Raw genomic sequence first — 55,005 nt, 5'->3', positions numbered from 1 at the left:
GGTGAGCAGCCGGCCCAGCCAGGCGCGGGCGTGCCCGGTGTCGCGGTCCAGCAGCAGCTGGGTCGTGACGCCGTCGTACGCGGCGACGACGGCGTGGGCGGCGCCGTCGGTGCCGCCGAGCACGGCGGGCAGTGCGGTGTGGCCGCGGGCGCGGGCGAGGCGGTCGGCGATCGCGGCGCGCAGCCGGGCGCGGTGTTCGAGCAGGGTGGCGGCGACGGCGGGGTCCCGGGCGGCGTGCACCAGGAAGTCCGTCTTGACCAGCAGCCAGTCGCGGTCGAGGAGCAGCACCTCGGTGACCCGGTCCACGGCGGCCGGGACGTCCAGGCCGGGGCCGTCGACGGCGAGCGCCCCGGCGACCTGGTCGGCGATCTGGTCGGCGCGCTGCCGGTACAGGGCGAAGAACAGCTCGTCCAGGCTGCCGAAGTTGGAGTAGAAGGCGCCCCGGCTGTACCCGGCGGCCTCGCAGACCTCCTCGATGGAGACGCGCCCGAACCCCTTGGCCGCGAACACGGCGAACGCGGCGTCGAGCAGGTTGGCCCGGGTGCGGACGCGGCGCCTGGTGACACGCCCCGTCGTCTCCCCCACCGCCATGTCGGACCTCCGTTCGATACGGGAATGTATCCGATACACGAACGTATCCAACAGGGGTGCGGAGGGGCGGAGGAGAATCCGCCCACATATAGGAACAGATTTTCGATTCAGGGGTTACGCTGGATCCATGGCCACGCACCTCCAGGGCTCCCTGTTCGACCAGACCGACGAGCTGCGGCTCGGCTCCCTCGGCGGGATCCGCCGCACACGGCTCACGCACGGCGCCTGGATCGACGTCCTGCCCGGCTGGCTGAGCGGGGCCGACGCCCTCTTCGAGCGGCTGGCCGCCGAGGTCCCCTGGCGCGCCGAGCGGCGCACCATGTACGACCAGGTCGTCGACGTGCCGCGGCTGCTCTCCTTCTACGGCGCCGGCGACGCCCTCCCCCACCCCGTGCTCGACGAGGCGCGCGACGCGCTGTCCGCGCACTACGCCGGGGAACTGGGCGAGCCGTTCAGCACGGCCGGGCTCTGCTACTACCGCGACGGGCGCGACAGCGTCGCCTGGCACGGCGACCGGATCGGGCGCGGCGCACGACAGGACACCATGGTCGCCATCCTGTCCGTGGGCGCCCCCCGGGACCTGCTGCTGCGACCGCTGCGCGGCGGCGGCGAGACGGTCCGCCGGCCGCTCGGGCACGGCGACCTCATCGTCATGGGCGGCTCCTGCCAGCGGACCTGGGAGCACGCCGTCCCCAAGACGACCCGCGCCGCGGGACCACGCATCAGCGTGCAGTTCCGGCCGCACGGCGTGCGCTGAGCCGGTGGAGGCGGCCGGCTGACGCGCACGCGGGGGCTGCCTCCGGCGGACGGTGCCGGAGGCAGCCCTTCCTCTGGGCGCGGGACGGTCGCGGCCCCACACTGGGCCGGGTGAGCGCCCCGCCGCCCGTCCCGGACACCGCCTCCCGGCGCACCGGGCTCGACACGCTCCGGGTCTGCGTCGTGCTCGGCCTGGGCTCGTGCGCCGCACCCGGCCGACGCGGTTCCTCTTCGGGATGCGCGCCGCCCCGCGGGCCGGGACGTCACCTTGATCTGCTTTGCTGTGCACGTCGGTCACGGACCTCACCACGCGGGACGATCATGCGGCTGGATGTGCGGCACATCGCTGACGGCACCTATCTGGTGCACGGCAGCAACACGAACTGGGTCATCCTCACCGAGGGGGACGCCGTCACCCTCGTGGACACGGGATACCCCGGGGACCGGGCGGCGCTCCTGGCCTCCCTCGCAAAGATCGGCAGCGCGCCGGAGGCGGTCCGGGCCGTCCTGATCACGCACGCGCACAACGACCACCTGGGCAGCGCCGAACACCTGCGCGCGACGTACGGCACGCCGGTGTACCTGCACGAGGCCGAAGCGCCGCACGCACGGCGGGAGTTCCTGCACCAGGTGGGCGTGGGCACGGTGCTGCGCAACGGCTGGCGGCCGGGCGTCCTGCCCTGGGCCGTGCACGCCCTGCGCTCCGGCGGCACCGAGCACGTCCCCGTCACCTCCCCCGAGCCGTTCCCGCGGTCCGGCGCGCTGGACCTGCCAGGCCGGCCGGTCCCCGTGCACACCCCCGGCCACACCGACGGCCACTGCGCCTACCACCTGCCGCAGGCGGGCGTGGTGATCTCGGGCGACGCACTCGTGACCGGGCACCCCACCTCGCGGATCGCGGGGCCGCAGTTGCTGCCGGACATGTTCCACCGCGAACGGGCCCGGACGCTGGCCTCGCTGGCCGTGTTCGAGGACCTCGACGGGGACGTGCTGCTGCCCGGGCACGGCCCGGCGCTCACCGGGTCCGTGCGGGACGCGGCCCTTCAGGCGCGGGAGCGGGCGCAATAGGCTGAGCCGACGATCACCCGACCGAGGACGGCTCATGGCACTCCAGATCAGTGCGACGAATCCGGAGCACCCGGCCCTCCTGCTGGAGCTGCCGTGGCAGACGCCGCTGGAGGAGTGGCCCGAGGACCTCCTGGTCCCGCTGCCGCGCGGCATCTCCCGGCACATCGTGCGCTACGCGCGCGCCGGTGACGAGGTGATCGCCGTCAAGGAGCTCGCCCAGCGCCCCGCCCTGCGCGAGTACGAACTCCTGCGCGACCTGGACCGGTTGGGCATCCCGGCGGTCGATCCGCTGGCCGTGGTCACCGGCCGCACGGACGCCGCGGGCGGCCCGCTGGAGTCCGTGCTGGTCACCCGGCACCTGGGCGGCTCCCAGCCGTACCGGTCGATGTTCGAGACGACGATGCGCCCGGCCACCATGCACCGGCTGATGGACGCGCTGGCCGTCCTGCTGGTCCGGCTCCATCTGGCCGGGTTCGCCTGGGGCGACTGCTCGCTGTCCAACACGCTGTTCCGGCGGGACGCCGGCGCCTACGCGGCGTACCTGGTGGACGCCGAGACCGGCGAGCTGCACCAGCGGCTCAGCGACGGGCAGCGCGACTACGACCTGGACCTGGCCCGCGTCAACATCAGCGGCGAGCTGCTGGACCTGGAGGCGTCCGGGGCGCTGCACCCCTCCGTGGACGCGATCGAGTTCGGCGCCGAGATCTGCGCCCGCTACCGGTCCCTGTGGGAGGAGCTGACCCGCACCTCGGTGTACCCGGCGGGCAAGTACCACTACATCGAACGCCGGATACGCCGGCTGAACGACCTCGGGTTCGACGTCGCCGAGATGCAGATCGGGCAGACCGGCGACGGCGCCTCGGTCACCTTCGTGCCCAAGGTCGTCGACGCCGGCCACCACCAGCGGCAACTGCTGCGGCTGACCGGCCTGGACGCCGAGGAGAACCAGGCCCGCCGGCTGCTGAACGACCTGGAATCCTGGATGGCGACCCAGGACGACCACGCCGCCGGCGCCCGGCCCGAGGTCCTCGCCCACCGCTGGGTGCGCGACGTGTTCCGGCCCACCGTGCGGGCCGTGCCGCCGGAGCTGCGCGGCGCCATGGACCCGGCCGAGATCTACCACGAGCTGCTGGAGCACCGCTGGTACCTGTCCGAGCGGGCGCGGACCGACCTGGACTGGGACACGGTCGTCCAGGACTACATCGCCAAGATCCTGCCCAGGGCCCGCGAGACGCTCCAGCCGACCACCGCGGACTGACTCAGGCCGGCTCAGACGTGCGGCACCACGGCCACCGGGCACGGCGCGTGGTGCAGGACGCCGGACGCCACCGAGCCGATCCGGGCGCCCACGGCCGTGCGCCGGGCGCGCCGGCCCACCACGACCAGCTGGGCGCGGGACGCCGCCGAGAGCAGCACCTGCCCGGCGCTGCCCATCTCGACGTGCTCGACGACGTGCACGTCCGGGAACCGCTCCCGCCACGGCTGCAGCGCCTCGGCCAGCGCCTTCTTCTCGTACGGCTCCAGGCCCCCGGCCTCGTCGAGGAGCTTGAGGGAGCCCGGGCTGTAGGCGAACAGCGGCGGCAGCGTCCAGGCCCGGACGGCACGGACGGCCGCGCCGCGCGCCGCCGCCGTCTCGAAGGCGAACCGCAGGGCCTCGGCGTCGTCGTCGGCGTCGCCCTGCTGGCCCACGACGATGTCGTGCCCGGCGACCTCCGCCGACGGCCGGTCGCCGGCCCGCACCAGGACGACGGGCCGATCCGCCCCGGCGACGACCTGCTGCCCGACCGAGCCCAGCAGGAAGCCGACGACCGCGGCGTGCCCCCGCGAGCCGAGCACCAGCATCTCGGACTCCGCCGTGGCGGCGAGCAGCGTCTCGACCGACCCTCCGTCCACGACCTCGGTGGTGACGTCGAGTGCCGGATGCCGTTCGGTGACCGACCGCACGGCCTCAGCCAGCCCGTCCCGCACCCACCCGGCCTGCGTGTCCGCGTCCACGGCGGCCATCGCCTCGTGCTCCTGGAACCGCCACGCGTGCACCACGCGCAGGGCGAGCCCCCGGCGGACGGCCTCCCGGGCGGCCCAGGCCAGCCCCGCGAGACTCTCCTCCGATCCGTCCACCCCTGCCGTGATCGGGCGCGTCATCGCAGCTGCCTCCTTGTGTCTCGGTGATGTCCGTCGGGCCCAGTCTTCACCACTCCTCCACCGCCGGGGTCCGGCGGGGCGTCCTCCGCGTACCTGAGCGAAGCGCGCGGATCGAACATACGATGGCCGGGAGTCGACTCGGCGGCAGTGCCTCACGGCCGCTCGCCGCCTCGTCGAGAACGACGCCCGGGGTGGGAGACGTATGACTCAGGCTGCCGAAGCGGCGCGGACCGTCATCCTGACCGTGGACGACGACCCGGGGGTCTCCCGGGCCGTCGCCCGCGATCTGCGGCGGCGTTACGGCGAGTCCCACCGGATCGTGCGCGCGGAGTCGGGCGAGTCGGCGCTGGAGGCGCTGCGCGAGCTGAAGCTGCGCGGCGACCTGGTGGCCGTGATCCTCGCCGACTACCGGATGCCGCAGATGAACGGCATCGAGTTCCTCGAACAGGCCCTGGACGTGTACCCGGGGGCGCGGCGGGTGCTGCTGACCGCGTACGCGGACACCAGCGCGGCGATCGACGCGATCAACGTCGTGGATCTCGACCACTATCTGCTCAAGCCGTGGGACCCGCCGGAGGAGAAGCTCTACCCGGTCCTCGACGACCTGCTGGAGGCGTGGCGGCGCAGCGACTACCGGCCGGTGCCCAGCACCAAGGTGGTCGGGCACCGCTGGTCGGCGCGGTCCTCGGAGGTGCGGGAGTTCCTGGCCCGCAACCAGGTGCCGTACCGCTGGTACGCGGCGGACGGACCCGAGGGGCAACGGCTGCTCGCGGCGGCAGAGGCGGACGGGCAGCGGCTGCCGCTGGTGGTGACCCCGGACGGCACCCCGCTGGTGGCGCCGGAGGCGCCCGAGCTGGCCGCGAAGGTCGGCCTCGCGACGACGCCGACCGCCGACTTCTACGACCTGGTCGTCATCGGCGGCGGACCGGCCGGGCTCGGCGCGGCCGTGTACGGGGCCTCGGAGGGGCTGCGGACGGTGCTGGTGGAGCGGTCCGCGACCGGCGGGCAGGCCGGGCAGAGCTCCCGTATCGAGAACTACCTGGGCTTCCCGGACGGCGTGTCGGGCGCGCAGCTCACCGACCGGGCGCGCCGGCAGGCGGCGCGGTTCGGCGCGGAGATCCTCACCGCGCGCGAGGTGACGGGCCTGGAGGTGTGCGGCGCGGCGCGCGTGGTGCGCTTCTCGGACGGGTCGGCGGTGTCCGCGCACAGCGTGATCCTGGCGACCGGCGTCTCCTACCGGCAGCTGATGGCGCCGGGCTGCGACGACCTCACCGGGTGCGGGGTGTACTACGGGTCGGCGCTGACGGAGGCTCCGGCCTGCCAGGGCCAGGACGTGTACATCGTGGGCGGCGCCAACTCGGCCGGGCAGGCGGCGATGTACCTGGCGCGGGGCGCGAAGTCGGTGACGCTGCTCGTGCGCGGGGAGTCGCTGACGGCGTCCATGTCGTACTACCTGATCCAGCAGATCGAGGAGGCGCCGAACATCTCGGTGCGGACCCGGACGGTCGTCGACGAGGCGCACGGCTCCGACCACCTGGAGCAGCTGACACTCCGGGACCTCGACAGCGGGCGGACCGACCGCGTGGACGCGCAGTGGATGTTCGTGTTCATCGGCGCGGCCCCGCTGACGGACTGGCTGGACGGGACGGTGCTGCGCGACGGGCGCGGGTTCATCCTGGCCGGGCCGGACCTGACGGCCGACGGGCGGCCGCCCGCGGGCTGGGAGCTGGACCGGCCGCCGTACCACCTGGAGACCAACGTGCCCGGGGTGTTCGTCGCGGGCGACGCCCGCTCGGAGTCCGCGAAGCGGGTCGCGTCCGCCGTCGGAGAGGGAGCCATGGCCGTCATGCTCGTCCACCGGTATCTGGAGCAGTCATGAGCGAGGCGTGCCTGCCGTGCGAGCCCGCGGAGATCGGCTCGCTGTTCCTGTTCGAGAAGCTGACGCCGGAGCAGCTGGGCCGGCTGTGCGAGGCGGGCCGGGTGGAGCGGTACGAGCCCGGGCCCGTGTACAGCGAGGGCGACCCGGCCACCTGTTTCTACGTGATGATCGAGGGCACGGTGGTGCTGTCCCGCCGGGTCGGCGGGGACGACGTGGAGGTGACCCGCACCTCGCAGCGCGGGGTGTACGCCGGGTCCATGCAGGCGTACCTCGGCGACCGGGTGCGGCAGGTCTACAACAACTCGCTGCGCGTCACCGAGCCGACGCGGTTCTTCGTGCTGCCCGCCGACACGTTCGCGGCCATCATGCAGGAGTGGTTCCCGATGGCCGTGCACCTGCTGGAGGGGCTGTTCTTCGGGTCGAAGAGCACCCAGCAGGCCATCGGGCAGCGTGAACGGCTGCTCGCGCTGGGCTCGTTGTCGGCGGGGCTCACCCACGAGCTCAACAACCCGGCCGCGGCGGCCGTACGGGCGACGGAGGCGCTGCGCGAGCGGGTGGGCAAGATGCGGCGCAAGCTCGGCATCATCGCGCAGGGCACCTACTCCCCCGAGGTGATGGCGAACCTGATCGAGATGCAGGAGCGCACCGCCGAGCGGGTCGCCAAGGCCCCCGCGCTGAGCCCGCTGGAGGCCTCGGACCGGGAGGACGAGCTCACCGACTGGCTGGACGACCACGGCATCCCGGAGGGCTGGCGGATCGCCCCCACCTTCGTGCAGGCCGGTGTCGACGCGGACTGGCTGGACCAGGTCGCGGCGGCCGTGGACGAGGACATCCTGCCGAACGCGATCGGCTGGCTGAACTACACCGCCGAGACCGAGCTGCTGATGGACGAGATCAAGGACTCCACCGCCCGGATCTCGCACCTCGTGGACGCCGCCAAGCAGTACTCCCAGCTGGACCGGGCGCCGTTCCAGAACGCCGACGTGCACGAACTCCTCGACAGCACACTGCTGATGCTGTCCGGGAAGATCGGCTCGCGGATCGAGGTCGTCAAGGAGTACGACCGGACGCTGCCGAAGGTTCCGGCGTACCCGGCGGAGCTCAACCAGGTGTGGACGAACCTCGTCGACAACGCCGTGGCCGCGATGCGCAGCGCGGGCGGCGAGGGGACGCTGACCGTGCGGACGGCGCGGGACAACGATTCACTGCTCGTGGAGTTCCGGGACACGGGGATCGGCATCCCGGCTGAGATCCGCGAGCGGATCTTCGACCCGTTCTTCACGACGAAACCCGTGGGCGAGGGCACCGGGCTCGGCCTGGACATCTCCTGGCGGATCGTGGTCGACAAGCACCACGGCAGCATCCAGGTGAGTTCCGAGCCGGGCGACACACGTTTCCAGGTGCTGCTGCCGCTCACCACCGAGGAGGTCTCATGACCGGCGTCAAGGGCATCGATCCGGGCGTGCCGCCGAGCGGCAGCGGATGCACCGAGTGCGACGAGGCGGGCGGCTGGTGGTTCCATCTGCGCCGGTGCGCGCAGTGCGGGCACGTCGGGTGCTGCGACAGCTCGCCCGCGCAGCACGCCACCGCGCACTACCGGGAGACCGGGCACCCGCTGGTGCAGAGCTTCGAGCCGGGTGAGAGCTGGTACTGGAACTACGCGACGGACGAGATGTTCGAGGCGGGGCCGGATCTGGCGCCCCCGGCGAGCCACCCGGAGGCACAGCCCGCGCCCGGCCCGGAGGGGCGGGTGCCCGCGGACTGGGCGCGGACCCTGCGCGGCTGAGCCCCCGCGAAAAGGGAGCGGGGCCCGGCCGGGGCGAGTGGCAGGATGTGTGCGTGTCGCAGCCCTCCTTCAGTACGCCGTTGATCGGCCGGAGCCCCGAACTCGCCCGGCTCTCCGGGGTCCTGGAACGCGCCCGCGCCGGGGACGCCCGCGCGGTGCTGGTCGCCGGTGACGCCGGGGTCGGCAAGAGCCGGGTGCTGGGCGAGGCCGCGGGGCTGGCCGCCGGGGCGGGGATGACGGTGCTCACCGGGCACTGCGTCGACCTCAGTGACGTCGGGCTGCCGTATCTGCCGTTCACGGAGGTGGTGGGCACGCTCGCCGCCGACGAGCGGTTCACGGACCTGCTCGCCGCCCATCCCGTGGTGGGCCGGCTGGTCGGCGGCGACTCCGACGCCGTACGGGACCGGCTGCGGCTGTTCGAGGGCTTCGCGGGACTTCTCACCGACCTGGCGGACCGGGCGCCGGTGCTGCTGGTCGTGGAGGACCTGCACTGGGCGGACCAGTCGTCGAGGGACCTGCTGCGGTTCCTGCTGAGCCGGGGCACGCTCCAGCGGGCCGCGGGCGGCGCGCCCGGGCACCGGCTCGCCGTGCTGGCGTCGTACCGGGCCGACGACCTGCACCGCCGTCATCCGCTGCGCCCGCTGCTGGCCGAACTCGTACGGCTGCCGGTCGTGGAGCGGCTCGAACTGCGGCCGCTGGCCGACGCCGAGGTGACCGAGCTGGTCCGTCATGTGCAGGACCGGCCGCTGCCGGACAGCACCGTGCGGCGGATCGTGGAGCGGGCCGAGGGCAACGCCTTCTACGCGGAGGAGCTGGTCGCCGCCACCGACACCGGGGGCGACGGGGTGCCGAGCGGGCTGGCCGACGTGCTGCTGATCCGGTTCGAGCAGCTGTCCGACACCGCGCAGCAGGTGCTGCGCACGGCGGCCGTCGCCGGGCGCCGCGTCGGGCACGATCTGCTGCGCGGGGCCGTGGGGCTGCCCGAGGACGAGCTGGAGGCGGCGCTCCGCGAGGCCGTCGGACGCCAGCTGCTGCTGCCCGGCGACGGCGACACGTACGCGTTCCGGCACGCGCTCGCCCGCGAGGCGGTGTACGCGGATCTGCTCCCCGGCGAACGGGCCCGGCTGCACGGCGCGTTCGCCCGGCTCCTCGCGGCGCGTGGCCGTTCCCCGGAGACGGCCGCCGAGCGCGCCCACCACTCCCGGGAGAGCCACGACCTGGCCGAGGCGCTGGCCGCCTCACTGGAGGCCGCCGAGCACGCGCACCAGGTGGGGGCGCCCGCCGAGGAGCTGCGGCATCTGGAGACCGCTCTGGATCTGTGGGCGTCGGTGGAGCCGTCGGCGCGGCCCTCGGGCGAGGGCGTGGACCGGGTGACGCTGACGCTGCGCGCGTCGGCGGCGGCCGCGCACGCCGGGGCGGCGCACCGGGCCGTCGCGCTGACCCGCTCGGCGCTCGCGGGCGTGCGGGACTCCGACCACGAACTCGCCGCCCGGGTCCGGTACACGCTCGCCGGCAACCTGCTCGGCGTCGACAGTCTGACGGCGGCCTTCTCCTACAGCAGCGAGGCGCTGGCCCTGATCCCGGCCGACCCGCCGTCGCGGACGTGGGTGTGGGCGGCGGCCACCCATGTCCTGGCGGCCCGTCAGGTCGGGGAGAACGAGACGGCGTTGCGCGTGGCGCACGAGGCCCTGGCCGTGGCCGAGCGGCTCCAGGTGCCGGACGCCCGCGCGGACCTGCTGATCTCGCTGGCCGTGCTGGAGAGCGGCGGGCGCGGCACGCCCGAGGGGCGCGCCCGGTTGCGGGAGGCCCGCGAGGTGGCGCGGGGCGTGGGGAACGCGCCGGTGGAACTGCGGGCGCTGTTCAACCTGGCCATCGGCTGCTTCGAGTCCGGTGAGCTGGAGGAAAGCGTGTCCTGGCTGCGGGAGGGCCTGGAGCGGGCCCGGCGCGCCGGGTTGTCGTCGTCGCCGTACCCGCTGGAGATGCGGTATCTGCATCTGCTGGTGCTGTACACGCTGGGCCGCTGGGACGAGTGCGTGGCGTGCGCGGCCGAGGACGCCACCGTGTTGCCGGCGGCGGGCGCGTTCGCCGCGGGCCCGGCCCTGTACGTCGGTCTCGCGCGCGGCGACGCGGACATCGTGGCGCGGACCCGTCCGCTCGCGGAGGGGCCGTTCGACTGGATGGGCCGGCTGGTGGCGAGCATCGTGCTCACCGACGAGGCGGCGCTGCGCGGCGACCCGGAGGCGGCGGTGGAGGGGATGCGCTCGGGGGTGGCCGCGCTGACCGACGACGCGGGGACCCTGCCCGACGCCACGGTCCGGCTGGCCGCGCTCGCCCTCGCGGCCGTCGCCGACCGGGCCGCCGCGCTGCGCGCGGCCGGTGACGCGGAGGAGCTGCGCCGCTGGACGGACACGGCGGCCGAACTCGTGGAGCTGGCGCGGACGACGGCCGGGCGCGGCGCCGACGGCACCTCGCAGGGCCCGGAGGGCAGGGCGTGGCTGGCCCGCGCGGAGGCGGAGTGGACGCGGGCGGTGTCCGGGCCCGACGCGGGGGCGTGGGCGGCGGCGGTCGAGGCCTTCGCGTCCGGCGACGGGTACGAGCGGGCGCGGTGCCGGCTGCGGTACGCGGAGGCACTGCTGGTGGCGGACGAGCGGGAGGCCGCCGCCGCCGAGGCCGCGGCGGCCCGCCGGACGGCGGCGCGGCTCGGGGCGGCCCCGCTGCTGGAGCGGGTGGACGCCCTGATCCGCCGGGGCCGTCTCGCCGAGCAGCGCGCGCCGGGCTCGTCGCCGCTGACGGCCCGGGAGCAGGACGTGCTACGGCTCCTCGCCGCCGGCCGGAGCAACCGGCAGATCGGCGAGGAGCTGTACATCACCGGCAAGACGGCGAGCGTCCACGTCTCCAACATCCTCGGCAAGCTGGGCGCGGCGAGCCGTACGGAGGCGGTGGCGATCGCCTACCGGGAAGGGCTGATCGGCCGTGAGGAGGCCGTTGGCTGACCGTGGGCCGGCCGTGGGCCGGCCTTCCCGGTCAGGGCGCGCGGTCGCAGTCGAGCGCCGTCGGGTCGACGGCGTCGGCCATGGCCTGCATGCCCTTGTCGTTGGGGTGGAGGTGGTCGCCGCCGTCGAGGGCGGGCAGCATCCGCGCGGGGTCGTAGGGACTGCGCAGGACGCGGTCGAAGTCGGTGACGGCGTCGAACTCCCCGCCGTCGCGCACGAACGCGTTGACCTCCTGGCGGACGGCCTCGGCGGCCGGATCCCATTCGCCCCAGCCCTTGAAGGGGCCGACGGTCGCGCCGACGACGCACTTCCCGGCCGCGTGCGCCCGGGCGACGATCATGCGGTAGCCCTCGATCATGTCCTCGGCGGTGACGCCCGTGTGGGCCTTGATGTCGTTGACGCCCTCGAAGAGGAACACGGTCCGCACGCCCGGCAGGGACAGGACGTCCCGGTCCAGGCGGTTCAGCGCGCTCTGCCCGGCGCCGTCGGCGAGGACCTTGTTGCCGGAGATGCCCTCGTCGGCGACGCCCTGGACGGGCGTGTCCGTGCGGTGCAGCCGGCGGGCCAGGTAGTCGGGCCAGCGGCGGTTCAGGTCGGAGCTGGACTGCCAGCCGTCGGTGATGGAGTCGCCGAGCGCCGCGACCGCGCCGGTGCCGGACCGGGGGCGTACGGAGACGGCGTCGAGGTAGAGCCAGGAGCCGGTGGACGTCGTCCATGCGGCGCCCTTCTCCTCGGCGGTGTGGTCGCCGTCGGCGGCGTACGAGGTCTGCATCGCCATGCCGTGGCCGGTGGCGGGTCCTGCGGCGTCCGGGCTGTGCAGGCTGACGACCAGATCGGTGGCGGCGGGCAGCGAGCCGGGCAGCGGGTCGCTCCACACGGTGGCGCCGGCGGGCACGGCGACGGACGGTTCACCGCCGAACGTGAGCCGCCGGTTGCTGCCCCGGCGCAGTTCGGCGCCCTGCTCCCGGATGCCCGCCCAGACGCTGTCGAAGGTGATCGGCCGGTCCCCGAAGGCGTTGGACAGGCGGACGCGGACGCCGGTGCCGCCGACGCTGGTGTGCACGACGAGCCGGTGGCCGCGGCCCGCCACCCCGGTGCCGAGGGCGTCGGCGCTCGCCGCCCAGGTGACGACGTCGTGCGGGGCGGTGCTCGCTCCGGCGGGCGGGGCCGCGCAGACGAGCACCGTCAGCAGGGCGGCGGCCGCCGCCGGAACCGCGGCCCTCACCGGCCGAAGCCCTTCAGCGTGACGGACGCGCCGGGCCGCAGGGTGATCTGCCGGGTCGTGGAGCCGTGGGCGACGGTGGTGGTGCGCCCGCCGACACTGCGGACGGTGACGTGGGTCGGTCGCCCGTCCCGCCAGCGCAGGTCGACCTCGAAGCCGCCGCGCGCGGGGACGCCCTCGAGGTGGCCGGCGGCGGCCCAGGCGTCCGGGAGCGCGGGCAGGAGTTCGATGTGCCCGGGCCGGGAGTACAGCAGCATCTCCACCATCGCGGCGGGCGTGCCGAAGTTGGCGTCGATCTGGAAGATGCCCCGGCCGCGTTCCGCCTCGTAGATGTCGAAGAGGTTGGACGCGGTGCCGTTGCGGCCGTCCGTCGAGGGGCGCAGGTTGTTCGCGATCAGCCGGTAGGCGTTCTCGGCGTTCTTCAGGCGCGCCCAGCAGGCGCCGCGCCAGGCGTTGGCCCAGCCGAAGTTCTCCATGCCGCGCGCGGTGAGCAGGGCGGTGGCGCCGGCGACCACGTCCTTCGGGGTGGAGCCGTCGGGGCGGATGCGGTCACCGGGGAACAGGTTGATCAGCGGGGAGAGATGGCGGTGCTCGGTCTCACCGAGGTTGTCGGGGGACATCCACTCCTGGAGCCATCCGGTGGTGGGGCTGACCTCCGGCAGGTACAGCTTGCGGCGCAGGGCGGCGACGGTGTCCGCGTACCGGGTGTCCCGGCCGAGCGCGGCGGCCGCCGTGCAGTAGTGGCCGAACAGCGTCCACACGACCTCCTGGGCGTAGGTGATGCCCCGGGCGTCCTGCGGGCCGTGCTCCGGGGACCAGTCGTGGTCGTCGACCAGCACCTCCTTCGAGGTGCCCGGGAGGGTCACGGGGAGCAGCCGGGCCTCCCAGAACTCACAGGCGCCCTTGAGCAGCGGGTAGATCTTCTTCAGGTACTCCCGGGAGCCGGTGTACTCGTAGTGCTCCCACAGGGTGGTGCACAGCCAGGCGTTGCCGGCCGGGTGCCACCACCAGCCGCTGCCGCCGTAGGGGTTGGTGGAGAAGGCGACGGCCCAGCCGGCGGTCCTCCCGCTGGTGTTGCGGAAGCGGTTGCGCGGGTCGCCGAACCGCCGCCGGGTGACGTCGGTCCAGGCGGGCAGCTGGGCGAGGCAGTAGTCGGCGAGGGCGTCGAAGCAGGCCGACAGGCCGGTACGGTCGGCCATCCAGTAGTTCATCTGGATGTTGATGTCGGTGTGGTAGTCGCCCATCCAGTCCGGGTCGTTGCCGTCCAGCCACAGCCCCTGCAGGCCGAGGGGCAGGCTGTCGCGCGAGCCGCTGATCATGAGGTAGCGGCCGAACTGGAGGTAGGCGGCCTCCAGTTCGGGGTCGGGTTCGTCGTCGCGGGCGCGGGCGTGCAGCCGCTCCCACGTGTCGAGGGCGCGCTGCCCTGCCGTGGAGGTGCCGAGGGAGAGGCCGAACCGGCCGTACAGGGCGCGGTAGTCGGCGACGTGGGTGCGGCGCAGGGCGTCGGCCGGTACGGCCGCGGCGGCACGGGCCTTGGTGCGGGCGAGACGCTCGGGGTCGAGGGAGGCGTCGCGGAAGCCGGCCCCGGCGTCGGGGGCGTAGTTCGTGCCCGCGCAGACGACGACGGTGAGCTCCTGGCAGCCGGCGAAGTCGATACGGGTGCCCTGGACGGTGACCTTGCCGCCGGTGGCGCGGGCCTGGACGGCGGCGCCGTAGCGCAGCCCGTTGGGCAGGGCGGCCCCGAACGACTCGGCGGAGTCCGGCTTCTCGCCGTGGGTGCCGGTGAGGGTGATGCTGCCGGTGTGGCGGCCGCCCCCGCTCTGCGTGAAGTGCAGGACGATCACGTCGTCGGGGTGGCTGGCGTACATCTCGCGCCGGTAGGTGACGCCGGAGCGGACGTAGGAGCAGCCGGCCACGCCCTGCGCGAGGTCGAGGGTGCGGCGGTAGTCGTGGACGGAGCCGAGGTCGTGGTCGGGGAGGTCGACGGTGAGCCGGGCGAGCAGGGTGAAGGAGCCGAAGTCGGCGCGTCCGTAGGGGAACTGCCCGTCCTGGTCGAGGGTGTCGTTGAGGCCGCCGGTCCACATCGTGGCGTCGGTGATCAGCAGCAGTTCGTGGCCGGGGTCGTTGCTCGCGAGGGCGCCGATCCGGCCGTTGCCGACGGGCAGCCCCTGTTCGATCAGGGAGCCCTCGTCGCCGGGGGCCCGCCACCACAGCTGTTCGCGGGCCGCGCCGGCGGGGAGGGGACTCTCGGTGGTGCGGTCGGGCCGGTCCGCGGGGGCGGCGGAGGCGGTGAAGGCGGGCAGGGCGCCGAGGGCGGCGGTGAGGCCCGCGGTGGTGGCCAGGGAGAGGACGCCGCGCCTGCTCGGGTCGTGCGGGCTGGGGTTCATGGGGGCTCCGGGGTACGTCCGGGCCGGGGCCCGGCGCACGGCCGGGCCCCGGCGGGGGGTCAGAGGGAGGTCGGTACGTCGATCCGGTCGATGTCCGGCGCGTAGCCGGTCCCGCTGTCGAACGTGATCGTGTTGGTGCCGGCCTTCAGCTTCACCGGCACGTACACGCTGCCGACGGTCCCCCAGTCGCCGGTGGAGGCGAACCGGTGGGAGGTGCCGCCGCCCCCGTTCGCGGAGACGAGGACGGACCTCGGGTCGCCGCTGACGTAGGCGACCTCGACCTGGTAGGTGCCGCTGCTGGGGACGACCACGTCCTCGACGGTGACCTTGCCGCCGGAGTAGAGGTTGCCGACCTTGTGGCCGTCGGAGCAGGCGGAGCAGCCGGCCACGACGGCGTTGCCGGCGAGGGTGCCCGCCTCGGCCTCGTGGGCGGTCCAGGCGAGCCGGGTGCCGCGCGGGGTGACGGTGAACAGGCGGGAGCCGTGCGCGGGCAGCGCCTCGGTGATCCCGCCGGTGCGGTTCCCGAGGTTCTCCTTGTTCCACACGTCGCGCACCGAGGCGCGGCCCTTGAAGCCGAGGGCGGCCCAGTCGGCGGTGACGGCGGCGGGCGCGTCGGCGAGGTTGAACAGGGCGACGGTGTAGGTGCCGTCGGGGTTCTTCGCCGCCCACACCTGCTGCGCGTCGGAGGCGGTGACGGGCTCGGCGGGCGGGGCGTCGCTCTGGTTGATGGCGATGACCTCGCGGTCGGTGAGCAGCTTCAGCCCGTAGGAGTCGAGCCGGGTCAGGTCGTCGCCGGTGAACAGGGGGGACTTGGCGATGGCCCACAGCGTGGCGTAGCTCTGGCGCTCGGCCTTGGTGAGGCCGTCCATCTCGCCGTTGCCGACGTTGAGGGAGTCGAGGTCGTTCCAGCCGCCGGGTCCGGCGTGGGCGGTCCAGGCGGGGGCGTCGTCCCAGCGGTCGTCGACCGAGTTCTCCCAGGAGACCAGGGTGTTGCAGTAGCACTCGACGTCCGTGTCGATGCGCCAGCCGTTGGAGTACTTCTTCCAGTCGGCTATGTGCCCGTAGTCCAGGGACCAGGACAGCTCCAGGTGGATGGGGCGGCCGGTCGCCTCGATGGCCTGGTGCCAGGCGGCGACGTCGGGGACGTTGTCGTAGTTGTCTCCGCTCTTGAAGGAGCCGGGGCCGACGCCGTCGAGCTTGAGGAAGTCGTAGCCCCAGTCGGCGAACATCCGCGCCTGGGAGTCGATGTACTTCTGCGCGCAGGGGTCCGAGAAGTCGATCTTGTAGGCGCTGTCCCAGCCGTTGGTGGTGCGCAGGTCGTCGTACACGATGTCCGCGGTCGTACAGCCCCCGGCGTTCCAGATCGGGTTCTTCCCGTCGCCGTAGGCGCCCTTCTCCAGGCCGACCGGGAGGTAGATGCCGGCCTTGAGGCCCTTGGCGTGGATGTGGTCGGCGACGGCCTTCATGCCGCTCGGGAAGCGGACCGGGTCGGCCTTCTGCCGGCCGTACTCGTCGAAGTGCGACGTCCAGGACCAGTCCATCCACCAGCCGGCGTCGATGTTGACGTACTCGTAGCCGTACTTCTTCAGCTTGGCGGCCATGGCGTCGGTCTGCTTGAGGACGTTCGCCTCGGAGAGGTAGCTGTAGTCGCCCTTGGGGTTGAGGCCCGGGTACTTCGACGACTGCATGGTCCAACTGGTCCAGCCCATGTAGGGCTTGGCGGCGACGGCGGGCGCGGCCGGGGCGGCGGGGGCGGCCGGGGGTGCGGCGGCCGTCTCGGCGCGGGCGGCGGGGACGGCGGCGGTGACACCCGCGGTGAGCGCCAGCACCACGAGGGCTCTCAGGGCACGTGCGGGCAGGGCGGAGTACGAGGATGACCGCATGGGTCGTACCTCCAGGGGGTCGGTTCAGCGGCTCGGGGACTGGTCGTCGGCTCGGATGAAGGACTGGATGGCGGTGGCGGCGGCCCCGCGTGCCCACTCCTCGAAGGGCAGCGGGCGGGTCCTGACGTCGCACCGGGCGGCGGAGCCGAACGCGGCCGCGGCGAAGGCGTCGCGGATCTGTTCGGCGAACAGGTCGTAGGCGGCGAGGCCCTCGCCGGAGATGATCACGCGTTCGGGGCCGAGCAGGTTGGCGACGGTGGCGATGCCGCGGCCGATGGCCTCGCCGGCCCGGGCGTAGGCGTCGCGTGCCGCCGGATCGCCGGCGTGGGCCAGGGCGACGGCCCCGGCGACATCGGCGACCTCGGTGCCGGCGGTCTCGCGGATACGGCGCAGGATGGCGGCGTCGCCCGCGATGGCCTCCACGCAGCCGCGGTTGCCGCAGTGGCAGGGCGGGCCGGCCGGGTCGACGGTCACATGGCCGATCTCCCCGGCGACCCCGTGCGCTCCGGCGACGACCCGGCCGTGCACGACGAGGCCGCAGCCGATGCCGGCGCCGACGGTGACCACGGCGAAGTCGGACAGCCCGACGCCGGCGCCGAACCACTGCTCGGCGACGGTCAGCGCCCGGACATCGTTGTCCACGGTGACGGGCAGCCCGGTGGCGGCGTTCGCGAGGGCGGCGAGGGGCACGTCCCGCCACTCCAGGAACGGCGAGTAGCGGACGACGCCCGCGGCGCGGTCCACGTCACCGGAGACGGCGACACCGAGGCCGAGGACGGGGGTGCCCGACGCCCCGGCCTCGGCGCACAGGCCGGCCACCAGGTCGGCGATCCGGGCCAGGACGTCCTCGGGTTCGTGTCCCGGCAGCGGGGCGTGGCGGGCGGCGCGGATGCGGCAGCACAGGTCGGTGAGGACGGCGATGATCTCGTCGCCGGTCACCTTGACACCGATGAACAGGGCCCGGGCGCCGTCCACCCGCACCGGGTTGGCGGGCCGGCCGAGCGCGGGACGGGCCGTCTCCTCCGTGTCCTCGACCAGGTAGCCGGCCTCGATGAGCGGCCGTACCGCCTTGGTGACGGCGGCCGGGGACAGTCCGGCCCGCCGGGCCGCCTCCAGGCGGGTGATGGGCCCGTGGCAGAGGACCGTGGTGAAGATCTGCGAGGCGGCCGGCGTGTGCGCCGGGAACGTCTCGGCGCCGCGGATCGAGGACATGCGGGGAACCTAGAGCCCTTATTTTCCGCCGTCAATAAAAGTCACAGGATTGGTCGGCGGCGGCCGGAGCCGGCCGGGGACTCCCTCCCGGTGACGGAACATCTGTCCAACTGTGCGTCGTACGCCGGGATCTGACGGCATACGGGAAAGTTGTGCCGCACGTACAGGATGATCGACGTCCGCCGCCCCAGGGGCGGCGACGGGAGGAGCACCGGATGGTCTCAGCGACGGTGGCGAGGGCGACGGCGGCAGCGGCGGCCCTCGCGACGCTCATGGCCGTACCCGCCCACGCGGCGGTGCCCGGCGCACGGGCGGACACCCTGCCCGCGCCGGACAGTGCGGGCGTGTGGAACGTGCTGCGCACGGCGCAGCGACAGGGGGCACCCGGGGCGATCGCCCGGCTCGACGACGGGAGCACGGCCCGCTGGGCGGCCGTCGGCGTGGCCGACCGCGGCAGCGGGCGGGCCATCGGCAACGCCGACCGGTTCCGCATCGGCAGTGTCACCAAGACCTTCTCGGCGGTCGTGCTGCTCCAGCTGGTCGACGAGGGGAAGCTGTCGCTCGACGCGCCGGTCGACCGCTACCTGCCGGGGCTGCTGCCCGACGACCGCATCACGGTGCGGCATGTGCTCGGCCACCGCAGCGGACTGTACGACTACACCAACGACATGTTCGCGAAGACGGTGCCCGGCTTCGAGGCGGTCCGCACCAAGGTCTTCACCTACCGCCAGCTGGTGAAGCGCTCGCTGGGCAGGCCTCGCACGACCGCGCCGGGCGGCGCGTACTCCTACTCGAACACCAACTTCGTGGTCGCGGGGCTGCTCATCGAGAAGCTGACGGGGCACTCGGTGCGCACCGAGTACCAGAACCGGATCATCCGGCCACTGGGACTGAAGGACACCCTCTACGTGCATCCCGGCACGAAGATCCCCGGCCGGCACACCCGTGGCTACCTCACGCCGGACGCGGCGGGGGCGGCGCTCGTGGACGCCACCGAGCAGACGGTCTCCTGGGCGCAGAGCGCGGGCGCGGTCATCTCCACCACCAAGGACCTGCACACCTTCCTGTCGGCGCTGCTGGGCGGCCGGCTGATGTCCGGGGCCGCGCTGGCCGAGATGCGGCGCTGGGTGCCGGCGGGCACCGGGCAGGCGTACGGCCTGGGGCTGCGGCGCCGCGATCTGTCGTGCGGCGTGTCGGTCTACGGGCACACGGGCGCCGTCCAGGGCTACTACACCGTCGCGTTCGCCTCGAAGGACGGCAGGCGCAGCCTCACCGCACTCGCCAACACCTCCAACAACGGCACGGTCCTCACCACCATGCTGGGCGCGCTGGAGTCGGCGTTCTGCGGCAAGAAGACCAAGGCCCGACAGCGCGCGCACCATGTGGAGCGGTACGAGGACGTCGCACCCTCTGTGCCCGTGAACCGCCCGGCGGGGCAGGCCCGGTGAGGCGGACCCGGTGAGGCGGGCCCGCCGCGGAACCGGCCACGTACCGGGGTGACTTGCGCCTCACGAGCAACCCCGTCCGACCTCTCGACGTCTTGATCGACGACAAGTGAAGCCCTGGCCTCCCCTTCCGGCCAGGGCTGATTCTTCCCGCTCTATACACACCATGTATACATGTCACGTATACGCTCCGCGTATACACAGAGCGTATACATGGCGGGTATGCCGATCGAAAGGCATCGATGTACGGCAAGGCATTCGCCCCGGAGTACCAGGGCGCTCTGACCACCCTGTCCGTGAACGCGTCCCTCACGGACGTACTGGCCGCCGGCACCGAGCAGTTGAGAGCCGCCGAACGGGCCGGCGAGCACGGCGAGGCGGCCCGTTCGGGCCTCGCGGTCGCCGAGGCGCACCGCAGGCTCGGACAGGTCGCGGACGCCGAGCGGGCCTGGAAGGCCAGCTACCGCTCCGCGCGCTCGGCCGGTGACGGGGCGGCGATGGCCTGGGCCCTGTGGAGCGGCGGCACCCTGGCCCGCCAGCGTGGCGCCTTCCGGCTGGCGTTCCGGCTGCTCCGGCTGGCGGCGGACCTCGGCGAGCGCACCGGCGACGTCGTCGTCCGGGGCTATTCACTGGCCGGGCTCGCCGAGACGGGGCGCATCCAGGGCGACTACGACGCCGTCCACCGCCTGCACGAGCAACTGCTGGCCGAGGCCCGGCGGCGCGGGGAGGCCCGGCACACGGTGTGGGCGCTGGAGGGCATCGCGCAGATCCACCGCAACACCGGGTCCTACGACACGGCGTACGCCCTGTTCGAGGAGGCCGCCGACATCGCCGCGCGGGCCGAGGACCGCCGCGGGCACGCCTGGGCGCTGCGCGGCCTCGCCGACGTCGTCTCCGTGCGCGACGGCGACACGGAACGCGCCCTGGCACTGCTGTCCGAGGCCGAGGCGACCTGCCGGGAGATGCGGCTGACCAGCGCGCTGGCCTACAACCACAAGATGCGCGGCAATGTCCTGTACCGCGCGGGCCGGTACGCGGAGGCCCTGGACCGGTACGAGGAGGCTCTGGCGGAGTTCCGCGCGATGGGCGAGCCGAGAGGAGAGGCGCTGTCGCGGCTGGGACGCGCCAAGGCGCTGGCCCGGCTGGGACGCGACCGCGCCGGGACGGCGGCCGAACTCGCCGACCTGGCCGACGTCATGGACCGGATAGGGCTGCGGCACGCCCGCGCGATGGTGGCCGAGGCCCAGCGGGAGTTCTGCCCCGGCGAGACCACCGCGGTGGACCCGGAGACGGCGGGCGCGGAGACGGTGGGCGCGGAGACGGTGGGCGCGGAGACAGTGGGCGCGGGAACGGCGGGCGCGGGAACGGCGGGCGTCCGGTGAGCGCCCTTCCCGCCCCCGTCCGGACGCCCGGGGACACCCGCCCCGCCGCCGGTGTCCAGCACACCCTCGCCCGGTGCCGGGCCCTGGTGACGCCCGCTCTCCGCGAGACCGTGGCGCGCACGCACCCGTGGATCGGCGAGATGGCCGCGTACTCCTTCGGCTGGTGCGAGGTGGGCGGCGCGCCGTCCGGCTCCTCCGGCGGGAAGGGCGTACGGCAGGCCCTCGCCGTGCTCGGCGCGGAGGCCTCCGGCGCGCACGGCGGTGCGGCGGTACCGGGTGCCGTCGCGGTGGAACTGGTGCACGCCTTCTCGCTGCTGCACGACGACATCATGGACGGTGACGAGGCGCGCCGCCGCCGGCCCACCGTGTGGAAGGCGTACGGCACCGGGCCGGCCGTGCTGGCCGGGGACGCGCTGTTCGGGCTGGCCGTAGAGGCGCTCGCCGGCTCCGGGGCACCGGCCGTGCGGCTGCTGTCGCGGGCGCTCGGGGACCTGGTGCGCGGGCAGGCGGACGACCTGCTGTTCACGTCGCGCCCCTGGACCGGCCCGGACCGGGTGCGCCCGCGCGAGTACCGGGCGATGGCCGAGCACAAGACCGGTGCGCTGCTGGGCTGCGCGGCCGCGCTGGGCGCCGTCCTCGGCGGGGCGCCGCCCGCGACCGTGGCCGCCCTCGACCGGGCCGGGCGGCACCTGGGCATCGCGTTCCAGGCCGTGGACGACGTCCTCGGCATCTGGGGCGACCCGGCCGTCACCGGCAAGCCCGTGCACGGCGACCTGCGCGAGCGCAAGAAGACGTTCCCGGTGCTGGCGGCACTGGACTCCCCCGCCGCCGGGGAGCTGTCCGCGCTGCTGGAGTCGGCCGCCGACCCGGCGGAGATCGCGGACCTCGTCGACCGGGCCGGCGGGCGTACGGCCGCGCTCGCGGAGGCACGGCACCAGGTGACGGCCGCCCGTGCCGCCCTGGACGGCGCGCCCCTGGCCGCCGGCCCCGCCGCCGAACTGCGGTCGCTGCTGGACTTCGTGGTACGGCGGGAGGTGTGAGCACGGTGCCGCCGGTCCCGGCTTGACCGGCGGCATTCCGCGAGCGAGGGTGCAGACGGCGCGGGAGACGCCCCGCGCCGGAAAGGGTGAATGTCTTGATCGGGATCTCCGAGGTCGAAGCCGCCGCCGGACTCGTCGCCGGGCATGTCGTCCGTACGCCGACCGTGTCCAGTCCCGGCCTCTCCGACCTGCTCGGCGTGCCGGTGACGGCGAAGCTCGAACTCCTCCAGCGCACCGGCTCGTTCAAGGCGCGCGGCGCCACGGCGAAGCTGCTGTCGCTCGACGAGGCGCAGCGCGCGGCCGGGGTGGTGGCCGTCAGCGGCGGCAACCACGGGATCGCCCTCGCGATGACGGCGGCCGTCCTCGACGTGAAGGCGACCGTGGTCATGCCGCGTACGGCGCCCGCGCGAGCCGTCGAGATCGCCCGGGACGCCGGGGCGTCGGTGCGGCTGACGGACGACATGGACGGCGCGTTCGCGCTCGTCACCCGGCTGCGGGACGAGGGCCTGACCCTTGTGCACCCGTTCGACGACCCGCTGGTGGTCGCCGGTCAGGGCACGGTCGGGCTGGAACTCGCCGACGACGCCGACGCGTTGACGGACGTGGTGGTGAGCGTCGGGGGCGGCGGGCTGATCGCCGGGGTCGCGGTGGCGCTGCGGGCCCGGCGCCCCGGCGTGCGGATCTGGGGTGTGGAGACGGAGGGCGCCGAGGCGATGTCGGCGGCGCTGGCGGCGGGCGGGCCGGTGCCGGTGAAGCTGTCGTCGATCGTGTCCACGCTGAGCGCGCCGAGCGTCTCGCGGCTGACGTACGACCATGTGTCCGCGCTCGTGGACGACGTGCTGGTGGTGCCGGACCGGGACGCGGTGCGCGGGGTGCTCGAGCTCGCCGAGCACGCCAAGGTGTGGACCGAGCCGGCGGCCGGTGCCCTGCTGCCGGCGGCGCGGCGCGTGCTGGAGCGGGTCGGGGACGGCGCCCGGCTCGGCCTGGTGGTGTGCGGGGGCAACGCGACGACCGCTGATGTCGGGCGCTGGGCGGCGGATTTCGGCCTTCACTGAGCATTCCCGGCGGAATTCCCCCGCCCTTTCCGGCTGCTTACTCCAGCGTCAGGAAGAAAGGAAAGAGGAAGCCCTTTCTCCCCGGCTTTCGTTGAACGGATCGGGTGACGGCTCCCGTACTTCCTGTGAGATATGGGAGTCAGGTGTTCAGCGAGGGATAGTCATGGTCAAGGCACACGTCCCCACCTCCGAGTTGGTCGCCGGACGGTACCGCCTCGTCGATGTCGTGCATCGGGAGACGAACCGGGTGAGCTATTCCGGCGAGGACCTGGAAACCGAACACGCGTGCCTTCTGACCCAGATAGGTCTGCCCCTCGACCAGGACCCGGACACCGCGCGGAGGGCCACCTCCCGCATTCTGCGGACGTCGGAACGCATGGAGCTGCTGCGGCCCGGCCGGGTGGCCGCCGTCCTGGACGCCGTCGAGGACGCGGGGAGCCTGTGGATCGTCACGGAGTGGATCGACGGCCTGCCGCTGGGTGAACTCCTCACCCGGCAGGGCACGTTCGACTACACCCGGACCGCCCGGATCGGTCTGGAGCTGCTGGACGTGCTGGAGGCCGCGCACGTCGCCGGCATCACGCACGGCGAGCTGAGCCCGGGTCAGGTCTTCGTGGGCGGGGAGGACGCCGTGGTCGTCACCGGCTTCGGCCTGGCCGGGGCCACCCTCTCGCCCCGCCTCGCGGCACCGTCCTACGCCTCGCCGGAGCAGGCCCGCGACGAGCGCGTCGGGCCGGCGTCCGACCTGTGGGCGCTCGGCGCGATCCTCTACTCGATGTCCGAGGGCCGCCCGCCGTACCGGGAGCGGGACCGGCCCGAGGCCACCCTGAAGGGCGTGGACCGGTTGCCGCTGCGCGCCCCCGTCCGGTCCGGCCCGCTCACCCAGGCCGTGCAGGGACTGCTGCGCAAGGACTCACGGGAGCGTCTGGGCAGGTCCGCCGTCCGTGACGCCCTCGTCCGCGTCCTGCGGGAGGAGCACGGCACGGACGGCGGGGAGACGCCGCGCCCCGGGCCGCTGGACCGCGTCGGCGCCGGTCCCGTGCGGGGCAGACGGGCCCTGCTGTTCGGCACGGCCCTGGCCGTCGTCGCCGTCGTCGCCGCCGCCGTCCTCGTCGCGACGGACGGCCAGGACTCCCGCCCCCCGGAGGCCACCGGGACCCGGACCCCGCCCGCCGGGACGGGCGGCGGTGCCTCCTCCCCCGCGCCCGGTTCCCCGCCGTCGGACGCCGGGACACCGGGCGACGCCCTCCCCGACGGCTACCGGACGTACACCTCGCCGGACGGCTTCTCCGTGGCCCTGCCGCGCGGCTGGAGGCCGGTGTCCACGACCCGGGCCGCCGATCTGGCGTACCGGGTGTTCCTGGGCGCCGAGGGCGACCCGCGCCGGCTCGCCGTCACCTACAGCGAGCGCCTGGACCCCGACCCGGTGGCCGTCTGGCGCGACGACGTGCAGCCCCAGCTGGCGCGGTCGGACGGCTTCCGCCGGATCGGGGAGATCGAGGCCACCACCTACCAGGGCTACGAGGCCGCGGACATGGAGTGGCTGTCGCGCAGCGGCGGCACGCAGGTGCACACCTTCGGCCGGGGCTTCCTCCTCGACGACCACCGCGGCTTCTCGCTGCGCTGGTCGACCCCGGCGCGCGACTGGGACGCCCCGGGCAACCGGGAGGCCCTGGACGTGTTCCTGCGGACCTTCCGGGTGCCCGGGGACTGAGTCAGGAGGCCGGGGCGCACATCCTGCGCAGACGCATGCCGTGCAGCGGCTCGGTGCGCCAGCGTGCCGCGAAGGTGCGCTCCTTGAGCGAGCAGGTCAGCTCCAGGTGGTGCGGGGTCTCCAGGAAGGCGACGTCCAGGGCCAGGGTGTCCGCGTCGGTCCAGCCGCCGCTCACCGCGGTGGGCACCGGCCCTTCGGTGACGGTCCACCCGGGGCCGCCGAGCCGTACGCGCAGCGGTTCGCCGTCCTCGGTGAAGGTCAGGTCCCAGCCGCCGTCCCGCTCGGTGAAGTCGACGGCGGTCACCTTGGGCAGGGCCGCGTGGACCTCGTCGTCGGGGGTGAAGGCGCCGTGCCAGGGCTCGGCCTCTCCGGCGGGTGCGGGTTCGCCGGCCGCGGGCGGCAGGGCGAGGCCGGCCAGGCGGTGGGCGAGGGCCGCGTCGGCCTCCTCGGCGCCCGCCCTCGCCGTGTCGCCGAAGGCGGGCAGCAGGTGCTCCCAGACGAGGTTCAGCAGGCCGGGCATGTCCCAGGTGTCGGCGGTGGTCACCACGACCGCGTCGTGCTCGGGCAGCACCACGCAGAACTGACCGAGGGCCCCGTCGCCGCGGTAGCCGTGCCGGGACATCCAGAACGAGAAGCCGTAGCCGCGCTGCCAGTCGTCGCCCGGCATCCCGCCGGACGACGGGATCTGCGCGCGCGTGGCCTCGGCGACCCACTCCTCGGGCAGCAGCCGCTCGCCCTCCCAGACGCCGCCGCGCAGATACAGCAGGCCGAGCCGGGCGACGGCGTCGGTGGTGGCGTGCAGTCCGCTGAAGCCGAGCTCGCGGCCGTCGCGGTGCCGCAGCCAGGCCACGTCGCCGATGCCGAGCGGGTCCAGCAGCCGGGGCCGGAGGTACTCGGTCAGCGACTGTCCGCTCACCCGCTGGACGAGGGCGGACAGCGTGAAGGTGGCGGGCTGGTTGTACGCGAACACGGTCCCCGGGTCGTGCGGCGGGGGGTCGAGCAGGAATCCGCGGACCAGGTCGTCGCGGTCGCGCTCCCGGGCCGCGAAGATCATGTCGCCGTCGTGGCCGGTGGCCATGGAGGCCAGGTGCCGCACCAGGAGGGCCCGGCTGCGGGGGTCCGTGATCTCGGCGTCGAGCTCGGGGAAGTACGGGATCACCGGGTCGTCGAGCCCTACCAGCCCCTCGCCGGCGGCGATCGCGGCCGCCGTGGCCGTGAAGCTCTTGCTGATCGAGTAGAGCAGGTGCCGGCGGTCGGCGGTGTACGGCGCCCACCATCCGGCGGCGACGACATGGTCGTGCCGCAGGATCATCAGGCTGTGCGGTTCGATGCCGGGGGCGGCGTCGACGGCGTCGAGGAAGGCGAGGACACCGGAGGCGTCGACGCCCTGGGCGGAGGGCGGGCTCGTGGGCAACGGGCGAACAGACATACGTGCATCCTGCACCGGCACTCCGGGCGGGAGCGAGGGGTTCGCGCCTCGCTTCCGTCACCCGTCGGGGCGGCACGCCGTTTTCGGTCACGGTCTCCGGGGACTCGGAGCCCATGGTGCAGATCGGATACACGATGATGACCGAGCAGGCCGGCCCCCGTGAGCTGGTCGACCACGTGGTCCGCGCCGAGGAGGCGGGCTTCGACTTCTCCGTCACCTCGGACCACTACTTCCCCTGGCTGCGCTCGCAAGGGCACTCGCCGTACGCGTGGAGCGTGCTGGGCGCCGCCGCCCAGGCCACCTCCCGGATCCCGCTGATGACGTTCGTGACCTGTCCGACGATCCGCTACCACCCGGCCGTCGTGGCGCAGAAGGCCGCGACCCTCGGGTTGCTGTCGGAGGGCCGGTTCCGGCTGGGCCTCGGCTCGGGCGAGAACCTGAACGAGCACGTCGTGGGCGGCGGCTGGCCGTCGGTGGACGTGCGGCACGAGATGCTCGAGGAGGCCGTGGAGATCATCCGGGCGCTCTTCGAGGGCGGGCACGTCAACCACCGGGGCACGCACTTCGACGTGGAGTCGGCCCGGCTGTGGGACCTGCCCGACCAGCCCGTGCCCATCGGCATCGCGGTCTCCGGGGAGCGTTCGTGCAGGCTCGCGGGCCGGCACGCCGACCTGATGATCGCCACGGAGCCCAAGCCGGACCTGACGGCGGCGTTCGACCGGCACGGCGGTTCCGGGAAGCCCCGCGTGGGGCAGCTCCCGGTCTGCTACGACCGCGACCGGGACGCCGCGGTCAAGCGCGCCCACGACCAGTTCCGCTGGTTCGGAAGCGGCTGGAAGGTCAACTCCGAGCTGCCGCACCCGGACTCGTTCGAGGGGGCCACCCAGTTCGTCACCCCGGAGGACGTGGCCGGGGCGATTCCGTGCGGTGACGACCCCGACGCCTTCGTCGAGGCGGTCCGCCCGTACGCCGAGGCAGGGTTCACCGAGATCGCCCTGATCCAGATCGGCGGCGACGCGCAGCTGCCCTATCTGGACTGGGCGCGCGAGACGCTGCTGCCCGCGCTGCGGGACGCCTTCGGCTGACCGGCAGCCGCAACCGTCCGCCGCCGCTCACTCGGTGTCGGTGTAGCGGCGGCGGGTCCACAGCGGCAGGACGAACCAGCACACGACGTACCAGACGACGATGCCGGTGACCAGCCAGGGGACGTAGTCGTCGTGCGTGGCGACCCGCAGGATCAGCAGCAGCGAGGACGCCATGGTGACGAGGAGCAGCACCAGGCCGACCAGGGTGAGCCGGGAGGCCCACTCGACCGCCTGGGGTTTGATACGGCGGCCGGACACCAGACGGTGCAGCGACACCGGGCCGATCAGGGCGCCGGTGGCGGCGGCGCCCACGACCACGGTGAAGATGTAGATCGACTGGTCGGTGGACCGCAGGTCGTCGTACTTCGGCGTGAACACGACGGTCAGCAGGAAACCGAAGAGGATCTGCACGCCCATCTGGGCCACGCGCACCTCTTGGAGGAGCTCGACCCACATGCGGTCGGCCCGCTCGTCCTCGGTCTCGTTGCGTCCTCTGCCCCGCTTCGTGCCGTCCTCGGCGTCCGTCACCGCGTCCTCCCGCGTCCCGACGAAGCGCGTCCTGGAGAGACGCGCCCTCAGCAGTGCGGGTACCCGCTGGGCGGGGTCCTGTCCCCGTCACCCCGCCCGGCGGTTCACCAGCGGCCCTCGACCTGGTCCTTGATCCGGCGGTCGTAGAGGTCGCGGATCGCGGCGAGGGTGTCCTCGCCGAGGTCCGGGAGCGCGGCGGCGGCCGCGTTGGCGCGGGCCTGCTCGGGCGAGCGGGCGCCCGGGATGACGGTGGTCACGCCGGGCTGCTGGACGATCCAGCGCAGTGCCAGCTGGGCCGGGGTCCAGCCCTGCGGGGCGAGCGCGGAGAACTCGGCCGCGGCCTCCACCCCGGTGGCGTAGTCGACGCCCGAGAAGGTCTCGCCCTGGTCGAAGGCCTCGCCGTGCCGGTTGTAGGTGCGGTGGTCGTTCTCGGGGAAGACGGTGTCCTTGGTGTACCGGCCGGACAGCAGGCCGGACGCCAGGGGCACGCGGACGATGACGCCCACACCGGCCTCGCGGGCGGCCGGCAGCACCTCCAGGAGGGGCTTCATGCGGAAGGCGTTGAGGATGATCTGCACGCTGGCCACGTTCGGGCGGGCGATCGCCGTGAGGGCCTCGGCGCAGGTCTCGACGCTGACGCCGTAGTGGGCGATGCGCTCCTCGGCCACCAGGGTGTCCAGGGCGTCGAACACCTCGTCGGTGGAGTAGACGGGGGTGGGCGGGCAGTGCAGCTGGACCAGGTCGATGCGGTCCGTGCCGAGGTTGCGCCGCGACCGGTCGTTCCAGGCGCGGAAGTTGTCCAGGACGTAGTTCTCGGGGATCTGGTCGACGCGGCGCCCCATCTTGGTCGCGACGAGGACGTCCAGGCCGGGCCGGTCGCTCAGGAACCGGGCGATGGTCTGCTCGCTGCGTCCGTCGCCGTACACGTCGGCCGTGTCGAAGAAGGTCACCCCGGACTCGGCCGCCGCCTCCAGCACGGCCTCGGCCTGCCGGTCGTCGACGTCTCCCCAGTCCGCGCCCAGCTGCCAGGTCCCGAGGCCGATGACGGACGCCCGCAGGCCCGCCCTGTCGAATGCACGCTGTTCCATGGCGTCAGTGTGTCATTCAGGATTCAAGTACGCGGAACGGACCCCTCCGAGTACGGCCGGACGGCCCTGGCCTGGACGGTGCGCGCGACCCTCGGGCCGAGCCAGCGCTTGAGCCGCCGCAGCGTCTCCACCTGCCCGGCGGCCCGGTCGATCCGGTAGTACAGCTGGGGCGGGACGTGCGGCAGCAGCGGTGAGTGGCGCTGGCCCAGCAGGGCGAACATCTGCTGCGGGGGCAGCTGCATGTACCGGGGCAGGTTCTCGTACCACAGGGCGCTGTAGCGGGCGGCGCTCTGCACGGACAGCAGGGCCCGCCGGCGCTCGTCCTCGTAGCGGGCGAGGGCGCGCGGGAGGGAGGGCTCCTCGTGCAGGGCGGCGGCCAGCGTCATGGCGTCCTCCAGGGCGAGGGTGGTACCCGCGCCGACGGAGTAGTGGGTGGTGTGGGCGGCGTCGCCGATCAGGACGAGGTTGCCGCGGTGCCAGGTGCGGTTGGTGAGGGTGCGGAAGTGCAGCCACTGGGCACCGCCGCCGCCGGCGCCGGGCGGGCGGCTGTACAGCGGGTGCCCGTCGAGGACGTCGGCGAAGAGCTTCTCCAGGAGGGCCAGTCCGTCGGCCTCGTTCGCGCGGTGCAGGCCCAGGCCGGTGAAGGTCTCGGGGGCGCACTCGACGACGCAGGTGCTCGCGTCGGGGCCGAAGCCGTAGCCGTAGCACCAGATCCAGCCGTGGTCCGTCTCCACGAAGGCGAAGGTGAAGGCGTCGAAGACCTTGCTGGTGCCGAGCCAGACGTAGCGGTTGCGGCCCATGGTGATCTGTGTGCCGAAGTGGCCGGCGTGCCGGGCGCGCAGGGTGCTGCGCACGCCGTCGCCCGCCACGACCAGGTCGGCGGCGGGCATGGCGTCCGGGGTGATCTCGTGCTCGAAGTCCAGGTGGACGCCGAGCGAGCGGGCGCGGTCGGCCAGGATCTCGAGAAGCCGGTGCCGGCCGATGCCGTGGCCCTCGTCGCCGGGCTGGCGGGCCGTCAGGTCCCGTACGTGGGCGACGCCCTGGTTCCAGCGGACGGAGCTCGCCTCGATGGCGCCGGCGGTCACGGGGTCGTGCGCGTGGAGCCGGTCGAGCAGGGCGCGCCAGTAGGTGACGCCCCAGCCGTAGGTGGTGCCCTCCGGGTTGCGTTCGTGGACGGTGACGTCGTGGGACGGGTCCCGCAGCTTGAGCAGGATCGAGAGGTACAGCCCGGCGGGTCCGCCGCCGACGCACGCGACCTTCACACTCACCCCTATAAATGCATTAATCGGTCATTTCGGACCGCAGAGTAGCAGGCGGTGCGCCGGTTTCCACGCTGCCCGCGGATCGCGCCAGCTTCCTGACGTGAGGCAGCCCACCGATGCCGGTGCCGCGCGCGAAGGATCACCGCCAAGGCGCGCCCCCGGAGAAGGAATTGCCCCTTCCGCTCACGGGGAGTCACGCGGCGAGCAAGATCATCTTTGTTCAACTCTGCACGACATGTATGCACTTGTCCGGATCGGACCCAACCACTGACGCGCGGTTTCTCCCGCTCCCGTCCGGCCCGATAGGCATACGGAGTCACCACCCGAACGCATCATCGAACGCACCCGGGAGATCCGTATGCCCGCACTCAGCAGACGGCAGGCGCTCACCACCGCCGCCGCCCTCGCCACCGCGGCGGCCGGTGTCGCCGCCGCCCCCGCCATCGCCGCGACGGCGAGCGGACACCACGACCCGCACTCCCCCGCGCCCTTCGACGAGGTCTACCGGGGCCGCCGGATACAGGGCCGCCCGTCGACGGGCGGCCACGCGCACCACGGCACCGGCTACACGGTGCTCGTCGACGGCGTCGAGCTGCATCTGATGCGCAACGCCGACGGCACCTGGATCAGCGTCGTCAGCCACTACGACCCGGTGGCCACCCCGCGCGCCGCCGCCCGCGCCGCCGTGGACGAGCTCCAGGGCGCGGCCCTGCTGCCCTTCCCCGCCAACTGACCCGCCGCACCCGCACCGTGGAGCACCAGCCGACATGACCGTCCGCAAGAACCAGGCCGCCCTGACCTCCGACGAGAAGCGCCGATTCGTCGACGCCCTCCTGGAGCTGAAGCGCACCGGACGCTACGACGCGTTCGTCACCACCCACAACGCCTTCATCCTCGGCGACACCGACCAGGGCGAGCGCACCGGGCACCGCTCACCGTCGTTCCTGCCCTGGCACCGCAGATTCCTGCTCGAGTTCGAACGCGCCCTGCAGGCGGTGGACGCCTCGGTCGCGCTGCCCTACTGGGACTGGACCGCCGACCGCTCCCCGCGTTCGTCGCTGTGGGCGCCCGACTTCCTCGGCGGCACCGGGCGCGGCCTCGACGGCCGGGTCATGGACGGGCCGTTCGCCACCGGGGCCGGCAAGTGGCAGATCACCGTCCGCGTGGACGGCCGTACGTTCCTGCGCCGCTCGCTGGGGACCGCCGTACGGGAGCTGCCCACCCGGGCCGAGGTCGAGTCCGTGCTGGCCATGCCGACGTATGACATGGCGCCGTGGAACAGCGCGTCCGACGGGTTCCGCAACCACCTCGAGGGCTGGCGCGGACCGAACCTGCACAACCGGGTCCACGTCTGGGTCGGCGGGCACATGGCGACCGGGGCGTCCCCCAACGACCCGGTGTTCTGGCTGCACCACGCCTATGTCGACAAGCTGTGGGCCGAGTGGCAGCGGCGGCACCCCGGCGCGGGCTACCTCCCGGTGGCCGGGACACCGGACGTGGTCGACCTGAACGAGACGATGAAGCCCTGGAACGACACGCGTCCGGCCGATCTGCTCGACCACACCCCGCACTACACCTTCGACACGGACTGAGCGGCCCCCGCCCGGCCTGTCAGGCGTCGGCGGTACGGCACTCCGGGTGACCCCAGCCCTGCGCGTTCTTGGCGATCTGCTCCCCCGCCGCGTAGCCGCGCCCGCAGACGCAGCGGCCGGGGAACTTGGCCTTGATCGTGCGTGCCGCCGAGCCGTTCTTCCGGGCGGGCGCGGCCTTGCGGCGCGGCGCCTTCTGCGGGACGTCCGGGGAGGGCGGCGGCTCGGGCGAGCCGAGCGCGCTGCCCGCGGGCTCCTGCGCGGTGGCGGCCTGGCTGGCCGCGCGGTCGGCGAAGTCGTTGAGCGGGTCGCCGTCGACCTGGTGGGCGGGGACGTAGCGGAACTCCACGTCGCGGCCGGTGAGCAGGTCGTCGATGCGGACCACGAGGTCCTGGTTGGCCACCGGCTTGCCCGCGGACGTCTTCCAGCCGTTGCGCTTCCAGCCGGGCAGCCAGGTGGTGACGGCCTTCATGGCGTACTGCGAGTCCATGCGGATCTCCAGCGGCACGTCCGCGTCGGTCGCGCCGAGCAGCCGCTCCAGGGCGGTGAGTTCCGCGACGTTGTTGGTGGCGCGGCCCAGGGGGCCCGCCTCCCAGCGGTCCGGTGCCTGCGCAGGGCCGGCGACGACCCAGGCCCAGGCCGCCGGCCCGGGGTTGCCCTTCGAAGCCCCGTCGCACGCGGCCACCACACGTTCACGCATGCGTCCGATCATGCCATGGGCCGGCGGCCCGCCCGGTACCGGTACGGGCCGCCGGCGGGAGGCCTGGGCCGGTCAGGACACCTCGGTCGTGGTCGGCATCTCCCCCTCGGTCGTGGTGACGTCCATCACCGTGAAGTTGGCGCCCTGCGGGTCGGTCAGCGCGGCGAACCGGCCGAACGGCGTCGTCATCGGGCCGAACCGCAGCACGGCTCCCTGCTTGGTGGCGCGGGCGACCGCGTCGTCGCAGTCGTCGACCGTGAAGTAGACGTTGATGTAGGAGGGGATCTCCGGCGGGAACTCCTCGGTCATCCGCATCCGGCCGAGCACCGGGTCGTCACCGACGGAGAAGACGCGGAAGTCCATCGCGTCGTCCTCGATCTGCCGGGCGCCGTAGCCGAACACGGCCGGGAGGAACGCGTCGGTCTTCTCCGGTTCGCGGGTGAAGACCTCGCCCCAGCAGTACGCTCCCGGCTGCTCCATCGGCGCCTCGAAGCCCACGTGGGTGCCGGGCTGCCACAGGCCGAAGACGGCCCCGCCGGGCTCGCGGGCCAGGCACATGGTGCCGAAGTCGCCGACCGCCATCGGCTCCATCAGGATCTCCCCGCCGTTCTCCCGGATCCGCCCCGCGGTCGCGGCCGCGTCCGACGTGGCGAGGTACAGGCACCACTGCGACTGACCCTCCTGACCAGGCATCGGCGGCACCACCGCGGCGACGGCCTTGTCCTGGGCGTAGGCCTGGGTGTAGTTGCCGTACTCGGACGACGACTCGCCGAACGTCCAGCCGAGTACGTCACCGTAGAAGTTCTTGGCCCCTTCGAGGTCGGTGAACATCGCGTCGGCCCAGATGGGGGTTCCCTCAGGTTTCACGGCCATGACTGCGCTCCCGCTGGGTGGATGGTCCCGGTCTCCCACGCTAGTCACGCCTCCCTCGGGCCGCGCGCCGAACGCGGGGTTCCGTCCCAGACTGGAAGGGGACGGCGACGGGCCGGAGGGACGGGGTCCACCATGGCGGACGGAACGATGCGCGCGTGGTCGGTGACCGGGCCGGGGCCGCTCGACGGCGGCCCGCTGCGGCCGGTGCGCAAGCCGGTGCCGGTACCGGCCGCCGACGAGTTGCTGGTGCGGGTCCGGACGTGCGGGGTGTGCCGTACGGACCTGCATGTCACGGAGGGCGACCTCCCGGTGCGCCGGCGGGGCGTCACGCCCGGCCACGAGGTCGTCGGCGAGGTCGCCGGGGCCGGCGCGGCCGTGCGCGGCTTCGAGGCAGGCGAGCGGGTCGGGGTGGCCTGGCTGCGGCGGACCGACGGGACGTGCCCGTACTGCCTGCGGGGCGCGGAGAACCTGTGCCCTGCCTCCTCCTACACGGGCTGGGACGCGGACGGCGGGTACGCCGAGTACACGACCGTGCCGGCGGCGTTCACCCACCGGCTGCCGGACGGCCTGGACGACGTGGGACTCGCCCCGCTGCTGTGCGCCGGGATCATCGGCTACCGCGCGCTGCGGCGGTCGGCGCTGCCGCCGGGCGGCCGGCTCGGGCTGTACGGCTTCGGGGGCAGCGCCCATCTGTGCGCGCAGCTGGCGCTGGCGGAGGGCGCCACCGTGCACGTCCTCACACGCGGGGCGGCGGCGCGGCGGCTGGCCCTCGGTCTGGGGGCCGCCTCGGCCGGGGACGCGTACGCGATGCCGCCCGAGCCGCTGGACAGCGCGATCCTGTTCGCACCGGTCGGCGATCTCGTCCCGGTCGCGCTGCGGGCGCTGGACCGGGGCGGCACGCTGGCGATCGCGGGCATCCACCTCACCGACGTCCCGGCGCTCACCTATGAGAGGGACCTGTTCTACGAGCGTCAGGTGCGCAGCGTCACCGCCAACACCCGTGAGGACGCCCGTGAGTTCCTGGCGCTGGCCGCGCGGCACGGGGTGCGCGCGACCACCCACCCGTACCCGATGTCACGGGCGGACGAGGCGCTGCGTGACCTGAAGGCGGGGCGGTTCGACGGGGCGGCGGTGCTGGTGAACGACTTCTGACGGTTCATCACCTTCGCTTGTGCCGTGGCCGGTCGAGGGCTTCCGCATCGGGCACCGCTGTGCTTGCCTGGGGGCCCATCGCGGAGTCCGGGGCGGGAGCCGCCGTATGCGCAGAGCGTGGTGCGTGGGGGTCGTGCTGGGTGCCGTGCTGCTCGGGGCCTGCGGTGATCCGTCCTCGCGGCCGGCGAGCGGGCCGAGCGCGCCGAGCGCGCCTGCCGAGGTGCCGAGCGCGTCCACCGGCGGGCACCCGCGGGTGCCCGCCTCGCCGCGCGCGAAGGCCCGGCCCGCGTCGCCCGCGAGGCCGCCCACGGTGCTGTACCTGGGCGACTCCCTGGCCATGGAGGCGCAGCGGGTCCTGGGGCAGGAACTGCGCCGTGCGCTGGGGGCGGTCCACCACAGCGCCCCGTACTCGGGGACGACGCTGTGCGACTACCTGGAGGGCACCGGCGCGCGGTCCCTGGTCCCTGCGGCGGACAAGGCGGCGGCGCTGGTGCGGCGGCTGCGGCCGGACTTCGTGGTGCTCCAGTTCTGGGGCAACGCCTGGGGCTACACGCCGTGCATGGCGGGGATCACCCATGACGCCTCCCCGGAGAGGTACTTCGCGCGCTACGCGGCCGACATGGGGCGGCTCGGCGGGCAGATCGCCGCCGCGTACGGCGGTGCCCGGATCGTCTGGGTCCTCCAGGGGCCGGACCCGATCACCCCCGACCGCGTCCGGCGGGTCGACGCCCTCTACCGGCGGCGGGCGGCCGCGTCCGGCGACCTGGTGGCCGACGCGGGCGCGGCGGTGAGCGCGGCCGGGGCGCGGTACACCTGGGTCCGCGATCTGCCGTGCACGGCCTTCGAGCGGGCCCACCCGGCGTACTGCACGGAGCCCGGCCGGAACCGTACGGCCCTGCACCGCGAGGACGACCACCTGCACTTCTGCCTGGCGCCCACGAACCCGAAGCCGAGGCCGTGCCCCGTCCGCTCCCCCGGCATCCTGCGGATCGCCCGGGAGATCACGCGGACCGTGCGCGCGCACGTGTGAGCCGGGGTCACTCGCCGGCGTAGGCGCGCTCCAGGGCGGCGATGTCGAACTTGCCCATCGCCATGAACGCCTTGGTGACCCGGGCGGCCTTCTCGGGGTCCGGGTCGGCGACCATGTCCTGCAGCCGTGCCGGGTTGACCTGCCAGGACACTCCGAATCTGTCCTTGAGCCAGCCGCACGGACCCGGTTCGCCGCCGTTGCCGGCGAGCCGGTCCCAGTAGTAGTCGATCTCCTCCTGCGTCTCGCAGGAGATCATGAACGAGGTCGCCTCGGTGAACGTGAACTGCGGTCCGCCGTTGAGCCCGACGAACTCGTGGCCGTCGAGGGTGAACTCGACCGTCATCACGCTCCCGGCGGACTGCATGGCCCCCTCCGGGTAGGGCGTGACGCGGCCGATGCTGGAGTTCTCGAAGACGGAGGTGTAGAACCGGGCCGCCTCCTCGGCCTGCCCGTCGAACCAGAGACATGTGGTGAAGCCGTGGCCTGCCATGGGGTACCTCCCGGAGTGGTCCGCTGTCAGGAGTGTCGACCGCGGGCGGACGCGAAACTCATCGCTCGCCCGCACGGGTCCTCCGGACGGCTCTGCGGAACACGCGAGAGAGCACTCAGTTCCCTCCAGGCTGTGCACTGAGTGCCATGTGGGCCGGGTGCGGGTGCTACGTTCGCGTCCATGAGCTCCACGAGCGCCGCGCCCGGCCGCGGCGAGAAGCCCCCGATGCGGGACGCCCTGGTCGCGGCGGCCTTCCGGCTGTTCCTGGAGCGGGGGTACGAGCAGACGACGGTCGACGACATCGTGGCGCTGGCCGGCGTCGGACGGCGGTCGTTCTTCCGGTACTTCCCGTCCAAGGAGGACGTGGTCTTCCCGGACCACGAGCGGTGCCTGGCCGACATGGAGGCGTTCCTCGCCGCGAGCGACGACAGCCATGAGCCGGTGCGCCGGGTGTGCGACGCGGCCCGTCTGGTGCTGGGCCTGTACGCGGAGAACCCCACCTTCTCCGTGCAGCGCTACCGGCTCACCAAGCGGGTGCCGGGGCTGCGGGCCTACGAGTTGTCGGTGGTGTGGCGGTACGAGCGGGCGCTGGCCGAGTATCTGCGGGCGCGGTTCGCCGGCCGGCGCGAGGGGACGCTGCGGGCGGACGTGATCGCCGCCGCCGTGGTCGCCGCGCACAACAACGCGCTCCGCTCCTGGCTGCGGTCGGACGGGAAGGGCGACGCGGGCGCCGAGGTGGACCGGGCCCTCGGCTACGTGCTGTCGACGTACGCGGAGGCCCCCGGTCCGGCGCGGGCCGCCGCGGAGACGGACGGCGACGTCGTCGTGGTCGTCTCCCGCCGCGACGCGCCCCTGTGGCGGATCGTCCAGGAGCTGGAGAGCCTGCTCGGCCGCGGCTGACACGGCCGCGTCCACACGATCCCCGCAACCTTCCCGAAATCCAGGGAACGCGGTGCCTTTACGAGTGGCACTCAGTGCCATACATTGATGCCGTGCACGGACGCACCGCGAACCGCGCACGGGCGTGCCCGGGTCTCCGCGCACGCGGGATTCCGGTCGAGCGCAGGGAGTTGAGCAGCGTGTACCACCACTCAGGCAGCGTGGCCGGCCGGATCACCGGCCTCGGGACCGGCGTGCTCGACACGAAGGACACGGACGGGGACGCCCTCCGCTACCAGCGCTGCACCTGGTGCGGCACCGCGATGTACCACCGGCTGCTGTGCCCGGTGTGCCAGGGCAGCGATCTGCGCACCGAACGCAGCGAGGGCGTGGGCACGGTCCGCCACTCCACCGTGGTGCACCGCAACACCCCCGCCGCGCGCAATGTCTCCCTCGTCGAGATGGCCGAGGGGTTCGTCGTGCGCGGCCGGGTCATGGGCCCGGCCATCGGCATCCACAGCGGGGACCGGGTCCGGCTGTCCACCGCGAAGGACCCGGTGCGCGGCGAGCCGGTGTTCCAGCTGGTCGACGAGCCCTACCGCGCCTGGACCTGACCGGACTCGGCCTGCGGCGCAGGACCCGGCGTGATCCGCACACCCACGGTGCCCTTCACTCCTCTGCGGAGCCGGCTGCCGAGCAGCGTGAGACGGCCCATGATCCCGTACTTGCGGGCGATGAGCCGGCGGTAGCGGGCGCTGGTCTCCTCGTCGCAGATCTCGGCGGTCGCCGGGACCTGGTCCCCGGTGGGCCGCCCGCGCAGGTCGCAGGGACCGACCAGGACGTCGGCGCGGGCCCGGATGCGCTTGACCTTCCAGGAGTCGGCGGCCGTCCACACGCCGAGGGTGTCGCCGTCCCGGACCACCCAGACCGGCGTGGGCACCCCGGTGCCGTTCTTGCGATAGCTGGTGATGAGCAGGTACTTGCCCGCTCCGAGCCGGTCCAGCGACGTGTCGTCCATGGCGGCAGTGTAGGCAGCGGTTCTCCCTGACGAGATCACCGGCGCGGTGAACGCGGCGGCGTCCGGGTGCGTATGAAGCGGCGGGTGCTCAACTCCGGGAGGGCCCCGCGGCGTTGCCGCCGCGCTGTACCTGGTTCGGGAGCCATGCATGAGGCACGCACGACGACGTCTCGTCCGGCGGGTGACACGGCTGGCGGCCGTCGGCGGACTCCTCCTCGGGGGGACGATGGTCACACGCGCCGTGGCGAGCGAGCCGCCCGGCCCGTCCGCCGTCCCGCGGACCTTCGCCGAGTCCGCCACCCCCGGCCCCGGCGGTGAGCTGGTCGCCCGTCTGGGCACGTCCCGTACGGCGGGCAGCTGGATCGGTACCGACGGCAAGCCGGTCGTCGCGGTCACCGACGAGGAGGCGGCCGCCGCGGTCACCGGGGCGGGCATGAAGCCCAAGATGGTCGAGCACAGCATGGACGAGCTGAAGTCCGCGACGGCGACGCTGCGTTCGGCGCCCCGCGTGCCCGGCACCGCCTGGGTCGTGGACTACCGCACCAACCAGGTCGTCGTACGCGGCGACAGCACCGTCTCCGCCGGCGACTGGTCGCGGATGACGGACGTCGCCGAGGACATCGGCGCCTTCGTCCGCATGGAGCGCACCGAGGGCACGTTCACCACCCGGATCAACGGCGCCCAGCCGCTGCTGTCGACGGCCGGGCGCTGCTCGGCCGGGTTCAACGTCACGGACGGGCGGCGCTTCTTCATCCTGACGGCCGGGCACTGCGGGCCGGACGGCTCGGTGTGGTTCGCCGACAGCTCCGGCACCGACCAGATCGGGCGGACCGAGCGGCAGAACTTCCCCGGCGCCGACTACTCGCTGGTCCAGTACTCGGCCGGCGACCCCGGGCCCACGCCCGACGTGGTGTCGATCGGCGGCGGCAAGGGCGTGCGCATCACGGGCGCCGCCGATCCGGCCGTCGGGCAGCGCGTGTTCCGCAGCGGCAGCACGAGCGGGCTGCGGGAGGGCGAGGTCACCGCGCTCAACGCCACCGTCAACTACCCGGAGGGCACGGTGACCGGGCTCATCGAGACGAACGTGTGCGCGGAACCCGGGGACAGCGGCGGGCCGATGTTCTCCGAGGGGGTGGCGCTCGGGGTGACGTCGGGCGGCAGCGGCGACTGCCAGGCCGGCGGGACGACGTACTTCCAGCCGGTGACGAAGGCGCTGGCCGCGTTGAACGTGCAGTTGCTGGTGTCGGACGAGGGCGGGAAGAAGGGCGCGGCGCCCGCGCCGTCACCGTCGCAGGGGGCCGCCGCGCCCGGCGACGCGTCGCCGGGGTCGTCGGTGGCGGTGAGCGGTGAGCAGGCCGTCACGCTGCTGGCACGGCTGGCGGACCCGAACAACGTGGGTCCGGGTCTGCTGGTCGTCGCGGGGAGCATCGTCGCCCTGGTGGCGACCCGGTTCATCCGGGCCGAGCAGGACCGCCGGGAGTACCGGCGCTACTACTCGGCGACCTGGGGCTGACGAGGAGCGGCAGGGCTGCCGCGCAGGGCGGGGCGGGTCGCGAGGAGGCGCGGAGCCCGCCCGGGCCGGGCGGTCAGGCCGCCTTGGCAGGCTGGGGGGCCACGGTGGCCCACTCCATGACGAGGCGCTGGTACTCCTCGCGCTGCTCGACGCTCAGTGTCCCGCCCGCCCGGCGCCACAGCGCCCGGATCTCCTCGTTGACCTCGTCAGCCGATCTGGCGAATTCAACAGTGGTGGACATGTTGTGAAGCATACGATCCCGCAGGTGAAGGCGCTGTGAGTAAGCGCACCCAAGGCGGGCATATCGGACCGTGGCGCTGATCACGTCATGTTCCGCCCTCCGGCGGCGGATTCAGCGGTCGGCGGTGCCCAACACCAGGACCTGGATGGCGAGAACCGCCGCGCCACGGGCCCAGTCGTGGAAGTCGGACACCTTGGTCTCCAGTGCGAGCGGGGCCGCCAGCGGGTGCCGTTGGCCACGCATGGTCCTCGTCACAGTGTCGCCCGCCACGTCCATCAGGCCCACGCCCTCACCGGCGAGCAGGATCTTCTGCGGCAGGACGAAGTTGGCGATCTGCGCGACCAGGGTGCCCAGGGCGCGGGCCGCCTCCTCGATCACCCGGGCGGGCATCGGCTCGCCCGCGGCGGCCGCGTCCAGGATCTCCTCCCAGGCGTGGTCCCGGCCGGTGGCCGCCCGCACCTGGTAGCGGATGTTCGGGATGGTCAGCAGGGAGACCGCGCTGCCGCGCGCCCCGTCGGGGGTGAGCGGGCCGTGCGGGTCGAGGATCCAGTGCCGTCCGAAGCCCCGGTCCTCCTCGGCGTAGGGGACGCGCCGGCCGCCCAGCACCAGCCCGTAGCCGATCCCGGCGCCGATGGTCAGGACCACGAACCGGTCGAGGCCGCGCCCCGCGCCGAACCAGGTCTCGGCCTCGACCAGGGCGGCGACGTCGTTCTCCACGACGACCGGCAACCCGGTGCGCCGGGCGACGAGTTCGGCGAGCGGCACGTCGCGCCAGCCCAGGAACGGCGACTCGCCGACGACGGAGCGGTTCTCCACCAGGCCGCCCACGCCGATGCCGACCCCGGCGAGCCGGGGATGCCGGGCTGCGAGCTCCTCGGTCATCTCGCCGAGCAGCTCGACGACCTCGGCGGGGTCGTGCGTGGTCAGGGGGCGGTCGTGGCGGGCGACGATGTCACTGCGCAGGCTGGTGACGACACCGTAGACCATGTCCTCGGTGATCTTGAACCCGAGGAAGGAGCGGGACCCGGCGACGACGTCCAGCGGCTGGGAGGGGCGGCCCTGGCGGGTCTCCAGCACCTCGCCGACCTCGGGCACCTCGACGAGCAGGCCGGTCTCGATCAGCGGCTTGGTCAGCCGGGTGACGCTGCCCGCGGACAGGTCGAGCCGGCGGGCCAGCTCGGTGCGGGACAGGGGCCCGGCGAGGAGGACCTCGATCGCCACCGCCCGTTCACCGGGGCTGAGCGGACGCCAGCTGTCGACTGCTGCGGTCATGGCCGTCAGACTCCCACATCCATAATTTTTTTCTCCACAAAACCAACGAGGTCAGTCTATGGCCATCACCTTGCCGGAAAGAAGATGTTCACCGACCTCTTGACGGCCTGATTCTTCCGCCACAAAAGTAAGTGCCCGAGGACGAGCCGCGAAGACGAGGGAGTCTCCCGATGACCATCGCCTCCAGCAGTCCCCCGTCGCGTCTGCCCCTGGGCGACGCGACCGGGGCCGGGACCGACCGGAGAACCGCACGGCGGGCGGCGGCCCGCGAGGAGCGCGGGGACGGGCGGCTCGCCGCCGTGTTCATCGCCCCGGCACTGCTGGGCTTCCTGGTCTTCCTGCTCTGGCCCACGCTGCGGGGCGTCTATCTGAGCTTCACCCGCTTCAACCTGCTGACACCGGCGGAGTGGGTCGGCCTCGACAACTACGTGCGGATGGTCCACGACCCCATCTTCTGGGACTCGATGGGCGTGACCGTCGAGTACGTGCTCGTCAACATCGGCGTGCAGACGGTCTCGGCGCTCGCCATCGCCGTCCTGCTGCAGCGACTGACCCAGTCGGCGGTGCTGCGCGGGATCGTGCTCACGCCGTACCTGATGTCCAACGTCGTCGCGGGCATCGTCTGGCTCTGGATCCTCGACACCCAGCTCGGCATCGGCAACGAGATCATCGCGGGCCTCGGCCTCGACCGCGTCCCCTTCCTCGCCGACGAGACCTGGGCGGTCCCCACGATCGCCCTGATCAACGTGTGGCGGCACGTCGGCTACACCGCGCTGCTGCTGTTCGCCGGCCTCATGGCCATCCCGAACGACATGTACGAGGCCGCGAAGGTGGACGGCGCGAGCGAGTGGCGGATGTTCCGGCGCATCACGATGCCGCTGCTGCGCCCGGTCCTCGCGGTCGTCCTGATCATGACGGTGATCGGCTCCTTCCAGGTGTTCGACACCGTCGCGGTGACGACCGCGGGCGGACCCGCGAACGCCACCAACGTCCTGCAGTACTACATCTACGGCGCCGCCTTCGGCCGCTTCCAGTTCGGGTACGCCTCGGCGATGTCCGTGGCCCTGCTGGTCGTGCTGAGCGCCATCACGGTCCTCCAGTACCGGCTCACCCGCGCCGGTCAGAGCGACCTCGGCTGAGGGAAGGGAGACACCGACATGGCTGCCGTGGCGGACACCACGACCGTACGGCGCGTGCGGCGCCGGATCAGTCCCGGACGGGCCCTCGCCTGGGCGGTGATGGCCGCGATCGTGCTCATCACCCTGCTGCCGTTCTACTGGATCCTGCGCACCGCGCTGTCCTCGAACGACGCGCTCGCCGCCCATCCCGGCGACGTCCTCCCGGTCGGCGCCACCACCGGCGGCTTCGAGCGGGCCCTCGGCCTGCAGTCGGCCGAGGAGGCGATCGCCCAGGGCGGCTCGGGCGGCGGACTGCGGTTCTGGCGGTACCTGGTCAACTCCGTGGTCGTCTCGACCCTGATCACCGTCTGCCAGATCTTCTTCTCGGCCATGGCCGCCTACGCCTTCGCCCGACTGCGCTGGCGCGGCCGGGAGGCGGTGTTCGGGCTGTTCCTGGCCGGGCTGATGGTGCCGGCGATCTTCACGCTGCTGCCCAACTTCGTCCTCGTCAAGCAGCTCGGGCTGGTGGACAACCTGCTGGGCGTGGCGCTGCCGACGATGTTCATGACGCCGTTCGCGGTGTTCTTCCTGCGCCAGTTCTTCATGAACGTGCCCCGGGAGGTGGAGGAGGCGGCCCTGCTGGACGGCGCGGGCAAGGTGCGGATCTTCTTCCGGCTCATGCTGCCGATGGCGTCCACGCCGCTGCTCACCCTGGGCCTGCTGACGTACATCACCGCCTGGAACGACTATTTCTGGCCGCTGATGGTGTCCTACAGCGACAGTTCGCGCGTGCTGACCGTGGCGCTGGCCATCTTCCGGGCGCAGACCCCGCAAAGCGGCTACGACTGGTCCGGCCTGATGGCGGCCACCCTGATCGCCGCCCTCCCGATGCTCGTGCTGTTCGGCTGCTTCGCACGGCGCATCGTCGGTTCCATCAGCTTCACCGGCATCAAGTAAGGGGACGAGCATGCGAGTTCACATGCGGACGGCCGCGGCGCTGACCGGGGCGCTCGTCCTGTCCCTGGCCACCGGCTGCGGCCAGGGCGGGGCGGCCGGAGCGGGCGGGAACACGGTGACGTACTGGCTCTGGGACGCCAACCAGCTGCCCGCCTACCAGGCGTGCGCGAAGGACTTCGAGAAGCGGAACCCGGGCCTGAAGGTGAAGATCACCCAGATGGGCTGGGCCGACTACTGGACCAAGCTCACCGCGAGCTTCATCGCCGGCACCGAACCGGACGTCTTCACCGACCACATCCAGAAGTTCGGCCAGTTCGCCGACCTGAAGGTCCTCGAACCGCTGGACGACCTGGGCCTGGACGACGCCGCCTACCAGCCGGGCCTCGCCGCCAACTGGCGCGGCCAGGACGGCCGTCGCTACGGCGCGCCCAAGGACTGGGACACCGTGGCCCTCTTCTACAACCGGAAGATGGTCAAGGAGGCCGGTCTTGGCACCGGCCGGCTCAACAGCCTCGACTGGAATCCGAGGGACGGCGGCAGCTTCGAGAAGGCCATCGCCCATCTGACGGTCGACCGCAACGGCGTGCGCGGCGACGAGGAGGGCTTCGACAAGCACCACGTCGCGGTGTACGGCATGGCGACCGGCGGCGCCGGCGACGCCGACGGGCAGACCACGTGGAGCCCGTTCGCCGCCTCCGCGGGCTGGCACTACACGGACAAGGCCCGCTGGGGCACGGAGTACCGGTACGGCGACAAGACGTTCCAGTCGGTGATCGACTGGTACTTCGGGCTCGCGGAGAAGGGCTATCTCGCGCCCTTCACCGACTACACCGACGGCGCCAACCCGGCCACCGCCCAGGTCGCCTCCGGCAAGGCGGCGACCGCGTTCGACGGCGCCTGGATGATCTCCAGCTACTACGGCGCCGAGGGCCTGGACGTCGGCACCGCGCCGACGCCGATCGGCCCGACCGGCAAGCGCGCCACCATGATGAACGGCCTCGCCGACTCCATCACGAAGAACGCCCGCAACAAGGAGGGCGCCAGGAAGTGGGTGCGGTACCTGGCCTCGAACGAGTGCCAGAGGACCGTCGGCCGCTACGGCATCGTCTTCCCCGCCACCCCGGACGGCACGGCCGCGGCGGTGGCCGCGTACCGGAAGAAGGGCATCGACGTGTCCGCCTTCACCGGACCGGTCACCGACAAGAAGAACTCCGCGACCTTCTCCTTCCCGATCACCGACTACGCGGCGGACGTGTACGCCCTGATCCGTCCCGCCATGCAGGACGTCTACGCGAACGGCGCCCCGGTGAGCGGTCTGAGCAGGACCAACGACCAGATCAACCTCGTCCTCGGCCAGTGAAAGGCACACACTCCATGACGTTCTCCCTCGGCATCGTCGGCGCCGGCCAGTTCTCCGGCCAGTTCGCCACGCTGTTCCAGGCCCACCCCGGTGTCAGCGACGTGTACGTCACCGATCTGCTGCCCGAGCGGGCCGAACGGCTCGCCGCCGCGCAGGGGCTCGCCGGGACCTTCCCCTCGTACGAGGCGATGCTGGAGTCGAAGGCCGTGGACGCGGTCGCGATCTTCACGCAGCGCTGGACCCACGGCCCACTGGTCCTCGCGGGCCTGAACGCCGGAAAGCACGTCTACTCCGCCGTCCCCATGGCGATCACCACGGAGGAGATCGCGGCGATCATCGACGCGGTCAAGGCCACCGGGCTGACGTACATGATGGGTGAGACCAGCGAGTACAACCCGGCGACCGTGCACGCCCGGAACCAGATCGCCGAGGGCGCCTTCGGGCGGCTGTTCTACGCCGAGGGCGACTACGTCCACGACATGGACCTCGGCTTCTACGAGGCGTACCAGTACAGCGGCGGCGAGAACTGGAAGGCGACCGCCTCCTATCCCCCGCTGCTGTACCCGACGCACTCGGTCGGCGGGGTGCTGGGCGCCTGGCGGACGCACGCGGTGAGCGTGTCGGCGATCGGGGTGCTGGACGACCGGGGCGACGGCGTCTTCGACCGGTCGGTCAGCCAGTTCGACAACGACTTCTCCAACGCGACCGCGCTGTTCGAGGTCGCGGGCGGCGGTTCGTTCCGCACGAACGAGTTCCGGCGGGTCGGCTACCCGTCGCACATCAGGGAGTCCCGCTTCCGGTTCTTCGGGACCGAGGCGAGCATGGAGCAGCTGGCCACCGTCGCCCTGTGGCAGGACAAGAAGGGCGTCAAGGACATCAGCGAACTCCTGGAGCCCAAGCAGACGCTGGCGCCGGACGACCCCTCGCTCCAGCACATCGCGCCGGAGCTGCGGGCCGCCTTCACCTCGGGGTCGGCGCCGGTGCACGACCGGTCCCGGCTGCCGAGGGAGTTCGACCACCTGCACAACGGGCACGAGGGCAGCCACCACTTCCTCGTCGACGACTTCGTGACCGCGGTGAACGCGCGCGCCCTGCCGTCGGTGAACGCGTGGGTGGCCGCCCGCTACACCCTGCCGGGCATCGTCGCGCACGAGTCGGCACGGCAGGGCGGGGTCCGGCTGGACATCCCGGACTTCGGGGACGCGCCCGGGGCGTGACGCCCCGGGGTTGTCGCGAGCCGGGTGCCCGTCCTGACTCAGGTGCCCGGCTTGCGGCCGTACACGTAGACGTCGTCGCCGTTCTTCAGCAGCGACCAGTACTTCTTGGCGTCCGTCTTCGTCATGTTGACGCAGCCGTGCGAACCCGGCGGGTTCCACATGCTGACGCCGACCGAGTGGAAGGCCTGGCCGCCGTCGAAGAACTGGGAGTACGGCATCGGCACGTTGTAGATGCTCGACACATGGTCGATGTGCCGCCAGTAGATCTTCTTCAGACCGGTGCGGGTCTCGTAGCCGTCACGGCCGGTGCGGACCGGGACCGGGCCGTACACGAGCTTCTTGCCGTCCTGGATCCAGCTGAGCTGGAGCGTGAGGTTCACGCAGGCGATACGGCCCTTGTTGACGGGGCACTTGCCGTCCTTGTTCGGGTTCGTCCCGACGGCCTTCTGCTTGTTCATCAGGTTCATCACGCCCCAGGTGACGGGACCGGCGTAGCCGGCGTTGGGGCTGATGCCGTGCTTGGTCTGGAAGGCCTGGATGGCCTTGCAGTCGGCGCTGGACTGCTTCCCGTCGACCGGGCGGCCGAGGAACTTCTCCACCTGCTTCTGGTAGGGGCCGGTCCCCGCGGTGCAGCTCGCGGCCTGCGCCGGAGCGGCGCCCAGCGTGAGCGAGAGCGGTGCGACCAGTCCGCCGGTGATGCCTAGTGCGACGGCGCGCCGTCTGCGTGTGTCCCCCATGGCCGGGCCCTTCCCTGACGTGTGTGTTCGTGGACTCCTGCTGCATAGACACACGGGGGGCGGGTTCGGTTGTGGCGCGGGCCGGGCTGTGACCGAACGGTGAGGTTACGGTCGGTGCCCGGACGGTCTCAGGCGTCGTCCCCGCGGTCCCACGCGGCCCGGAAGCCGGTGTTCACCGAGGTCAGTCCGCCGTCCACGACGAGGGTGGTGCCGGTGATCCAGGCCGCGTCGCGGGAGGCCAGGAAGGCGACGGCCGCGGCGATGTCCTCGGGCTCCCCGACCCGGCCCAGCGGATACAGCGGGCGGACCGCCTCCAGGTCGGCGTCCCGCCCTTCCCAGGCCGAGGTGCGCACGGTGCCCGGCGTCACCAGGTTGACCCGCACGCCACGGGCGGCGGCGTGCCCGGCGAGGGTGCGGGTGAGCGAGCCGAGTCCCGCCTTGGCGGCGCTGTAGGCGTGGTTGCCGAAGTCCTGGAGTCCGTTGACCGAGCCGATGCTCACGATGGCGCCCCGGCCGGAGGCCGCCAGGTGCGGCAGGGCGGCGCGGCAGCAGCGGTAGGCGCCGGTGAGGGTGATGTCGAGGTCGCGCGCCCACGCGTCGTCCGGGTCGTCCTCGAACAGCGGGGTGTCCGGGGTGCAGGAGGCGGCGCAGTTCACGAGGACGTCGAGCGCGCCGAAGGCGGCCACGGTCTCGGCGACGGCCGCCTCGACGGCCGAGCGGTCGGCGACGTCGCAGGCCAGCGCCCGGACGGTGTGGCCGAGGCCGCGCAGCCGTGCCGCCGTCTCCTCGACCTCTGGCCCGTCGCGGTCGGTCAGCAGGACGTGAGCGCCCTCCTCGGCGAGCCGGCGCGCGACCGCCGCCCCGATACCGCGGGCGGCCCCGGTGACCAGGACCGCGTGACCGGCGAAGCGCGTGATGTCCGTCATGGACGCACACGGTAGCGCCGGAACGATCAACGCGGCAGATAGCGTACGCACATGTCCGCGTTCCTTCAGCAACTCCCCGCGCTCCTGGGCGTCGTGATCGGTGCGGTCGGCTCGTACGTGGTCGTCGTCCGGGGCGACCGGATGAGGTTCCGCCGGGAGCGGGCGGCGCGCTGGGAGGAGCGCCGGCTGGCCGTGTACGCCGAGTACGCGCAGTCGGTGAAGAACACGGTCACCGTGACGTACCGGGTGGCGGCGCAGCTCGGCAACGACCCGCATCCCGACCCGCTGCCTCTGGAGGAGGCCCGGCCGCTGCTGGCCGAGGCGGCTGTTCGCCGGGACCCCTCAGGCGAGGCCCTGATCATGCTGGGCAGCCCGACGGTGGTGGAGCGGGCCCGGGTGTGGGTGGTGACGGCGATGGAGATGGAGCGGTTCGTGCGGGAGGGCCGGGTGGACCCTGAGCACTGGCGTGCGCTGCTGGAGCGGCAGCGGGCGGGCCGCGAGGGCTACTACGCGGCGGTGCGCGACGACCTGGGGCTGCCGCCGGGGCACTCCGCGCGTTGGCCGCTCGCGGCGGCCGACCCGGTGCCGGGTCAGCGGTAGCCCGTGGTGTCGGCCGGTTTGCCGGCGTCCTGGACCTCGGGCAGATAGCGCCAGGCGTCGGGGCGGCTGCCGTCGAGGTCGGTGAAGCCGTAGACACGGGCGAGCTGCCCGCTGGACAGGGACTGTCCGTTGAAGCGGGTGACGTCCGGGTCGGCGGCGAGGGCGGCGACGGCCCGGCCGACGTAGCGCGGGGTCTCGGAGATGGCGAAGTGCGGTTCGCGGTCGAGGGCGTCGCGCCAGTTGTCCTCGCGCACCCCGAACACGTCCAGCATCATCTCCGAGCGCATCCAGCCGGGGGTGAGGGCGACGGCGGTGGCGCCGCGCGGGCCGAGTTCGTGGCCGAGGGAGAACGCCATGCGCAGCACGGCCGTCTTGGCGAGGTCGTAGAAGAAGGAGGTGCGGTAGTGGTCGCGGTTGTACTCGGCGGTGCCGTCGGTCATCTCGACGACCAGTCCGCCGGGCCGGCGCAGCAGCAGGGGCAGCGCGTGATGGCTGGTGATCGCGTGGGTGTCGACGGCGAGGCGGAGCAGCCGCAGGCCGTCGTCGAGGTCGTGCTCCCAGACCGGGCTGTCCCAGGCGAAGAGCTTCTCGCCGCCCCAGATGTCGTTGACGAGGACGTCGAGCCGGCCCCGCTCGTCGGCGATGCGGTCCACGAGGGCGCGTACCTGGGCCGGGTCGAGGTGGTCGGTGGGGACGGCGATGCCGTGGCCACCGGCCTCGGTGACCAGGTCGGCGGTGTCCTCGATGGTCTCGGGGCGGTCGTACTCGGAGCGCCGGGCGCGGGTGCTGCGCCCGGTCACGTAGACGGTGGCTCCGGCGGCGCCGAGTTCCACGGCGATGCCGCGTCCGGCTCCCCGGGTCGCCCCGGCGACCAGCGCGACCCTGCCCTCGAGCGGGTGTGACATGTTCGGCCTCCCATGGCCCTCGACGTGCTGTGGGTACCGAGGGTGCCGGGGAAGCCGGACATCTACTGTCGTGATTCACCGGGGTTTTCGGACGCCTCACCCGGTCGGGCGGGGTCAGTGGCCCCGGTCGATCCACTCCTGCAGGTGCGGTGCCTCGGCGCCGATGGTGGTCGGGTCGCCGTGGCCGGTGAGGACCTTCGTCTCGGGCGGCAGGGCGAGCAGCCGGTCGCGGATCGAGTCGATGATCGTCGGGAAGTGGGAGTAGGACCGGCCGGTGGCGCCGGGACCGCCCTGGAAGAGGGTGTCTCCGGTGAAGACGGCGCCGAGTCCGGGGTCGTACAGGCAGACGGCGCCCGGTGCGTGGCCGGGGGTGTGCAGGACCGTGAGGTCGGCGCCGGCCACCTCGATGACCTGGCCGTCCTGGAGGTGGGCGTCGGGGTCGCGGTCCGGGTGGGTCAGCTTCCACAGCGGCATGTCGTCGGGGTGCAGCCAGATCGTGGCGCCGGTGCGGTCGGCCAGGGCGGGCGCGGCGTCGACGTGGTCGTTGTGGGCGTGTGTGCACACGATCCCGGCGAGGCGCCGGCCGCCGACGGCCTCGGCGATGGCGTCGGCGTCGTGCGCGGCGTCGATGACGAGCACCTCGTGGTCGTCGCCGACGAGCCAGACGTTGTTGTCGACGTCCCAGGTGCCGCCGTCGAGGGTGAACTGACCCGAGGTGACGAGGCGTTCGATCCGCGCGGTCATCAGAACACCACCACCGAGCGCAGCACATCGCCGTGGTGCATCCGCTCGAACGCCTTCTCCACGTCGGTGAGCGCGATGGTCTCGGTGACGAAGGCGCCGAGGTCCAGGCGGCCCTGGAGGTGCAGGTCGATCAGCATCGGGAAGTCGCGGGAGGGCAGACAGTCGCCGTACCAGGACGACTTGAGCGCGCCTCCGCGGCCGAAGACGTCCAGCAGCGGCAGTTCGAGCTTCATCTCGGGTGTCGGGACCCCGACGAGGACCACCGTGCCGGCCAGGTCGCGGGCGTAGAAGGCCTGCTGGTAGGTCTCGGGGCGGCCGACGGCCTCGATGACGACGTCCGCGCCGAAGCCTCCGGTGAGTTCGCGGATCGCCTCGACCGGGTCGGTCTCACGGGAGTTGACCGTGTGGGTGGCGCCCATCTCACGGGCCTTTTCGAGCTTGCGGTCGTCGATGTCGACGGCGACGATCTTCGAGGCCCCGGCGAGCCGTGACCCGGCGATCGCCGCGTCGCCGACGCCGCCGCACCCGATGACGGCGACGCTGTCGCCCCGGCCGACGTTCCCGGTGTTGATGGCGGCGCCGATGCCCGCCATCACGCCACAGCCCAGCAGCCCGGCGACCTGCGGGCTGACCGCCGGGTCCACCTTGGTGCACTGCCCGGCCGCCACCAGGGTCTTCTCCGCGAAGGCGCCGATGCCGAGGGCCGGGGAGAGCTCCTGCCCGGTGGCGGCGAGGGTCATCTTCTGCTTGGCGTTGTGCGTGTCGAAGCAGTACCAGGGGCGTCCGCGCAGACAGGCCCGGCACTGGCCGCACACCGCGCGCCAGTTGAGGATCACGAAGTCGCCGGGCGCGACGTCGGTGACGCCGTCGCCGACCGACTCGACGATCCCGGCGGCCTCATGGCCGAGCAGGAAGGGGAAGTCGTCGCTGATGGCGCCCTGCTTGTAGTGGAGGTCGGTATGACAGACCCCGCAGGCCTGGACCTGGACGACGGCCTCCCCCGGCCCCGGGTCGGGCACGACGATCGTCTCCACCCGCACCGGTTCGTCCTTGCCCGCCGCGATCACGCCGCGTACTTCCTGCGCCATGTGCTCCACCCTTCCTCTGCTCCTGTGCCGACCCTAGTTGTGACTGATCGGTAAGGGCACGGAGGCAGCCCCGTTCTCCGGCGTTCCGACTGCTGGAATACGCCCAGGGGTTCCCTGCCGCCGGGGCCGCACACTCCCTGGGAGGTCTACGCCAGCGAGAGGAAGAGCTTCTCCAGGCGGGCCTTCATCTGCTCGCTCGTCTCGCCGTCCGCGAGGCCCTTCCCGACGTCGGTCAGGCACTGCTGGAGGCCCGTCGCGATGATCGCGAAACCGGCCCGGTCGAGGGCGCGGGAGGCGGCGGCGAGCTGGGTGACCACGTCCTCGCAGTCACGGCCCTCCTCGATCATCTTGATCACGCCGGAGATCTGCCCCTGCGCCCGGCGCAGGCGGTTCAGCACCGACTTGAGGTCGTCGCCCTCGAACTGAAGCTCCACGCTCACTCCTCGCCTCTGCCGGGCGGGCCGGGCGGCCTGACGTAGCTCGCGCGGACCACGCTCGCGGCGACGCGGTTCCTCGCGACGGCAGGCTGACCACGCGCGAAGGGCCGCCCCTCGGCGGGGCGGCCCTTCGTCGGGGATGCGGTCCGGCCTACAACGCGGGCAGCATCCGGGTGACCGGGGTGTCGACCGGGCGGAACCCCTGCGGCCGGTCGGCCCGGCTCAGGTCCTTGAGCTCGTCGAGGCGGGCCAGCTGCTCGGACGGGCGGGGCATCCGGCCCTGGCGGTCCGCGGGGACACCGCTCACCGCGAGGGAGTCGAGCGTGGTCACCGCGCTGGGCAGGCCCGCGTCCGGGCCGGGCATCGGGGCCGCGTCCGCCAGCGGCGCGGCGAGACCGGTGAGACCGGCGGCCAGGCCGACGGCGGCTGCGATACGTCGTGTCGACTTCATGCCCGGGCAACGGGGGCGGGCCGCCGCCGGACACGGCCCCCGCGGCCCGCTCACCCGTCAGGCGGAGCGCGCGTGAGCGGGCTTGCCCCGTCCCGTCGGGCGGAGGACGCTCGAAGCAGAGGCCCTCGCGGCCGCTCTCTCTCCCCCCCCGTCGTGCCGCGGGCCTCGTAGGAGGTCAGCATGGGCACCAGCACCACCCCCTCGTTCGACACCGACACCCTGCGCCGGGCCGTGGAGGGGAACACCCCGGACACCCTTCTGTCGCTGTACACCGACGACGCGGAGATCCGCGTCGTCAACCGCAACGCGCAGCCCAGCAGCCCCAAGGTGCTGCACGGACGCGACGAGATCGGCGACATGCTCACCGACGTCTACAGCCGGGACATGACCCACAAGCTGGAGGGCTGTGTCGTCCAGGGCGACAACGCCGCCTACAGCGAGTCCTGCGAGTACGCGGACGGCGTGCGCGTGATGTCCGAGTCGATGATCACGCTGCGCGACGGGAAGATCTCCCGGCAGATCATCATCGAGGCCTGGGACGAGTAGCAGCCGTACGTCCGCACACCGCCGGGGCCCGCGACGGCCGCCTGCCGTCCCGGGTCCCGCCCGGTCGGTGGGCGGCCCGACGCCGGCCGTCCGCCATCCGCTGGTCACCGCGTTTTTCCGGCAGGCGGGCGAACCGGGCGATTCCGGCTCGCGGGCGCGCGTGACGCGGACCGGGGCGGATACCCGGGGGCCATGACGCGACTACTCAAATCCAGGCACAAGGACCCCGAGGGTCGCTCCGGCGCACGGGCGGACGCGGGTGAGGGCGGGCGGGAAAAGGGGCCGGAGACCGGCGCGGAGACCACGCAGGAGCGGTTCGGTCCGGATCCGCAGGTGGAGGGGCGCGCCCCGGACTCCCCCACCGACATGCCCAAACGGTCGTGGTTCGCGGCGCTCAAAGGCACCCTGCGGGAGTTCAAGGACGACGAGCTGACCGACCGGGCGGCGGCGCTGACGTACTACAGCGTGCTGTCGCTCTTCCCGGCCCTGCTGGTGCTGGTGTCCCTGCTCGGGCTGGTGGGCAAGTCGGCCACGGACAAGGTCATGGAGAACATCGAGAAGATGGCCCCCGGGTCGGCCCGGGACATCCTCACCCGTGCCGTGGAGCAGTTGCAGGGCAACGGCGGCCTCGGTTCGATCATGGCCGTCGTCGGCATCCTGCTGGCCGTGTGGTCGGCGTCCGGCTATGTCGCGGCGTTCATCCGCACGGCCAACGCGGTCTACGACATGCCCGAGGGCCGCCCGATCTGGAAGGTGCTCCCGGTGCGGCTCGGGGTGACGGTCGCGCTGATGGTGCTGGCCGTGATCAGCGCGCTGATCGTCGTCTTCACCGGGTCGCTGGCCCACGAGGTCGGCAGCACGCTGGGCATCGGGGACACCGCGCTGACGGTCTGGGCCATCGCCAAGTGGCCGGTCCTCGCCGTCCTGGTCACCACCATGATCGCCCTGCTGTACTGGGCGTCGCCCAACGCCAAGGTGCGCGGTTTCCGGTGGATCACGCCGGGCAGCGCGCTGGCCCTGGTGATCTGGCTGATCGCCTCGGGCGGCTTCGCCGTGTACGTCGCCAACTTCGCGTCGTACAACAAGACCTACGGCACCATGGCCGGCGTCATCGTCTTCCTGGTGTGGCTGTGGATCGGGAACCTGGCGATCCTCCTCGGCCTGGAGTTCGACGCCGAGGCGGTGCGGCAGCGCGCGATCGCCGGCGGGCATCCGCCGGAGGAGGAGCCGTACGCGACGCCGCGCGACACCACCACCTGGGACGAGCAGGACAAGCGCCGGCTGCGCAGCCCCTGACGGCGCCTCCCGCGGTCAGCGCATCCAGGCGCTGTACGCCATGACGTCCCCGGCCCGTACCCCGTACGCGGGCTCGGCCCGGGTGAACGTCGTCTCCAGGCCGAGGACCGCGCCGGTGCGCGGATCCATGATCAGCAGGTGGGCGAGGCCGCGTTCCTCGTACGTGTACGCCAGCCCCGGCCTGCCGAGCCGGTCGGTGACCCGGCCGGCCGGGGCCAGGCCCTCCGTCCCGGCCAGCAGCTCGGCCAGCGCGGCGGACTCCCCGGCGCCCAGGGTCCAGTGGTCGAGCAGCAGTTCCACGGCGTCGAGGAGCCGGCCGGTGCCGAGCCCGTCGGGTTCGGAGGCGGCCTCCTGGAGCCAGGCCCGCAGCCGGGTCGCGTCACGTGGCGGCGGGGACAGGGGCGGGGCGTCGCTCCAGCTGCGCGGGTAGGTGCGGCGGCTGACGACGTGGCCGTCCTCGACGAGCCGGGGGCCGTCGGCGCCGTCGCGCAGCACGGGCCGCCCCGGGTGGGTCGGGTCCGTCGCCACCACGAGTTCGGTGTGGCTGCCGTCGTCCTTCCAGCGCACGATCCGCTCCTCCGGCAGCGTGATCGGCGCCTCGTCCTCGCTCATGGCGAGGCTCCACGACTGCACATGGGTGCCCTTGCGCAGGGCGTCACCTCCCGCGGCCGCGTCCGCGCGGGCCCGCCGCGCCAGCTCGTCCAGGGAGACCGGGGTGGCGTCGGCGCGGACGGCGAGCGGGCGGGGTGCGGCCAGGGCGGGCGTGGTGGCGGTGCCGCCGACGACGAGGGTGAGGGTGACGGCGGTGACGACCGCGGCCAGCAGCGCCCAGGCCGGCCGGGGCCGGACGCCGAGGCCGACGCGGGGCCACCGGACGCTCCGGCGGGCGGGCGGTTCGCGCCGCAGGTCGGCGAGGAGGCGTTCGGCCCGCTGGTCCAGGGGCCCGTCGCCGAGGCGGGGGTGGTCGGCCGGGACCGGATCGGCGGCGCGCAGGAGGTCGAGTTCGTCAGCCATGCTGCTGCTCCTTCGTGGCTGTCGTACCGGTCGTGGGGGCGGGGCACAGCTGGTCGATCTCGGCCTTCAGCCGGTGCCGGGCGCGGTGCAGCCGCATGGACGCGGCGCGCCGTCCGCAGCCGAGGACCACGGCGATCTCCTCGACGCCGAGCTCCTCCCAGGCCGCGAGGCGCAGCACCTCCTGGTCGGCGGGGGACAGCCGGGCCAGCGCGTCGTGCACCCAGGCGCCGGGCGGCTCGGCGTCGGGTCCGGCCGCGATGTGCCGGCCGTGCGCCGCGTCGTCGTTGCCGAGGCGGTCGACCAGCCGGCGCCGGCGCCCGTAGCCGCGTACCGCGTTGGCGAGGCAGTTGCGTGCCACGCCGTACAGCCAGGGCAGCGGGGCGGCCGGGAGGTCGTCCCGGCGCCGCCAGGCGACGGTGAACACCTCCGCCACCACTTCCTCGACCTCACTCGTGCGCCCGTCCAGTCGCCGCGCGACGTAGCGGCTGACCGCCCAGTAGTGCTCGCGATAGGCAGCGGCGAAGATCTCGTCGTTGCTCATGCTCCGTACGTGTCCGGCACCCGCCGGATCGTCACACCCCTCCCCGGTGATTCTCGTCGCCCCGCCCGAGTGTGACGGGCGCGGCTCCGGCGGACACAGGCGGGGTGTGAAAAGGATCAGAGACATCAGGGGCGTCCGGGCCGTGCGGTGGCTGACGACGACCGACCACAAGACGATCGGGACGCTGTACCTGGTCACGTCGTTCGTGTTCTTCGTGATCGGTGGCGTGATGGCGCTGCTCATGCGCGCCGAGCTGGCCCGGCCCGGTCTGCAGATCATGTCGAACGAGCAGTTCAACCAGGCGTTCACGATGCACGGCACGATCATGCTGCTGATGTTCGCGACGCCGCTGTTCGCGGGCTTC

General features: G+C 73.1%; 53 protein-coding genes (1 of these 53 only partly in view). 28 read left to right on the top strand and 25 right to left on the bottom strand.

Going from position 1 to position 55,005, the window contains the following annotated elements:
* Positions 1–591, bottom strand: partial view of a TetR/AcrR family transcriptional regulator gene (locus ADL34_RS19760; RefSeq protein ID WP_062670085.1) — the 5' portion only. The gene continues 51 nt to the left of window position 1, outside the view; 591 of the gene's 642 nt are visible here — the first part of the coding sequence; its start codon is at positions 589–591; the stop codon falls past the left edge of the window.
* 127 nt (positions 592–718) lie between these two features.
* On the opposite strand from ADL34_RS19760, the gene ADL34_RS19755 reads away from it, so the two are divergent.
* From ADL34_RS19755 to ADL34_RS19745, 3 genes are all read left to right on the top strand, one after another.
* A complete protein-coding gene (locus ADL34_RS19755) occupies positions 719–1,348 on the top strand; it encodes an alpha-ketoglutarate-dependent dioxygenase AlkB (protein WP_062670083.1) in 630 nt (209 codons plus the stop codon).
* A gap of 320 nt (positions 1,349–1,668) precedes the next feature.
* Complete coding sequence (locus ADL34_RS19750) at positions 1,669–2,415, top strand: MBL fold metallo-hydrolase (protein WP_062670081.1); 747 nt, start codon at positions 1,669–1,671, stop codon at positions 2,413–2,415.
* A 34-nt stretch (positions 2,416–2,449) separates the two neighbouring features.
* Positions 2,450–3,673: a DUF4032 domain-containing protein gene (locus ADL34_RS19745; RefSeq protein ID WP_062670074.1), complete on the top strand. Its 1,224-nt coding sequence runs from the start codon at positions 2,450–2,452 to the stop codon at positions 3,671–3,673.
* 11 nt (positions 3,674–3,684) lie between these two features.
* On the opposite strand, the gene ADL34_RS19740 is transcribed toward ADL34_RS19745, so the two are convergent.
* A complete protein-coding gene (locus ADL34_RS19740) occupies positions 3,685–4,557 on the bottom strand; it encodes a universal stress protein (protein WP_062670072.1) in 873 nt (290 codons plus the stop codon).
* Positions 4,558–4,759: 202 nt separating this feature from the next.
* Here ADL34_RS19740 and ADL34_RS19735 point away from each other — a divergent pair, with 202 nt between their 5' ends.
* From ADL34_RS19735 to ADL34_RS19720, 4 genes are read left to right on the top strand one after another with little or no spacing between them, the layout of a single operon-like run.
* Positions 4,760–6,436, top strand: coding sequence for an FAD-dependent oxidoreductase (locus ADL34_RS19735; RefSeq protein ID WP_062670070.1), 1,677 nt, complete (start codon positions 4,760–4,762; stop codon positions 6,434–6,436).
* Positions 6,433–7,872: an ATP-binding protein gene (locus ADL34_RS19730; RefSeq protein ID WP_062670067.1), complete on the top strand. Its 1,440-nt coding sequence runs from the start codon at positions 6,433–6,435 to the stop codon at positions 7,870–7,872. Before ADL34_RS19735 ends, ADL34_RS19730 begins: the two co-directional genes overlap by 4 nt.
* Entirely contained in the window at positions 7,869–8,222 is a 354-nt protein-coding gene (locus ADL34_RS19725; protein WP_062670065.1) for a UBP-type zinc finger domain-containing protein, read from the top strand. The genes ADL34_RS19730 and ADL34_RS19725 overlap by 4 nt, the downstream gene beginning before the upstream one ends.
* 53 nt (positions 8,223–8,275) lie before the next feature.
* Positions 8,276–11,215 (top strand): ATP-binding protein, encoded by a 2,940-nt coding sequence (locus tag ADL34_RS19720; RefSeq protein ID WP_062670064.1) that lies wholly within the window; start codon positions 8,276–8,278, stop codon positions 11,213–11,215.
* A 31-nt stretch (positions 11,216–11,246) separates the two neighbouring features.
* On the opposite strand, the gene ADL34_RS19715 is transcribed toward ADL34_RS19720, so the two are convergent.
* The 4 genes from ADL34_RS19715 to ADL34_RS19700 are packed head-to-tail and all read right to left on the bottom strand — an operon-like array spanning position 11,247 to position 17,919.
* The gene (locus ADL34_RS19715; protein ID WP_062670062.1) at positions 11,247–12,440 is read right to left on the bottom strand and encodes an SGNH/GDSL hydrolase family protein; all 1,194 of its coding nucleotides are present in this window, start codon (positions 12,438–12,440) and stop codon (positions 11,247–11,249) included.
* Positions 12,437–14,824 (bottom strand): glycosyl hydrolase family 95 catalytic domain-containing protein, encoded by a 2,388-nt coding sequence (locus ADL34_RS19710; protein WP_062670060.1) that lies wholly within the window; start codon positions 14,822–14,824, stop codon positions 12,437–12,439. Before ADL34_RS19710 ends, ADL34_RS19715 begins: the two co-directional genes overlap by 4 nt.
* Before the next feature lie 59 nt (positions 14,825–14,883).
* Positions 14,884–16,707, bottom strand: a complete 1,824-nt coding sequence (locus ADL34_RS19705) for an alpha-galactosidase D (RefSeq protein ID WP_062670058.1) — start codon at positions 16,705–16,707, stop codon at positions 14,884–14,886.
* Positions 16,708–16,731: 24 nt separating this feature from the next.
* On the bottom strand, positions 16,732–17,919 hold the full coding sequence (locus tag ADL34_RS19700; protein ID WP_062670056.1) for an ROK family transcriptional regulator: 1,188 nt from the start codon (positions 17,917–17,919) through the stop codon (positions 16,732–16,734).
* A 215-nt stretch (positions 17,920–18,134) separates the two neighbouring features.
* Between ADL34_RS19700 and ADL34_RS19695 the strand changes: the two genes are divergently transcribed.
* The 5 genes from ADL34_RS19695 to ADL34_RS19675 all read left to right on the top strand — a co-directional run bounded on the left by ADL34_RS19695 (position 18,135) and on the right by ADL34_RS19675 (position 24,555).
* A complete protein-coding gene (locus tag ADL34_RS19695) occupies positions 18,135–19,367 on the top strand; it encodes a serine hydrolase domain-containing protein (RefSeq protein WP_062670054.1) in 1,233 nt (410 codons plus the stop codon).
* 239 nt (positions 19,368–19,606) lie between these two features.
* The gene (locus tag ADL34_RS19690) at positions 19,607–20,746 is read left to right on the top strand and encodes a tetratricopeptide repeat protein (RefSeq protein ID WP_079034292.1); all 1,140 of its coding nucleotides are present in this window, start codon (positions 19,607–19,609) and stop codon (positions 20,744–20,746) included.
* Complete coding sequence (locus ADL34_RS19685) at positions 20,743–21,786, top strand: polyprenyl synthetase family protein (RefSeq protein ID WP_062670052.1); 1,044 nt, start codon at positions 20,743–20,745, stop codon at positions 21,784–21,786. Before ADL34_RS19690 ends, ADL34_RS19685 begins: the two co-directional genes overlap by 4 nt.
* Positions 21,787–21,881: 95 nt before the next feature.
* The gene (locus ADL34_RS19680) at positions 21,882–22,841 is read left to right on the top strand and encodes a pyridoxal-phosphate dependent enzyme (protein WP_062670050.1); all 960 of its coding nucleotides are present in this window, start codon (positions 21,882–21,884) and stop codon (positions 22,839–22,841) included.
* Between the two features lie 163 nt (positions 22,842–23,004).
* Complete coding sequence (locus tag ADL34_RS19675; protein ID WP_199835598.1) at positions 23,005–24,555, top strand: serine/threonine protein kinase; 1,551 nt, start codon at positions 23,005–23,007, stop codon at positions 24,553–24,555.
* Position 24,556: 1 nt separating this feature from the next.
* Here ADL34_RS19675 and ADL34_RS19670 read toward each other — a convergent pair whose 3' ends face one another.
* On the bottom strand, positions 24,557–25,984 hold the full coding sequence (locus tag ADL34_RS19670) for a serine hydrolase domain-containing protein (RefSeq protein WP_062670048.1): 1,428 nt from the start codon (positions 25,982–25,984) through the stop codon (positions 24,557–24,559).
* Between the two features lie 113 nt (positions 25,985–26,097).
* Here ADL34_RS19670 and ADL34_RS19665 point away from each other — a divergent pair, with 113 nt between their 5' ends.
* The gene (locus ADL34_RS19665; RefSeq protein ID WP_062670046.1) at positions 26,098–27,069 is read left to right on the top strand and encodes an LLM class F420-dependent oxidoreductase; all 972 of its coding nucleotides are present in this window, start codon (positions 26,098–26,100) and stop codon (positions 27,067–27,069) included.
* Between the two features lie 27 nt (positions 27,070–27,096).
* Here the strand turns inward: ADL34_RS19665 and ADL34_RS19660 are convergent, their stop codons facing one another.
* From ADL34_RS19660 to ADL34_RS19650, 3 genes are all read right to left on the bottom strand, one after another.
* On the bottom strand, positions 27,097–27,597 hold the full coding sequence (locus ADL34_RS19660; protein WP_062670044.1) for a DUF6328 family protein: 501 nt from the start codon (positions 27,595–27,597) through the stop codon (positions 27,097–27,099).
* A 104-nt stretch (positions 27,598–27,701) separates the two neighbouring features.
* Positions 27,702–28,685 carry an aldo/keto reductase gene (locus ADL34_RS19655; protein ID WP_062670042.1) on the bottom strand — a complete coding sequence of 328 codons (984 nt, stop codon included), beginning with the start codon at positions 28,683–28,685 and terminating at the stop codon, positions 27,702–27,704.
* Between the two features lie 23 nt (positions 28,686–28,708).
* Complete coding sequence (locus ADL34_RS19650; protein ID WP_199835600.1) at positions 28,709–29,947, bottom strand: FAD-dependent monooxygenase; 1,239 nt, start codon at positions 29,945–29,947, stop codon at positions 28,709–28,711.
* Between the two features lie 358 nt (positions 29,948–30,305).
* On the opposite strand from ADL34_RS19650, the gene melC1 reads away from it, so the two are divergent.
* Together melC1 and melC2 are read left to right on the top strand one after the other, a co-directional pair.
* Positions 30,306–30,680: an apotyrosinase chaperone MelC1 gene (gene melC1 / locus ADL34_RS19645; protein ID WP_062670039.1), complete on the top strand. Its 375-nt coding sequence runs from the start codon at positions 30,306–30,308 to the stop codon at positions 30,678–30,680.
* 34 nt (positions 30,681–30,714) lie between these two features.
* Positions 30,715–31,539, top strand: a complete 825-nt coding sequence (gene melC2 / locus ADL34_RS19640) for a tyrosinase MelC2 (RefSeq protein WP_062670037.1) — start codon at positions 30,715–30,717, stop codon at positions 31,537–31,539.
* 19 nt (positions 31,540–31,558) lie between these two features.
* Here melC2 and ADL34_RS19635 read toward each other — a convergent pair whose 3' ends face one another.
* Positions 31,559–32,248: a ribonuclease H family protein gene (locus ADL34_RS19635; RefSeq protein WP_062670035.1), complete on the bottom strand. Its 690-nt coding sequence runs from the start codon at positions 32,246–32,248 to the stop codon at positions 31,559–31,561.
* Between the two features lie 60 nt (positions 32,249–32,308).
* The gene (locus tag ADL34_RS19630) at positions 32,309–33,109 is read right to left on the bottom strand and encodes a VOC family protein (RefSeq protein ID WP_062670033.1); all 801 of its coding nucleotides are present in this window, start codon (positions 33,107–33,109) and stop codon (positions 32,309–32,311) included.
* A gap of 147 nt (positions 33,110–33,256) precedes the next feature.
* On the opposite strand from ADL34_RS19630, the gene ADL34_RS19625 reads away from it, so the two are divergent.
* Both ADL34_RS19625 and ADL34_RS19620 read left to right on the top strand, forming a co-directional pair.
* On the top strand, positions 33,257–34,261 hold the full coding sequence (locus ADL34_RS19625) for a zinc-binding alcohol dehydrogenase family protein (protein WP_179199350.1): 1,005 nt from the start codon (positions 33,257–33,259) through the stop codon (positions 34,259–34,261).
* Between the two features lie 106 nt (positions 34,262–34,367).
* Positions 34,368–35,291 carry a hypothetical protein gene (locus tag ADL34_RS19620; RefSeq protein ID WP_062739800.1) on the top strand — a complete coding sequence of 308 codons (924 nt, stop codon included), beginning with the start codon at positions 34,368–34,370 and terminating at the stop codon, positions 35,289–35,291.
* 7 nt (positions 35,292–35,298) lie between these two features.
* Here ADL34_RS19620 and ADL34_RS19615 read toward each other — a convergent pair whose 3' ends face one another.
* Positions 35,299–35,781, bottom strand: coding sequence for a VOC family protein (locus tag ADL34_RS19615; RefSeq protein WP_062670028.1), 483 nt, complete (start codon positions 35,779–35,781; stop codon positions 35,299–35,301).
* Between the two features lie 180 nt (positions 35,782–35,961).
* Here ADL34_RS19615 and ADL34_RS19610 point away from each other — a divergent pair, with 180 nt between their 5' ends.
* Together ADL34_RS19610 and ADL34_RS19605 are read left to right on the top strand one after the other, a co-directional pair.
* Entirely contained in the window at positions 35,962–36,681 is a 720-nt protein-coding gene (locus tag ADL34_RS19610; protein ID WP_062670026.1) for a TetR family transcriptional regulator, read from the top strand.
* Between the two features lie 179 nt (positions 36,682–36,860).
* Entirely contained in the window at positions 36,861–37,274 is a 414-nt protein-coding gene (locus ADL34_RS19605) for a Zn-ribbon domain-containing OB-fold protein (RefSeq protein WP_062670023.1), read from the top strand.
* On the opposite strand, the gene ADL34_RS19600 is transcribed toward ADL34_RS19605, so the two are convergent.
* Positions 37,256–37,678, bottom strand: coding sequence for a PPOX class F420-dependent oxidoreductase (locus tag ADL34_RS19600; protein WP_062670022.1), 423 nt, complete (start codon positions 37,676–37,678; stop codon positions 37,256–37,258). The two genes, ADL34_RS19605 and ADL34_RS19600, sit on opposite strands and share 19 nt — an antisense overlap.
* 148 nt (positions 37,679–37,826) lie before the next feature.
* Here ADL34_RS19600 and ADL34_RS19595 point away from each other — a divergent pair, with 148 nt between their 5' ends.
* On the top strand, positions 37,827–39,191 hold the full coding sequence (locus ADL34_RS19595; protein ID WP_062670020.1) for a S1 family peptidase: 1,365 nt from the start codon (positions 37,827–37,829) through the stop codon (positions 39,189–39,191).
* A 73-nt stretch (positions 39,192–39,264) separates the two neighbouring features.
* Here ADL34_RS19595 and ADL34_RS19590 read toward each other — a convergent pair whose 3' ends face one another.
* Positions 39,265–39,444 carry a hypothetical protein gene (locus tag ADL34_RS19590; protein WP_062670122.1) on the bottom strand — a complete coding sequence of 60 codons (180 nt, stop codon included), beginning with the start codon at positions 39,442–39,444 and terminating at the stop codon, positions 39,265–39,267.
* 99 nt (positions 39,445–39,543) lie between these two features.
* The gene (locus ADL34_RS19585) at positions 39,544–40,704 is read right to left on the bottom strand and encodes an ROK family transcriptional regulator (protein ID WP_062670018.1); all 1,161 of its coding nucleotides are present in this window, start codon (positions 40,702–40,704) and stop codon (positions 39,544–39,546) included.
* Positions 40,705–40,874: 170 nt separating this feature from the next.
* Here ADL34_RS19585 and ADL34_RS19580 point away from each other — a divergent pair, with 170 nt between their 5' ends.
* From ADL34_RS19580 to ADL34_RS19565, 4 genes are read left to right on the top strand one after another with little or no spacing between them, the layout of a single operon-like run.
* Positions 40,875–41,843 (top strand): carbohydrate ABC transporter permease, encoded by a 969-nt coding sequence (locus ADL34_RS19580; protein ID WP_062670016.1) that lies wholly within the window; start codon positions 40,875–40,877, stop codon positions 41,841–41,843.
* A gap of 18 nt (positions 41,844–41,861) precedes the next feature.
* Positions 41,862–42,779 carry a carbohydrate ABC transporter permease gene (locus ADL34_RS19575; RefSeq protein ID WP_062670014.1) on the top strand — a complete coding sequence of 306 codons (918 nt, stop codon included), beginning with the start codon at positions 41,862–41,864 and terminating at the stop codon, positions 42,777–42,779.
* Between the two features lie 10 nt (positions 42,780–42,789).
* Positions 42,790–44,139 carry an ABC transporter substrate-binding protein gene (locus ADL34_RS19570; protein ID WP_079034291.1) on the top strand — a complete coding sequence of 450 codons (1,350 nt, stop codon included), beginning with the start codon at positions 42,790–42,792 and terminating at the stop codon, positions 44,137–44,139.
* 14 nt (positions 44,140–44,153) lie between these two features.
* Positions 44,154–45,356 (top strand): Gfo/Idh/MocA family protein, encoded by a 1,203-nt coding sequence (locus ADL34_RS19565; protein WP_062670011.1) that lies wholly within the window; start codon positions 44,154–44,156, stop codon positions 45,354–45,356.
* A gap of 38 nt (positions 45,357–45,394) precedes the next feature.
* On the opposite strand, the gene ADL34_RS19560 is transcribed toward ADL34_RS19565, so the two are convergent.
* Positions 45,395–46,093 carry a L,D-transpeptidase family protein gene (locus tag ADL34_RS19560; protein ID WP_062670009.1) on the bottom strand — a complete coding sequence of 233 codons (699 nt, stop codon included), beginning with the start codon at positions 46,091–46,093 and terminating at the stop codon, positions 45,395–45,397.
* A 128-nt stretch (positions 46,094–46,221) separates the two neighbouring features.
* On the bottom strand, positions 46,222–47,019 hold the full coding sequence (locus ADL34_RS19555) for an SDR family NAD(P)-dependent oxidoreductase (protein WP_062670007.1): 798 nt from the start codon (positions 47,017–47,019) through the stop codon (positions 46,222–46,224).
* A 51-nt stretch (positions 47,020–47,070) separates the two neighbouring features.
* Between ADL34_RS19555 and ADL34_RS19550 the strand changes: the two genes are divergently transcribed.
* Positions 47,071–47,619, top strand: coding sequence for a hypothetical protein (locus tag ADL34_RS19550; protein WP_062670005.1), 549 nt, complete (start codon positions 47,071–47,073; stop codon positions 47,617–47,619).
* Here the strand turns inward: ADL34_RS19550 and ADL34_RS19545 are convergent.
* The 5 genes from ADL34_RS19545 to ADL34_RS19525 form a co-directional block, all read right to left on the bottom strand.
* Positions 47,610–48,524 (bottom strand): SDR family oxidoreductase, encoded by a 915-nt coding sequence (locus tag ADL34_RS19545; protein WP_062670004.1) that lies wholly within the window; start codon positions 48,522–48,524, stop codon positions 47,610–47,612. The two genes, ADL34_RS19550 and ADL34_RS19545, sit on opposite strands and share 10 nt — an antisense overlap.
* 114 nt (positions 48,525–48,638) lie before the next feature.
* Entirely contained in the window at positions 48,639–49,268 is a 630-nt protein-coding gene (locus tag ADL34_RS19540; RefSeq protein WP_062670002.1) for an MBL fold metallo-hydrolase, read from the bottom strand.
* On the bottom strand, positions 49,268–50,356 hold the full coding sequence (locus ADL34_RS19535) for an S-(hydroxymethyl)mycothiol dehydrogenase (RefSeq protein WP_062670001.1): 1,089 nt from the start codon (positions 50,354–50,356) through the stop codon (positions 49,268–49,270). The genes ADL34_RS19540 and ADL34_RS19535 overlap by 1 nt, the downstream gene beginning before the upstream one ends.
* Positions 50,357–50,502: 146 nt before the next feature.
* Positions 50,503–50,790, bottom strand: coding sequence for a metal-sensitive transcriptional regulator (locus ADL34_RS19530; protein ID WP_062669999.1), 288 nt, complete (start codon positions 50,788–50,790; stop codon positions 50,503–50,505).
* Positions 50,791–50,944: 154 nt separating this feature from the next.
* Positions 50,945–51,244 (bottom strand): hypothetical protein, encoded by a 300-nt coding sequence (locus ADL34_RS19525; protein ID WP_062669997.1) that lies wholly within the window; start codon positions 51,242–51,244, stop codon positions 50,945–50,947.
* Between the two features lie 180 nt (positions 51,245–51,424).
* On the opposite strand from ADL34_RS19525, the gene ADL34_RS19520 reads away from it, so the two are divergent.
* Complete coding sequence (locus tag ADL34_RS19520) at positions 51,425–51,790, top strand: nuclear transport factor 2 family protein (RefSeq protein WP_062669995.1); 366 nt, start codon at positions 51,425–51,427, stop codon at positions 51,788–51,790.
* A gap of 192 nt (positions 51,791–51,982) precedes the next feature.
* On the top strand, positions 51,983–53,086 hold the full coding sequence (locus ADL34_RS19515; protein ID WP_079034290.1) for a YihY/virulence factor BrkB family protein: 1,104 nt from the start codon (positions 51,983–51,985) through the stop codon (positions 53,084–53,086).
* Between the two features lie 15 nt (positions 53,087–53,101).
* Here the strand turns inward: ADL34_RS19515 and ADL34_RS19510 are convergent, their stop codons facing one another.
* Positions 53,102–54,100: a CU044_5270 family protein gene (locus tag ADL34_RS19510; protein ID WP_062669991.1), complete on the bottom strand. Its 999-nt coding sequence runs from the start codon at positions 54,098–54,100 to the stop codon at positions 53,102–53,104.
* The gene (locus ADL34_RS19505; RefSeq protein ID WP_062669989.1) at positions 54,093–54,641 is read right to left on the bottom strand and encodes an RNA polymerase sigma factor; all 549 of its coding nucleotides are present in this window, start codon (positions 54,639–54,641) and stop codon (positions 54,093–54,095) included. Before ADL34_RS19505 ends, ADL34_RS19510 begins: the two co-directional genes overlap by 8 nt.
* A 106-nt stretch (positions 54,642–54,747) precedes the next feature.
* On the opposite strand from ADL34_RS19505, the gene ADL34_RS19500 reads away from it, so the two are divergent.
* Positions 54,748–55,005 (top strand): cbb3-type cytochrome c oxidase subunit I (locus ADL34_RS19500; protein ID WP_199835597.1); only part of this gene is annotated, 258 nt, incomplete at its 3' end.

This window comes from Streptomyces sp. NRRL WC-3605, from assembly GCF_001509795.1.
GTDB lineage: Bacteria > Actinomycetota > Actinomycetes > Streptomycetales > Streptomycetaceae > Streptomyces > Streptomyces viridochromogenes.
Note: the sequence above shows the minus strand (reverse complement) of the source record. Positions and strands in the feature narration are given on the sequence as shown.

Bases quoted from the DNA above. Each gene is read 5' to 3' on its own strand.
- ADL34_RS19755 (WP_062670083.1), top strand. From the start codon at position 719: ATGGCCACGCACCTCCAGGGCTCCCTGTTCGACCAGACCGACGAGCTG.
- ADL34_RS19750 (WP_062670081.1), top strand. From the start codon at position 1,669: ATGCGGCTGGATGTGCGGCACATCGCTGACGGCACCTATCTGGTGCAC.
- ADL34_RS19745 (WP_062670074.1), top strand. From the start codon at position 2,450: ATGGCACTCCAGATCAGTGCGACGAATCCGGAGCACCCGGCCCTCCTG.
- ADL34_RS19740 (WP_062670072.1), bottom strand. From the start codon at position 4,557: ATGACGCGCCCGATCACGGCAGGGGTGGACGGATCGGAGGAGAGTCTC.
- ADL34_RS19735 (WP_062670070.1), top strand. From the start codon at position 4,760: ATGACTCAGGCTGCCGAAGCGGCGCGGACCGTCATCCTGACCGTGGAC.
- ADL34_RS19730 (WP_062670067.1), top strand. From the start codon at position 6,433: ATGAGCGAGGCGTGCCTGCCGTGCGAGCCCGCGGAGATCGGCTCGCTG.
- ADL34_RS19725 (WP_062670065.1), top strand. From the start codon at position 7,869: ATGACCGGCGTCAAGGGCATCGATCCGGGCGTGCCGCCGAGCGGCAGC.
- ADL34_RS19710 (WP_062670060.1), bottom strand. From the start codon at position 14,824: ATGAACCCCAGCCCGCACGACCCGAGCAGGCGCGGCGTCCTCTCCCTG.
- ADL34_RS19705 (WP_062670058.1), bottom strand. From the start codon at position 16,707: ATGCGGTCATCCTCGTACTCCGCCCTGCCCGCACGTGCCCTGAGAGCC.
- ADL34_RS19700 (WP_062670056.1), bottom strand. From the start codon at position 17,919: ATGTCCTCGATCCGCGGCGCCGAGACGTTCCCGGCGCACACGCCGGCC.
- ADL34_RS19695 (WP_062670054.1), top strand. From the start codon at position 18,135: ATGGTCTCAGCGACGGTGGCGAGGGCGACGGCGGCAGCGGCGGCCCTC.
- ADL34_RS19690 (WP_079034292.1), top strand. From the start codon at position 19,607: ATGTACGGCAAGGCATTCGCCCCGGAGTACCAGGGCGCTCTGACCACC.
- ADL34_RS19675 (WP_199835598.1), top strand. From the start codon at position 23,005: ATGGTCAAGGCACACGTCCCCACCTCCGAGTTGGTCGCCGGACGGTAC.
- ADL34_RS19670 (WP_062670048.1), bottom strand. From the start codon at position 25,984: ATGTCTGTTCGCCCGTTGCCCACGAGCCCGCCCTCCGCCCAGGGCGTC.
- ADL34_RS19665 (WP_062670046.1), top strand. From the start codon at position 26,098: ATGGTGCAGATCGGATACACGATGATGACCGAGCAGGCCGGCCCCCGT.
- ADL34_RS19655 (WP_062670042.1), bottom strand. From the start codon at position 28,685: ATGGAACAGCGTGCATTCGACAGGGCGGGCCTGCGGGCGTCCGTCATC.
- melC1 (WP_062670039.1), top strand. From the start codon at position 30,306: ATGCCCGCACTCAGCAGACGGCAGGCGCTCACCACCGCCGCCGCCCTC.
- melC2 (WP_062670037.1), top strand. From the start codon at position 30,715: ATGACCGTCCGCAAGAACCAGGCCGCCCTGACCTCCGACGAGAAGCGC.
- ADL34_RS19635 (WP_062670035.1), bottom strand. From the start codon at position 32,248: ATGATCGGACGCATGCGTGAACGTGTGGTGGCCGCGTGCGACGGGGCT.
- ADL34_RS19630 (WP_062670033.1), bottom strand. From the start codon at position 33,109: ATGGCCGTGAAACCTGAGGGAACCCCCATCTGGGCCGACGCGATGTTC.
- ADL34_RS19625 (WP_179199350.1), top strand. From the start codon at position 33,257: ATGCGCGCGTGGTCGGTGACCGGGCCGGGGCCGCTCGACGGCGGCCCG.
- ADL34_RS19620 (WP_062739800.1), top strand. From the start codon at position 34,368: ATGCGCAGAGCGTGGTGCGTGGGGGTCGTGCTGGGTGCCGTGCTGCTC.
- ADL34_RS19615 (WP_062670028.1), bottom strand. From the start codon at position 35,781: ATGGCAGGCCACGGCTTCACCACATGTCTCTGGTTCGACGGGCAGGCC.
- ADL34_RS19610 (WP_062670026.1), top strand. From the start codon at position 35,962: ATGAGCTCCACGAGCGCCGCGCCCGGCCGCGGCGAGAAGCCCCCGATG.
- ADL34_RS19600 (WP_062670022.1), bottom strand. From the start codon at position 37,678: ATGGACGACACGTCGCTGGACCGGCTCGGAGCGGGCAAGTACCTGCTC.
- ADL34_RS19595 (WP_062670020.1), top strand. From the start codon at position 37,827: ATGAGGCACGCACGACGACGTCTCGTCCGGCGGGTGACACGGCTGGCG.
- ADL34_RS19590 (WP_062670122.1), bottom strand. From the start codon at position 39,444: ATGCTTCACAACATGTCCACCACTGTTGAATTCGCCAGATCGGCTGAC.
- ADL34_RS19585 (WP_062670018.1), bottom strand. From the start codon at position 40,704: ATGACCGCAGCAGTCGACAGCTGGCGTCCGCTCAGCCCCGGTGAACGG.
- ADL34_RS19580 (WP_062670016.1), top strand. From the start codon at position 40,875: ATGACCATCGCCTCCAGCAGTCCCCCGTCGCGTCTGCCCCTGGGCGAC.
- ADL34_RS19575 (WP_062670014.1), top strand. From the start codon at position 41,862: ATGGCTGCCGTGGCGGACACCACGACCGTACGGCGCGTGCGGCGCCGG.
- ADL34_RS19570 (WP_079034291.1), top strand. From the start codon at position 42,790: ATGCGAGTTCACATGCGGACGGCCGCGGCGCTGACCGGGGCGCTCGTC.
- ADL34_RS19565 (WP_062670011.1), top strand. From the start codon at position 44,154: ATGACGTTCTCCCTCGGCATCGTCGGCGCCGGCCAGTTCTCCGGCCAG.
- ADL34_RS19560 (WP_062670009.1), bottom strand. From the start codon at position 46,093: ATGGGGGACACACGCAGACGGCGCGCCGTCGCACTAGGCATCACCGGC.
- ADL34_RS19555 (WP_062670007.1), bottom strand. From the start codon at position 47,019: ATGACGGACATCACGCGCTTCGCCGGTCACGCGGTCCTGGTCACCGGG.
- ADL34_RS19550 (WP_062670005.1), top strand. From the start codon at position 47,071: ATGTCCGCGTTCCTTCAGCAACTCCCCGCGCTCCTGGGCGTCGTGATC.
- ADL34_RS19545 (WP_062670004.1), bottom strand. From the start codon at position 48,524: ATGTCACACCCGCTCGAGGGCAGGGTCGCGCTGGTCGCCGGGGCGACC.
- ADL34_RS19540 (WP_062670002.1), bottom strand. From the start codon at position 49,268: ATGACCGCGCGGATCGAACGCCTCGTCACCTCGGGTCAGTTCACCCTC.
- ADL34_RS19535 (WP_062670001.1), bottom strand. From the start codon at position 50,356: ATGGCGCAGGAAGTACGCGGCGTGATCGCGGCGGGCAAGGACGAACCG.
- ADL34_RS19525 (WP_062669997.1), bottom strand. From the start codon at position 51,244: ATGAAGTCGACACGACGTATCGCAGCCGCCGTCGGCCTGGCCGCCGGT.
- ADL34_RS19520 (WP_062669995.1), top strand. From the start codon at position 51,425: ATGGGCACCAGCACCACCCCCTCGTTCGACACCGACACCCTGCGCCGG.
- ADL34_RS19515 (WP_079034290.1), top strand. From the start codon at position 51,983: ATGACGCGACTACTCAAATCCAGGCACAAGGACCCCGAGGGTCGCTCC.
- ADL34_RS19510 (WP_062669991.1), bottom strand. From the start codon at position 54,100: ATGGCTGACGAACTCGACCTCCTGCGCGCCGCCGATCCGGTCCCGGCC.
- ADL34_RS19505 (WP_062669989.1), bottom strand. From the start codon at position 54,641: ATGAGCAACGACGAGATCTTCGCCGCTGCCTATCGCGAGCACTACTGG.